The organism is Neopararhizobium haloflavum (genome assembly GCF_002750855.1).
GTDB lineage: Bacteria > Pseudomonadota > Alphaproteobacteria > Rhizobiales > Rhizobiaceae > Georhizobium > Georhizobium haloflavum.
In genome coordinates this window covers 338,699-394,358 of the sequence record NZ_NWUC01000002.1, presented here as the reverse complement: position 1 = coordinate 394,358, position 55,660 = coordinate 338,699, and the positions used below count along the sequence as shown (strand labels likewise).

The following is a 55,660-nucleotide window of genomic DNA, read 5'->3' as shown; positions in this document are numbered from 1 at the left end:
CGCAAGCCCGTCTTCAGGCAACGGCACGGGAGGCACGGTATCGGCTCCTGCGGCAGGTGGCCGTGGACATGAAGGCGTCGGCGGTCCTTCTCGGCCATACGCGAGATGATCAGATCGAGACGGTGGCGATGCGCCAGGCGCGGCTCGACCCGCGGCAACCCGTGTCGGCAGGATTGGCCGGCATGGCTGCCGCAACGCTCTATGACGGCGATTGCTGGCTGCTGCGGCCGTTTCTCGGGCAGTCCCGATCCGACCTGCAGGCTTACTTGAGCGACCAGCGGATCGCGTGGATAGACGACCCGAGCAACCGCGATGAACGATTTGAGCGTGTGCGCGTACGTCTGGCGAAGCGCCCCTATCGGCTGGAAGGCAGGCAGATCGCGCTCGCAGCGCTCCATCGGGAAAGCCGGGCCTCGGCCATCGCCGACCTGATCGGAGCCTTCGGACGGAACTGGATGAACGTGCTGTTCTGTCTCGATCGGCGCTGGCCGCATTGCGAAACAGAACTCGCCGCGCATGCGCTGGCCGAATTGACGGCATTGGCGGGCGGGCGCGCCTTCTTGCCCGGTCGTGAGCAGATTGAACGCCTTCATGCATTTCTCGATGCCGGAAAGCCCGGCCGGTTGTCGATCGGCCGCGCCATCGTCGATATTCGGCGCAACACGGTCTTCACCTATCGCGACAACCGCGATCTGCCTGACTGCTTGCTGCAGCCTGGAGAGCGCACTGTCTGGGACGGGAGGTTCGTGATCGAGAACCGCGATCCTCAAAGCGCACTGCGCATCAGCGCAGCCGGCGAGGTCCAGCACGCTGCTGTACCGGCTTGCGACGAGAGGATTCCGCAGGCGCTGCGGCGCCGCGCTGGCGCCAGCCTGCCCGTAATCTGCCGCGCTGGCGAAGGGGTCGAAGGACAGGCTCAACCGACAGCATCCATTCAGCGAAGAATCCCCCGGCACGACACGTTTCTGCCGGCATTCGATCTGAAGCTGGCAGATGCGATGGCGTCACTGGTCGCTCGTCCGTCCTATGGCGAGGCGCCCGTTTACCGGGATTGATGGAATCGACGCGTGCGACATTCGCTGCCTTGGCAAGCTGCCGCGTCAAACCTATGTTACGGGACGACAGTCTGTTGATGAATGATGGCGCCCGCGGGCAGCCCTGGGGAGTTCGATGAACCCGAATTTTCGCAATTTTGCCTTGTGGGCAATCATAGCGCTCTTGCTGATCGCGCTCTTCAATATGTTTCAGGAGCCGACCGAGCGTTCGAATGCGCGGGACATCAGCTATTCGCAGTTCCTTGAGGACGTCGACAGCGGACGCATTCGCGACGTGACGATCACCGGCGATCGCATCAGCGGCACCTACAGCGAGAACGGGACCGCGTTCCAGACCTATTCGCCGGGCGACACCAACCTCGTTTCCCGTTTGGAAGACCGCGACGTATCGATCTCCGCCCGCCCTGAGGTCGACAGTTCCAACACGCTGTTCGGCTATCTGATCTCGTGGCTGCCAATCATCCTGATCCTCGGCGTCTGGATCTTCTTCATGCGCCAGATGCAGGGTGGCTCGCGCGGCGCGATGGGCTTTGGCAAGTCGAAGGCCAAGCTTTTGACGGAAGCCCATGGCCGCGTCACGTTTGACGATGTCGCCGGCGTCGACGAGGCGAAGGAGGACCTTGAGGAGATCGTCGAGTTCCTGCGTGACCCGCAGAAGTTCCAGCGGCTCGGCGGACGTATCCCGCGCGGCGTGCTCCTCGTTGGCCCTCCCGGCACCGGCAAGACGCTGCTTGCGCGATCCGTCGCGGGTGAGGCAAACGTTCCGTTCTTCACCATTTCCGGCTCGGACTTCGTCGAAATGTTCGTCGGCGTCGGCGCATCTCGTGTGCGTGACATGTTCGAACAGGCCAAGAAGAATGCGCCCTGCATCATCTTTATCGACGAGATCGATGCTGTCGGCCGGCATCGTGGCGCGGGCCTCGGCGGCGGCAACGACGAGCGCGAACAGACGCTGAACCAGCTTCTGGTCGAGATGGACGGCTTCGAGGCCAATGAGGGCATCATCCTCATCGCTGCAACCAACCGTCCTGACGTGCTCGACCCTGCGCTGCTGCGTCCAGGCCGTTTCGACCGTCAGGTCGTCGTGCCCAACCCGGATGTTGCAGGCCGCGAGCGGATTTTGAAGGTCCATGTCCGCAATGTGCCTTTGGCGCCGAATGTCGATATCAAGACGATCGCGCGCGGAACGCCGGGCTTTTCGGGCGCCGACCTGATGAATCTCGTCAACGAAGCGGCTCTGATGGCCGCCCGGCGCAACAAGCGTCTCGTCACCATGGCCGAGTTCGAAGACGCCAAGGACAAGGTCATGATGGGCGCCGAACGGCGTTCCAACGCCATGACGCAGGAAGAAAAGAAGCTGACGGCCTATCATGAGGCGGGTCACGCCATTGTCGCGATGAACGTGCCGGTGGCTGATCCTGTGCACAAGGCGACCATCGTGCCGCGCGGACGCGCGCTCGGGATGGTGATGCAGCTTCCCGAAGGCGATCGCTACTCGATGAGTTTCAAGTGGATGGTCTCGCGTCTTGCCATCATGATGGGTGGGCGCGTCGCCGAGGAGATTACTTTCGGCAAGGAGAACATCACCTCCGGCGCGGCGTCCGACATCGAGCAGGCGACGAAGCTGGCGCGTGCGATGGTCACCCAGTGGGGCTTTTCGGATGAACTCGGCCACGTCGCCTATGGCGAAAACCAGCAGGAGGTCTTTCTTGGCCACTCGGTTTCTCAGCAGAAAAACGTCTCCGAATCCACGGCACAGACGATCGACAGCGAGATTCGCCGCCTGATCGATGCAGCCTATACCGAAGCCAAGGATATCCTCACGAAGCAGCATGATGCCTTCGTCGCGATCGCCGAGGGTCTTCTGGAATATGAGACGCTGACGGGCGAGGAGATCAAGGCGATCATCCGCGGTGAAAAGCCGTCTCGCGATATTGGTGACGACACGCCGCCCACGCGTGGTTCTGCGGTGCCGAAGGCCGGAGGCTCCAAGAAGGAGACGAAGGGCAAGGGCGAAGAGCCGGGAATGGAACCTCAGCCGCAGTGATCAGGTAAGCGATACTTTACCATCCATGCAAAAAGGCCGCGAAACCAGGCGGCCTTTTTTTGTGCGGATACCGGATATAGCCTTATCGGCCACTAGAATTGATCGGATCGATGGCGCGTGATTCGAAGTCATGCGAAATTGGCCGAGATGAGATGCGGGGACTGACCACATGACACGACGCTATTTCGGAACAGATGGAATCCGCGGTACGTCCAATATTGCTCCAATGACGCCGGATGTCGCCATGCGCGTCGGCATGGCGGTCGGCAAGCTGTTCCGGCGCGGGCAGCACAAGCACCGCGTCGTTATCGGCAAGGATACGCGGCTGTCCGGCTACATGCTTGAGAACGCCCTCGTCGCCGGCTTCACGGCGGCTGGCTTGGATGTCTTCCTTCTCGGGCCGATCCCGACGCCCGCCGTTGCGATGCTGACGCGCTCGCTGCGTGCCGATATCGGTGTGATGATTTCGGCTTCGCACAATCCCTTTCAGGACAACGGCATCAAGCTGTTCGGCCCGGACGGCTACAAACTGTCTGACGAGGTGGAAAGCAAGCTTGAGGATCTGATCGACAGCGACATGACCTCGCTCCTTGCGCCCTCCGACCAGATCGGCCGCGCCAAGCGCGTCGACGGGGTGCATGACCGCTACATCGAAGCAACCAAGCGCACGATGCCACGCGACCTCACGCTGTCCGGGCTGCGCGTCGCGATCGATTGCGCCAATGGCGCCGCTTACAAGGTTGCACCCGCCGCGCTGTGGGAGTTGGGCGCCGAAGTCGTCACGCTCGGTACCGAGCCGAACGGCCACAACATCAATCTGGATTGCGGCTCGACCAGCCCCACCGCGTTGGCCAAGAAGGTGCATGAAGTGCGCGCCGACATCGGCATAGCCCTGGACGGAGACGCCGACCGGGTACTGATCATCGACGAGACCGGTGCGATCGTCGACGGCGATCAGCTGATGGCGGTGATTGCCGAATCCTGGTCGACCGACGAACGCCTCGTCGGTGGCGGTGTCGTGGCGACAGTCATGTCCAATCTCGGATTGGAGCGCTTCCTGGGAAATCAGGGTCTGACGTTGCACCGCACCAAGGTCGGCGACCGCTACGTGGTCGAACACATGCGCAGTCACAATTTCAACGTCGGGGGTGAGCAGTCCGGCCACATCGTCTTGTCCGATTTCGCAACGACGGGTGATGGGCTTGTCGCCGCGCTCCAGGTTCTCGCCTGCGTCAAGCGGATGGACCGACCGGTGAGCGAAGTTTGCAAGCGCTTCGATCCCGTCCCGCAACTTCTCAAGAATGTGCGCATCCAGTCAGGCAAGCCGCTTGAGGATAAGGTGGTCAAGGCGGCGATCGCCGATGCGGAGTCGGAACTGGCTCAGAGTGGACGGCTCGTCATCCGCGCCTCGGGAACCGAACCATTGATCAGGGTAATGGCGGAAGGCGATGACCGAGGCCAGATCGAGCGGATCGTCGATCAGCTCGTCGGGGTCATCGCAGGCGTCCGCCAGGCCGCCTGAAGCGCAGCGCAGCGAAGGCCGGGCGGGGCGCAGGCGTCCCTCTGGCAACGCCTGCGCCCAAGCCCCCCTAGCCGTCTTCAGTCATTGTGCTCAGTCTGTGGTGGCGGTGTTGCGTTAGCCGTCCGTCGCAGCTGTCTCGCTGCGTCCGGCAGGGAGCTGTTCCATCGCGACAAGGCGCTCGGCACACAGGTCGAGCGATCCGTCGACGATTTCGATGTTCCCGGAAAGCGCTGCCCAACCGCCATCCTCGATAAGGTCGTCCCGTTCCCAGGAGCTGGCTTCTTTCAGGCTCGCCCACTGTTCGGTGGCATTGGGTGCGGAAGCGAATTTGTTGACGCATAGGGTGGCGGCCAGTTCGGCCCTCCCGGTCTCCGAAGCGTCGGCCGCCATCTCGGCCGCCGTGCCGCCGGTGACCCAACCGCCGTAGGTGAACCCGACGACCATCGTTGCCACGATACAGCCGGCGCACGACCATAGCCAAACTGCCTTGGTCGGGCGGAACTCGTTCCAGCGCTGGCCGATGCCTTGCTTGTCGGACATTCTGTTCTCCTCGGTTTCACGGTTTGTTACGAATGATTACAACCGTACCGTCCCTGGCATGTGGACGAAACCGCAAGGCCGGAGAGCAACAGCAAAATTGACTGTAACTTGTTGATCTCCAAGTCGAAGATCGTTTTCACAATATTGTTCATTGACGAGATAGGCGCGAAAACGAGCCGTCTCAAAGCTCTAAAGCGGATCATCAAACGCGCCACACCTCGTGCAATCATGCTTAAGAAGCGTGGTTAAGCTCAACTTAACCTTTGCTGTCCATTATCCATCCCAGATTTGGACAAGGCCTGAAGCCTCGGGCCGATGGGGCAAGGATTGCAGTCATGAAAACGAATGTTTCGCTGGCGCTCGCGACGCTGATGCTGGCAGGCGCATCGCTGCCGGCCAATGCAGCCGACCTTTATATTCCACCGGTCGTCGAGGAGCCTGCGCCGCTACCCGTCGGCGGTTGGTACCTGCGCGGCTCGATCGGCATGAGCAACCAGTCCATCGACAGATTGTCCTATGAATATTTCGACGTCGAAGGTTACACCCACACATTCCTTGATGATGGCGGCTTCGATTCTGCGCCCACCGTCAGCCTAGGCTTCGGCTACCAGGCGAACGACTGGCTGCGCGGCGACATCACCGCCGAGTATCGCGGCAAGGCCTCCTTCAACGCCCTCGATCGTGTCGTCGAGGACGCCACCGGCTTCACCTATACCAACAACTATGAAGCCAAGAAGTCCGAATGGCTCTTCCTGGCCAACGCCTATGCCGATCTCGGCAACTTCCACGGCATCGTTCCCTACATTGGCGCCGGCATCGGGACGTCGCGCAACACGATCTCGCACTTCACCGATGACAACAGCGCCGGCGGCGGCGGCTTTGCGGGCAAGGACTCCGAATGGGATCTCGCCTGGGCCCTTCATGCCGGCCTCGGCTATCAGGTCACTGATCGCATGACGGTCGATTTCGGCTACAGCTTTGTCAATCTCGGTGACGGTTCTACCGCCCCGGCAGAGAACTACGATCCGATGTTCTCCCGGCCGAATGACGGCTTCAAGTTCGAGGACATCACCTCGCACGACTTCAAGCTTGGCCTTCGCTACGCGTTCAATTGATCGAACACCATCCTCCCGGAAAAACCCCGCTGCGGCGGGGTTTTTTGTGTCCGTCGGCGAAAGGTGTCAGCCGACCATCGTGGTTAAGAAACATGCTTAACCGCCACTTAACCACTCATCACCATACTGGATCGATCAATGGTTGGGCGGGGCGGCTCACGAGCCCGCATCAGGAAACGAGGATTGCGTGATGTTGAAGCGGGCAATGACGATGGGTTTGGTTGCGGCGGCAACCGCGTGTGGAACGATGCAGGCCTTCGCGGCCGATCTCGATCAGATCATCTATGCACCCGAACTCGACCGGACCGTTCCGGTGGAGATCGGCAACGGCTGGTATCTGCGCGGCGATATCGGCTACTCCGTCGAGACGGACGGCGGCCTGAAGCGGTTCACCTACCAGGGCGTCGAATACGATCTCGATGACCTCGATCTTGCACGTATCGACAGCGACATTTCCGCTGGCGGTGGCGTGGGCTATCAGTTCTCGGACTTCTTCCGTGCCGACGTCACGGCCGAATATTCGGAAGGCGAGGGCGCGATCAACTTCCCCGGCATTGCCAGCGACGCGGATTTCGACGCAATCACGCTGATGGCCAACGCCTATGTCGATCTCGGGACCGTGGCCGGCTTCACCCCATATATCGGCGCCGGCATCGGCTCGACCCGCGTTGACTGGGGCCCGCTGCGTGCCGATACGATCCCGAGTTCAACGCCGATCGAAGTCAAGGGCGATGCCGAATGGCGCCTGACCTACGCGCTGATGGCCGGTGTCTCCTACGATATCACCAAGAGCCTCAAGCTCGATGTCGGGTATCGCTATCTCGATGTCGCCGATGGCTCGCTGTTCAACGATGCGCTCTATGGCAGCGGCGAGGACGATGGCTTCTCCAAGCACGAGATCCGTGCTGGCGTGCGTTACGCCCTCTGGTAGGCCGGAAGATCGCAAAACTCTTCGACAGGCGCGTCCAAACGGCGCGCCCGTCGTTTCGGCAAGATCACCAGGGGCTGGTTTCGGAACGCTGCTCGCCCGCTCCGCCCGGCGTATTGCGGGCCCTGCGTAGCTCGCTGATCTGCTCCTGACGCATCTCGGATGCGGTCTTCACCGGCGGTGAACGGTACTCCGTATATCCGGCGTAGCCGCCGCTGCATGCTGTCAGCGCGCCGACTGCTACTGCCAGAAGCGCCACCCGACGAAATGCCTTCCCAAAATTTCTCATGCGAACCTCGCCTTGATGCAGCCGTGAGATATCAGGGTCGCTTTGTGCGGCCTTGATGTAGCCATGACAAGACCTTCGCGCCCATCCCAGCAAATTCGCTTGCCAAGATATGCCGCTTTCGGTAATGGCGACGGCGGGACACCTCTCCCCAACGAGAGGCTTACTATCTGGAAGGGTAGACTGACATGACGACTATTCCGACGCCCGAAGTGCGTCCGCAAAACCCCAATTTTTCCTCAGGCCCTTGCGCCAAGCGACCTGGATGGTCGTTGGACGAATTTTCGACCGAGACCCTCGGTCGCTCTCACCGATCCAAGGTTGGCAAGGCGCGCCTGGCCGAAGCGATCGACCTGACCCGCGACATCCTTCAGGTTCCCGCCGATTACCGCATCGGCATCGTACCGGCGTCCGATACCGGCGCCGTCGAGATGGCCTTGTGGTCCTTGCTCGGCGCGCGCGGCGTCGACATGGTCGCCTGGGAAAGCTTCGGCTCCGGCTGGGTGACCGATGTGGTCAAACAGCTTAAATTGCCTGATGCGCGCAAGATCGAGGCAGGCTACGGCGAACTGCCCGACCTTTCGTCGATCGATTTCGATCGCGATGTCGTCTTCACCTGGAACGGCACGACCTCGGGCGTGCGTGTGCCCAATGCAGACTTCATACCCGCCGATCGTGCCGGCCTGACGATCTGCGATGCGACGTCGGCCGCCTTCGCGCAAAAGCTCGATTTCGCCAAGCTCGATGTCGTCACCTTCTCCTGGCAGAAGGTGCTGGGCGGCGAGGGTGGACACGGCGTCCTCATCCTGTCGCCGCGCGCCGTCGAGCGTCTTGAGACCTATAGCCCCGCCTGGCCGCTGCCCAAGATCTTCCGCATGACCAAGGGCGGAAAACTGATCGAGGGCATCTTCAAGGGTGAGACGATCAACACACCCTCCATGCTCTGCGTCGAGGATTATATCGATGCCCTGAACTGGGCGAAGACCGTCGGCGGTCTGGACGGCCTCGTGGCCCGCGCCGACGCCAACGCCGGGGTAATCTTCGATTTCGTGAAGAAGACGCCGTGGATCGCCAACCTCGCGGCGGACGACGCGACCAGGTCCAATACGTCGGTCTGCCTCACCATCGTCGACCCGGACGTCATGGCAGGCAGCGAAGACGCGCAGGCGGCTTTCGCCAAGGCCATGGTCGGCAAGCTCGACAAACAGGGCGTTGCCTACGACATCGGCGCCTATCGCGACGCGCCCGCCGGCCTCAGGATTTGGTGCGGTGCCACGGTCGAGACGGCCGATCTTCAAGCTTTGATGCCGTGGCTCGATTGGGCGTTTCAGTCCGAGAAGGCCGCGCTCAAGGCGGCGGCCTGATCTCTGCTTGATACGGACAGCGCGCTCATCGCGCTGTCCGCTCCAATCCAGACAATCCCATCCGACTTTTCAAGGAGGCCATGAAATGGCACCGCGCGTACTCGTATCCGACGCTCTTTCCGAAACCGCCGTTCAGATCTTCAAGGACCGCGGCATCGAAGTCGATTTCCAGCCCAAGCTCGGCAAGGACAAGGAAAAGCTCCTGGAAGTCATAGGAGACTATGACGGCCTGGCGATCCGTTCCGCCACGAAGGTAACCGAGAAGATCATCGAGGCGGCCGGCAATCTGAAGGTCATCGGCCGGGCCGGCATCGGGGTCGACAATGTCGATATCCCGGCGGCGTCCCGCAAGGGCATCATCGTGATGAACACGCCCTTCGGCAACTCCATCACGACGGCCGAGCATGCCATCGCCATGATGTTCGCCGTCGCTCGCCAGCTCCCTGCCGCCGACGCATCGACTCAGGCGGGAAAGTGGGAAAAGTCCAAATTCATGGGTGTCGAAATCACCGGCAAGACGCTTGGCGTGATCGGATGCGGCAACATTGGCTCCATCGCTGCCACCCGCGCCATCGGCCTGAAAATGCATGTCGTCGCATTCGACCCGTTCCTGTCGGCGGAGCGCGCCGAGCAGCTTGGTGTCGAAAAGGTCGACCTCGACACGCTGTTCGCCCGTGCGGATTTCATTACCATGCACGTGCCGCTGACCGACAAGACCCGCAACATCATCAATGCCGCGGCCATCGCCAAGATGAAGGACGGTGTCCGGATCATCAATTGTGCGCGTGGTGGCCTCGTCGTCGAAAAGGACCTGGCCGACGCCATCAAATCCGGCAAGGTGGCAGGCGCAGGCTTTGACGTGTTCGAAACAGAACCCGCGATCGACAGTCCGCTGTTCGGTCTCGAAAACGTCGTGTGCACACCGCACCTCGGCGCCTCGACCAGCGAGGCACAGGAAAATGTCGCGCTGCAGGTCGCCGAGCAGATGTCGGACTATCTCTTGAAGGGCGCCGTCACGAACGCCATCAACATGCCATCCATCTCGGCGGAGGAAGCTCCTCGTCTCAAGCCCTTCGTCAAGCTCGCGGACATGCTCGGCGCCTTCGTCGGCCAGGCGACGGAATCGGCGATCAAGGAAGTTGAGGTGCTGTATGATGGCGTCACCGCCGAGCTCAATACCAAGGCGCTCTCATCGGCCGTTCTCGCGGGCCTGATCCGTGCGCAGGTCGCCGACGTCAACATGGTTTCGGCGCCGATCATGGCCAGGGAGCGCGGCATCCTCTTTTCCGAGGTCAAGCGCGACAAGTCGGGCATTTTCGATGGCTATATCCGCCTCACGGTGAAGACGGAGAATCAAACCCGCTCGATCGCCGGCACGGTCTTCTCCGACGGCAAGCCGCGCTTCATCCAGATCAAGGGCATCAACCTTGATGCTGAGATCGGACGTCACATGGTCTATACGACGAACGAGGACAAGCCCGGCTTCATTGGCCTTCTCGGTTCGGTATTCGGCAATGCCGGCGTGAACATCGCCAATTTTCAGCTTGGCCGCGACAAGGCCGGCGGCAACGCCATCGCACTGCTCTATGTCGATGGCCCGGTCGACGAGAAGGTGCTGGATGAGTTGCGCAGCCATCCGCAGGTTCAGTCGGCCAAGGCGCTGGAATTCAACGTCGATTGATCGTCGTCGGCGATCGTATCAGGAAGGCGCGCCGCGCGGCGCGTCTTCTCATCCGGCAGCTGTGACCAGTCGCGCGAGTTTTCTCCGCTGACGCAGCGAAGCGATCTGGTTCGCGAGCGTCGTTTCCGGCCGCAGAAAGATGCGCCCGTTTTCCTCGCTGACGCGAAAGCTTCGATGGGCGCCGATAAGGGTGTTCTTGGAGGTATAGACGGCTGCCACCGTGACTGTGAGCGTGTCGACATCGGAGATGTCGTTCGGCCCCTCGGTTGACGAACTGCGGACACCGATCGCCGTGTCGACCAGATCTTCGAACGACCCGATATCCATGAAATCACCTTCCTTGAGGGGGCCTTGCTTGGTCCGCTCCATGGCCTGCGAGGCCGTCTCGTCGCTGCCGAGCGTCTGCATGTCCGATATCGTGGCTGTCCAGTGTCGCCCGCCGCTGCTCATGTCCAGCAGGATGGCCTGCACATAGACGGCGCTCGCGCTCATGTTGCTGATGAGGCAGTGGCTCCTGGCGTCATTGCCGGCGCTTCTGTTGATTAGAAGGTTGGGGCGTTTTTGGGCGCGGAACGACAGATAAAGCAGTTGAAAATACAACAGCCAGATAAGGAGCATTCCCGCATTGAGCAGGGTGTTCAGTGCCTGGGAGTTGTCGTTCAACCAATTCATCATGTGTGTTTCATCTCGCGCTCATATTCATCGCTCGCCCAATGAATCGGCGCGCAGAATGTTCCAAAAGACGCGAAGACGCGTGTTTTTCGCTGATTTTGACGCGAAATTCGTGATTCTTGTTCTGCAGCGTTTAAATCGCACGATAAATGCCTATGTTCGGCCTCGAGCCTGCGTTCGGGGTGAAAGCTCCGTTCCGGTGCCGTCCAGGAGGGGACGGCCGCAACAAACCGAACACCGAACACGAAGAGGTTTCACGATGACCAAGGCCAAATCCGGCGATACCGTTCGCATCCACTACACCGGCACGCTGACAGACGGCACGCAATTCGACAGCTCAGAAGGGCGCGATCCGCTGGAGTTCACCCTTGGCACGGGGCAGATCATTCAGGGTCTTGACGCTCAGGTCGAGGGCATGGAAGTCGGCACGAAGGACAAGGTCACGATTCCCGCCGACCAGGCCTATGGTCCGCGCAATCCGCAGAACATCCAACAGGTGCCGCGCGACCAGATCCCGCAGGAAGTCAACGTCCAGCCGGGCGCACAGCTTCAGGCCCGCACCCAGGACGGCAACACCGTAATGCTGACGGTTGTCGAGGCCTCCGACGAGCACGTCACGGTGGACGCCAACCATCCGCTGGCTGGCCAGGATCTCGTTTTCGCCGTGGAACTGGTCGAGATCGTCAAGGCCGCCTGATTTGCGGAACGGTCGCTTCAGTCTCCCGTTATCGGCGATCGATGATGGGAGATTGACATGGACGCCTATCGCAAGGGCAGCAAGGTCGAATGGAAATGGGGCAACGGCGTTGGCTCGGGCAAGATCGCCGAGGTCTTCACCGAGAAGGTGAAGCGAACGATCAATGGCTCCGAGATCACACGCGATGCATCCAAGGATGATCCGGCCTATCTGATCGAACAGAGCGACGGCGGCCGGGTGCTCAAGGGCCATGGTGAACTGACCAAGGCCTCTTGAACCTGAAGGCCCCAGATGAACGACAAGGACCCGCGCGATTGCTTGCGCGGGTCCTTTTGTTGGAAGCTTTGAAGCCGACGTGTCTGAATTCAGGCCGCCTGGCGACCTTCCTCGTGCAAGGTGGCGCCGGTGGAGAAATGCTGCAAAAGCGAGGCGAGCTTGCGGCTCTCGCCGGCCAGCGACTGGCTTGCAGCGGTCGTTTCCTCCACCATTGCGGCGTTTTGCTGGGTCATCTGATCCATGTGGTTGACCGCGGTGTTGACCTCACGAAGACCAACGGCCTGCTCCTGGGCCGATGTTGCGATGGTGTCGATCCGCTCGTTGATCTGCTGCACCTGTGAGGCGATCGCCTGCAGCGAATTGGCGGTCTTCTGCACGAGATCGACGCCGGTCGTCACTTCGCCGGTAGCGGTCTGAATCAAAGTCTTGATCTCCTTGGCAGCGGTTGCCGAACGTTGCGCCAGTTCACGGACTTCCTGGGCGACGACGGCAAAGCCTTTGCCCGCGTCACCGGCACGCGCTGCCTCGACGCCGGCGTTGAGCGCCAGGAGATTGGTCTGGAAGGCGATGTCGTCGATCACGCCGATGATCTCGGTGATCTTGGCCGACGATGTTTCGATCCGCTCCATCGCGCTGATCGCGTTGGTGACGACTTCGCCTGAAGTCTTGGCGCCCTGCGAAGCTTCGGCCACCATGCGCCGGGCCTCTCCGGCACGTTCGGATGCGTTCTGAACGGTCGAGGTGATTTCGTCGAGAGCCGCGGCTGTCTCCTCGAGCGAGGCGGCCTGCTGCTCGGTCCGCTTCGAAAGGTTATCCGTGGCCTCGCTGATCTCCGCAGCGCTGCCGTTCACGAACTCCGTCGACTGCGCAATGGATTGTACGATGTCGCGCAGCGTTTTCACCATCGCGTTGAAATCGTGGCGCAGCTTGCCATAGTCGTTGCCCAGATCGTCCACCTGAACGGTCAGATCGCCATCCGCAAGGCGTTCGAGCGCCGAGCCGAGCGCGGAAACGACGTTCGACTGGGCCTTGTTGGTTGCCGCCATGCGCACATCGTTGACGCGGCGCTCTTCATCGATCTCGGCTTGCTGATGCGCCTTGCCCGCTTCCAGTTCAGTCCGCTCGATCACCGATTGGCGCAGGCTGACGAGCGTCTTGGCCATCTCCCCGATTTCGTCGCGGCGGTCAGTATCAGGTACGTCGCGGTGGGTGTCGCCCTCCGCCACTTCCCGCATGACCGTCTTCAACCGATCGATCGGCTTCTTGATGGAGCGGCCGATGAGAAACGCGCCGAGCACCGTTGCGACGGCTGCGAAACCGAGGGTGGCGAATGCGGTGAGAACGGAGCGCAGATACATCGCATCGAGATCGTCGACATAAACGCCCGTGCCGACGACCCAGCCCCACGGCGCAAAGCCGGCGACATGCGAGTACTTCTCGACCGGTTCCTCGAAACCGGGCTTCGGCCAGTAGTAGTCGACAAAGCCCGAACCTTCCGCTTCGACGAGATCGACGAACGCCTGAAAGAAGTATTTGCCTGTGGGATCCTGCATGCCGGACACGTCCTGGCCGTTCAGCTTGGCGTTGATCGGGTGACGCACCATGATGTGGTTCATGTCGTTGACCCAGAAATAGCCGTCCGTGCCGTAGCGTACCGCCATGATCGCGGCCAGCGCACCTTCCTGCGCCTCGCCCTGGCTGAGTTCGCCCGCCTGCTCGCGCGCATGAAACGCCTCCATGATGGAGAGCGCGCCGTCATTCATTTCTTCGAGCTTCATCTTGCGCTCGGCGATCGTCGCGTTGTGGCCGGCATAGGTCTGATAGGCGACCGCGGCTGCCATGATGGCCAGAGCCAGGGCGGTCAGAAGATAGATGCGTGTGGAAATTCTCAGCGATTTCACGAAAGGTCCCCCGAAATTATTCGGTCCCACCATTCCTGCATAAATTCTAAGCAAATCTTAGCGTCGACTCCCAAATGTCGAACTGCGCCTCGGCGTCTTTACCGCCCCCTCGGACGGATGCTAACCCGGCGCCAGATTCGAACGAGGTACACTTCATGCATCGATGGCGCCCTGCGGTGACTGCGGACATAGAGCGTATTGCCCATATCTCCTCGGTGGCGCTGGCTGGCTATCCTGAGGACGTCGCGATTTTCGAGGAATTGCTGGCGCTGGCGCCGGCGGGCTGCTTCGTCTTGGAAATGCACGGCGAAGTCTGCGGCTACCTTGTCAGCCATCCATGGATGCGCGGCAGGCCGCCTGCGCTCAACGAGACCATTGGATCGCTGCCTGCCAAACCTGACAGCTGGTACATCCACGACCTGAGCCTTCTTGAGCAAGCTCGCGGGTACGGTGCGGCGCGTGAGGCGGTCGAGATCGCCTCCCATTGCGCGCGGCAGTCCGGCCTCGCCATCGTCTCGCTGGTCGCGGTCAATGGAGCGGCCGGGTTCTGGCAGGCGCAAGGCTTCGGCGCCAAGATGTCCGAGGGCATGTCAGGGCACATCGCCAGTTACGGCGACGATGCGCTTTATATGGAGCGGGCGGTCTGATCGCGCGGCACGGACGGTTTGCCGCGTTCCGCCAGCGCAATGCCGCCGAGGACGAGCGTCAGCCCGACGAGGTGGAAGGCATAGAGTGATTCACCGAGGATCACCACGGCCAGCAGCGTGCCGAAGATCGGCACCAGATTGACGAACAGTCCCGCGCGGTTTGCGCCGATCATCTCGTTGCCGCGTATGTAGAGTCCCTGAGCGAGAAGCGATGGGAAGATGGCGGTGAAGAGCGTTACGAGCCAGCCGCGCGTGTCCGGCCAGATCAGTGATCCCATCGCCGCTTCGGTGGCCGCCAGCGGCAGCGAGGCCAGGAAGGCACAGCCGGCCAGCACCGTCAGAAGACTTTGCCAGTGAAGCGCCGGTTTCCATCGCAGCGCGACGGTGTAGCCGCCGTAAAAGAGTATGGCCAGCAGCATCAAGGCATCGCCGCGGTTGAGTTCAAGCGCCAGCAGACGGCTCGGGTCGCCGTTTGAAACCGTGATGGCGACGCCGACCATGGTCAGGGTGAAGCCGATCATCTGAAGCCAGGTCACCCCGATCCTCAGCAACAGGAAATTCGCACCGAAGATCACCAGCGGCATGCCGGCCTGTTCGATCACCACGTTGATGGTGCTGGTGTAGTTCAGCGCCAGATAGAGCATCGAGTTGAAGCCCGCGAACCCCACCGCGCCGAGGAGGAAAAGCTGGAGAAAATGCGCCTTTATCGCAGGAAGATCGCGGCTGACGTGACGAAAGGAAAAGGCCAGGATGAACAGAAACGCGAAAAGCCACCGGAACGTCGTCAAGAGTAGCGGAGAGATATGGCCGACTGCCAGCTTGCCCGCGACCGCATTGGCGCCCCACACCAGCGCCGTCAACATCAAGATCGTATAGGCGCGCATGTGCAAGGGCTGTTATCTCCGCCAGTTTTCCTGCTGCGCTTCTATCTGCACCAGGCGCGCTCCGCCACCCCGATGCAACCGAGGTGTGCCTTCGGCGCAAAAGCCCATAGAGCCGGGGTCGCTTTCTCGGCGCCAAATCATTATAGATGCGCCGATTTGACGGAAGGCGACTGACGGTCGCCGCTGCGACCTCGAAAGGACGGTTATGGCGAATGTGGTGGTTGTCGGCTCGCAGTGGGGCGACGAAGGCAAGGGAAAGATCGTTGACTGGCTGTCCGAGCGTGCCGACGTCGTGGTGCGATTCCAGGGCGGTCACAACGCCGGCCATACGCTGGTCATTGACGGCACGGTCTACAAGCTCTCGCTGCTGCCGTCGGGTGTGGTGCGCGAAGGCAAGCTGGCGGTGATAGGCAACGGCGTGGTGATCGATCCGCATGCGCTCGTATCCGAAATCGACAAACTGGCGGGGCAGGGCCTTTCGATCACGCCGGACAATCTGCGCATCGCCGACAACGCGACGTTGATCCTTTCCTTGCACCGCGAACTCGACGGTTATCGCGAAGATGCGGCCTCCAATTCGGGCACGCGGATCGGAACCACCCGGCGTGGCATCGGTCCGGCCTATGAGGACAAGGTCGGCCGCCGGGCCATTCGCGTGATGGATCTCGCCGACATCGAGACGCTACCCGGCAAGGTCGACCGTCTGCTCACCCATCACAATGCGCTGCGGCGCGGTCTCGGCCACCCCGAGGTTGCCCATTCGGCCATCATGACGGAGCTGACGTCCGTTTCCGAGCGCATCCTGCCGTATCAGGAAACGGTCTGGCGCCTTCTCGATCAGCATCGCCGCAAGGGTGCGCGAATCCTGTTCGAAGGGGCGCAGGGCACGCTGCTCGACATCGACCACGGCACCTATCCCTTCGTGACGTCCTCCAACACCGTCGCTGGCCAGGCGGCCGCCGGCTCCGGCATGGGGCCTGGGGCTGTCGGGTACGTGCTCGGCATCACCAAGGCCTACACGACGCGCGTCGGCGAGGGGCCGTTCCCGACCGAGCAGAACAACGAGGTCGGCCAGTTCCTGGGCGAGCGCGGACATGAGTTCGGCACCGTGACCGGTCGCAAGCGGCGTTGCGGCTGGTTTGATGCGGTGCTGGTGCGCCAGGCGGTCGCCAACAACGGCATAACCGGTATCGCGCTCACCAAGCTCGACGTCCTCGATGGTCTGGACGAACTGAAGATCTGCATCGGCTACCGCATCGACGGAGAAGAGGTCGACCATTTGCCGGCCAGCCAGGGCGCCCAGTCGCGGGTCGAACCCATCTATGAGACGCTTGAAGGGTGGAAAGAATCCACCGTCGGCGCCCGGCGCTGGACCGATCTGCCCGCTCAGGCGGTCAAGTACGTTCGTCATATTGAAGAACTGATCGGCGCCCCGGTTGCACTTCTTTCCACCAGCCCTGAGCGTGACGACACCATACTTGTGACGGACCCCTTTGAAGATTAGTTTGCTTTGCCAAAGCATTTACGCCTTATTCGGCTTATAGGGACCGAGACTTGGAACGACGGAAGAGCAATCCTGAATGGCGGATTTCGTAGCAGTCATTAAGCGCGCGGTTGACGGTCTGTCCGATCAATCGCCGCCAATGCGTCAGCGCGTTTACGACAAGGCGCGTGTGGCTGTCCGTCGCCAGTTGGAGAGCATGTCGCCGCGCCCGTCGGAACCGGCGATCGAAGGCCAGTTGGCCAAGCTTGAAGCGGCGATCGAGAGCGTTGAGGTCGAGTTTGCCGAACCGGTCCTGACGGACGAGGATTTCGTCTTTGACGATCTGGATTCGTCTAGCGATTCGCCGACGGCCCCGAGCGAGCCGTCGTTCAACGAATCGGGTGCTGACGCATCGCCTGCCAGCCCGCCGGATGAGGGCCCGCGCGAGCCGGAGCCGGACCACCAGACGCACCATGAGCCTTCCGGCCAGTCGCCTGAACCGGCACCTGTTCAGGCCAGCGAGGATGAGCGCGTCGTTTCCGATCAGGACGCTGTTGCGCACGAATCGCCCGTAGAACATCTTCCAGAGCCAGAGCCAGAGCCAGAGCCAGAGCCAGAGCCAGAGCCAGAGCCAGAGCCAGAGCCAGAGCCAGAGCCAGAGCCAGAGCCAGAGCCAGAGCCAGAGCCAGTTTCAGCTTCTTCGCTAGAAGGCGTCGAGGCTGGCGACGCCGACCAGCCTGCCATGCCGGAAACGTCACCGCCGCAGGAGACGTCAGTCAAGCCGGCGGGTCCGACGCCGGTGCCCTTTGGCACCTATGCGATCGGTCGCGCGCCGTCCTTTCCCATTCCTCCACGCCGTGACGAAGCGGTCGAAGCGCCGCCGCCGGTGGGCGGGTTCACGCCGAGCCGTTACCAAACCGGATTCGGGGCGCGCCCCGAGGAGCCTGTCGCTCCACCGGCTGAACCTGACGATACGCCTTCGGCTGAGCAGGTCGAAACGCTGCCCGCACCCGAGCCGGTCGAGGCTACGGCGCTGGAGACCCCTGGCGCTGCGGTCGCGGACGGCATTCAGGCTGAACAGCCTCCAGCCGAACCGGAGTGGACCGCCGCGGAAGATGAACTTTCGGCCAGCGGCGACGAACCCCCGGCCGAACCGGTGGAATCGCGTGACCTGCCGGATGTGCCGGAAGCATCAGACGGGCCCGAGCAGACGGGACACGGATTCGATGACGGTCTGATCAACGACAGCAACGATTTTGCAGCGTTCGATTATGAAAAGGCCGGCGAGGATCAGGAGCCGCCTGCGCCCCACGTGGAGACTTCCCCGGCCGGGTCACCGGCTGATCGTGATGAGGACAGTGCTGAATCCTTCTTTGAGAAGGAATTGCGTCGCAGCGAGGCGAATGAGGCAGAAGGGCCGCAGTCAGCCCATTTGGACTCCGTGGCAGCCGATGCATCGGCTGCGCGCACGCTGAAGCCGGCCGCCGACACCAAGGCAGAGCCAGGCGATAGGGAAGCCGATTTCGGATTCGATCGGAAGGAAGAGCCGCTGGCCGCGGCAGCCGATCGCGCTGCGGCCCGCCGACGCGCTCTGCGCGTTGGAAAGCCACCATCGAGCGGACGCAAGCGTCTCATCGCTGGCGTTGTCGGCCTCCTGCTGATCGCAGGCATCGGCATCGCCGCCTGGACGAACCAGGATCGGATCGTCGCCCTGTTCGGTGGCGGCAGCTCCCAGGTGGCCGATGTCGACCCGTCTATCGAGCCCGAAACCCCGGTGACACCTGAAGAGCCGGATGAGGATGTCGCCGCTGCCGACAGCGAGCCGGCCGACGAGATTGCGCCGGCAGCGGTGGAAAAATTCACCCAGCGCCTTCTGCCCTCGGGCCGCGAGGTGGACGAGGGGCCGGCACCTGGACGTGACCAGCCGGAACCGGGAGCGGAGGGACGCACCCTCGCCATGCAGACCGAAGCTGGAAGCGAGGCCGACGAGAACGGGGGGGCGGCAACGTCCGGCGAAGCCATTTCGCAGGAAGAGATCGCCGGCAGCGAGGCTGCCGATAGTGGCGCCGTCGCCGAAGCCGAAGCGGAAGTGGCCGATGAGGCTGCAACGACCGGTGACGATGCTGTGATCGGTGTCGGTCAGACCATGTTCCTTTACGAGGAGCGGCTTGGTCAGCGCGGCCCGACGGCGCTGGAAGGATCGGTCGTCTGGAGCACAGTGACGGAGTCGCCGGGCGGTGATGCCCAGCCCGAAGAAGCGATCCGCGGCGAGATCACGGTGCCTGAAAAGGATCTGACCGCCCTGATCACCATCAGGCGCAACGCCGACACGTCCCTGCCGGCCAGCCACCTGATCGAACTCGTCTTTTCCTTGCCGGCAACGTTCGAAGGCGGCGGGATTGAGTCGGTTCAGCGCGTCGCCTTCAAGGAGACCGAGCAAGCGCGTGGCAACGAACTCATCGCTGTTCCAGCGAAGATCACGGACGACTTTTTCATGATTGCGCTCAATGACTACGCCGAGGCGGTCTCGACCAATATCGATCTCATGAGCGAACGTGACTGGATCGATATCCCGGTGGTCTATGGCAATGGACGCCGCGCGCTGATCACGCTCGACAAGGGGGCGGTCGGTAGCGAGATCTTCGAAGAGGTCATTTCGATATGGCAGCGCCGGACGGGCAGTTCGGCGGGATAGAAAGCCGCATGGTCAGACGGCCATAAAAAAACCCGGCGTCGTCAAACGCCGGGTTTTTTTGTCGTTGGAGCGTGTCCGATGGCGGTTGTCAGGCATCCTCGACGGCGCGCAAGGAGCGCGCACGCTCGGCGGCCGTCTTCTTGACGGCATCCTGAACCTTCTCGAACGCCCGAACCTCGATCTGACGGACCCGCTCGCGGCTGATGTCGAACTCCCCGGAAAGATCCTCCAGGGTGATCGGGTCCTCGGAAAGCCGACGCGCCTCGAAGATGCGCCGCTCACGGTCGTTGAGCACATCAAGCGCTCCCGCCAGCATGCCGCGGCGGTCTTCGAGCTCGTCCTGCTCGATGAGCATGTCTTCCTGGCTCTCGGACTCGTCGACGAGCCAATCCTGCCATTGACCGGATTCGCCCTCGCTCGCGCGGATCGGCGCATTGAGCGAGGCATCGCCGGACAACCGCCGGTTCATCGAAACGACTTCATCCTCGGAAACCTTGAGCGTCGTCGCGATCTCCTTGACCTGCTCTGGCTTCAGGTCACCGTCCTCAAGCGCCTGGATGCGGCCCTTGAGCCGGCGCAGGTTGAAGAACAACCGCTTCTGGTTGGCCGTCGTGCCCATCTTGACCAGCGACCAGGACCGCAGGATGTACTCTTGAATCGACGCCTTGATCCACCACATCGCGTAGGTGGCAAGACGGAAGCCGCGCTCCGGATCGAATTTCTTGACGGCTTGCATCAGGCCGACATTGCCTTCGGAGACGACTTCGCCGATCGGCAGGCCATAGCCGCGATAACCCATCGCGATCTTGGCGACGAGCCGCAGATGGCTTGTCACCAGCTGGTGGGCGGCATCGCGATCGCCATGTTCCTGATACCGCTTTCCAAGCATGTACTCTTGCTGCGGTTCCAGCATCGGGAATTTGCGGATTTCCTCTAAGTAGCGGTTGAGACCGCCTTCGCCGGAGGAAATAGACGGCAAGGCATTTCGGGCCATGCGAGCACCCCTTCCATTTTTTCGCGGCCCCCGAGAGGCAGGCCGTAACGCCGCTGTCCGTGAGGGACCAGCAGCCTTTCAATGACAGATAATTACGGCGGAAAGGCGGATCAAGTTGCGTATCCGCTATACGCACGCTGTGAACGCTGCGTCTCTATCCGCGTTGTTCGAGAAACCGCGAAATCAGAGATTTGTTCCGTCTATCCGGATGTTTCAGAGCTGACGGAAGCCGTTCAGCAAAGCCGCCATGTCTTCCGGAGGCGGCGCCTCGAACCGCATGATGTCACCGCTGCGCGGGTGCTCGAACTGCAGCAGGAATGCGTGAAGCGCCTGCCTTGGGAAGCGATCGACGAGACGCTTCAAGTCTTCCGGCAGACGGTTGGATTTGGTCCTCAGGGCCGCGCCATAGTCCCGGTCGCCGATCAGCGGGTGGCCGAGATGTGTCAAGTGGACGCGGATCTGGTGCGTTCGCCCCGTCTCCAGTCTGCATTCCAGCAGTGATGCGGCGGCTTGAGCATCCGGCGTCTCCGCAAAACGCTCCACGACGCGGTAATGCGTGATCGCTTCGCGTGCGTCGCCGCCGAGCTCGCGCTTCACCGCACGCCGGACCCTGTCACCCGCCCGGCCGAGCGGCGCATTGATCGTGCCCGCCAGCCGCTCGGGACGGCCCAACACCAGCGCAAGATAGGCCCGCTCCAGGGCGCCGGTGCGGCCATGATCGGCGAACTGATCGGCCAGATGGCGATGGGCGATGTCGTTCTTCGCCACCACCATCACACCGCTGGTGTCCTTGTCGAGCCGATGGACAATGCCGGGGCGCTTGACGCCGCCGATACCCGAAAGGCTGGCCCCGCAATGATGGATGAGCGCATTGACGAGGGTGCCGGTCCAGTTGCCCGCAGCCGGATGAACGACGAGGCCGGAAGGCTTGGCGATAACGATGAGATCGTCGTCTTCGTAAAGCACCTCGAGCGGGATCGCCTCTCCCTTCGGTTCCGGGTCTTCTGGGTCCGGTATGGAGAACGAGACAGCATCGCCCGGCCGGATCTTGCGATGCGGATCGCGTGCCGGCTCGCCATTGACCGTGACCGCGCCTTCCTTGATCAGGGCTTTGACGCGACTGCGTGAAAGATCTTCGCCGGCTTGCGCCGTCAGCCACGCGTCGATGCGCCCGCTGGCGCTTTCATCGGCCGTCAGCACTTTCTTATTCGAGGACGCTTCGTTAAAGGGGTCGGCCATGGGTGTCCCGCCGCAGATGAGGCGAATTGAGGTTGATGATGTCGAAACAGGAATTGGACGAAACGGACGAAAAGCCGCTCGACCCCGAGGTGGAGAAGGTGCGGCGCAAGATGGTCCGTCTTCTCGTCGTCTCGATCGGCATCATGATTCTCGGCGTTATGACGGTGCTTGCCGCCGTTGTCTACCGTATCGCGCAGTCTGACGAGACGCCGGCTGCTGTCACGGCAGGAAGCGCACCGTTCGATGGGGCCGCGTCCACGCCGATCGCCGCGCGAGCCAATTTGCCTGCCGGCTTCTCGGTTGACGACGTTGCTCTCGACGGTGGGCGCATTTTGTTCTTCGGTGAAGATGAGACCGGTCAGACGCGCGCCTATGTGTTCGATATTGCCGCCGGCCGCATCGTGGCCGACGTCACCGTAGGCCAGTGAGGTCGAAGTGAGCGACCGGCGCGTGGAGGTCGTGACCGATCCCGCCGACCCGCGCATTGCCCCCTACCGCTCTATCCGAGAACGCGACATGCGGCGGCAGGAAGGTCGTTTCATCGTCGAAGGAACGGTCGTGCTGCGCATGCTGGCCGACGTCCATGGCGGGCCGGGCGGGTTCCGCGCCGAGAGCCTGTTCATTCTGGAGAACCGGCTCGCCGGGGTTAGAGAACTCGTCGATCGGTTTCCGCCTGAAGTGCCCGTGTTCGTCGCCTCCCGGGCAGTGATGGATGAAGTGGCCGGCTTTCCCATGCACCGCGGCGTTCTCGCGCTTGCAAGCGATCGCGAGGCGATCAGCCGCCAGGACGTGCTCCAAGGACTGCCGGATCCGGCACTCGTGCTCGTGGCATGCGGCATATCCAATCACGACAATGTCGGTGCGCTCTTTCGCAATGCCGCCGCGTTCGGAGCCGACGCGATCGTTCTCGACGAGCAGAGTTGCGACCCCCTTTACCGAAAGGCCATCCGGGTTTCGGTTGGCTCGGTGCTCAAGGTACCATTCATGCGAGGCGGCTCCGAGAGCGTCATGATAGAGGCGCTGGAGGCCTCCGGCTTTGAGCTTTGGGGCCTATCTCCGCGTGGAGAGGTTCCGGTCGGAGCAATCGAGCCCGGCCAAAGGGTCGCTCTTGTCGTCGGAACCGAAGGCGAGGGGCTTTCCCAATCGGCCATGGCACGCATGCGCACGGCACGGATCGAGCAGCTGTCCGGCCTTGACAGCCTGAACGTTGCGACAGCCGCTGCCATCGCTTTGCACACATTTGCACTGCGGATGGGCAAATTCAGTTGAAGAGGCAAACCCTCAGGGGTTTTCGCGCATCATCTCGGCTGCGCGCGCCGCAAGGCTCGGCAGATGCTGATCTGAGACATCGTCGCCGCCGCTGTCATTTGCCAGGATGGAATGAATGGGAGAAGCGCTTCCCTCCCGCGCCGCGGTCAGCGTGATCATGCTGGCGGCGATCTCCTTGATTTCAGACCGCAGCGCCTGATCGCCCTTGTTGTCTTCCGCCGCAACCAGACGATCGACAAGCGCCGTGTGCCGCTGCCGCAACTTCTCCACTCTCTGGCTGATGGCGCCGCGATCGGCGGTTTCCTGAGGGGCGTGATCGGGACCAGCTTCGTTCGAGTCGGCGATATCTGCGGAGTGTCCGTTCATGGTGGTCTTCTCGTTGGCGGCGGGCGCGTCGCGGTGGTGGCCGTCTCTGATCTCGCGCAAGGTGCTTTCTGCCGAGCGCATGTCGCTGGTCGCGGTCTTCAGCTTCTGCTTGAGCCGCTCGACTTCAGCCTTGCGACGCTCAAGCGAGCTCTCGTGATCGCTGAGTTGCGCCACAGCGCCGGCAAGGCGTTCTTCCAGGTTGGCGCTGCGCTCTTCCTCGCGCTCCAGCCGGTACTGATAATCCTTCGCCCGCGCGGCCGTATGGCGGACTTCGTCGCGAAGCCTGCGACGTTCTTCCGAAATCGTCTCGATGTTCGATTTCAGGCTCTCCGTTTCCGTATCGCGGGTTGCCAGGTCGACACGCATGTCTTCCAGATCGATGGAAAGGCGCCGGATTTCCTGCTGCCCCTCGGTCACGTGCCGTTCCCGATCGATCATCGCTCGCTCGGCATCGCTGAGAGCAAGCGTCATCGTATCGCTCTGGCGCACCTTCTGTCGCAGTTCCGAGCGCAGGTCGGCACTCGCCGCCGCCATGGTCTCGATCTGGTTGACGAGCTCGGCGATTTCTCCGCGCATGCGTGCGGCTGTATCCTGCAAGCGGTCGGCACGCTTGACCGCCTCGACCCGCTTTTCGCGCTCCGATTTCAGTGTGGTCTCGACACGGCGGTTTTCTGCCGCATAGGCAGCGCGTTCCATATCCCTGCCGGCCTGCAACTCAGCGCGGCTCATCGGGACGGTCGCCTGCAGCCGCCTTTCGGTCAGTTTGACGATGCGACCGTGAATGGCGGGCGCTGTGAAGAGGCCGAGCAGGATCGCTGTGAGAAAACCCAGGGCAAAAAGAAGTACGAACTCGACCATAGCGGCTGCGATACCATTGAAAACGACGTGCCCTTCGATAAGCCGATTATATCAATTCTGTTCCAAAAGAAATCACCCGCATCGGTGAGATGAGCCGACAGGGTTAATCCCTATCCAGTAAGCGATCCCTAATATGAAGACGGCCACACCTCGATTGGTGCGGCCGTTTACGTTCGGAGCGCTGGAAAGATGGCTCAGAAGGGGTTCCAGGTCGGGGCGGGCGTCAGCTTCAGATAGCCGATATTGAGCCCCAGTCGAGCGCCCACACCCGTGCGGATGGGCACCATGAGAACGGTGTCGCGGCGCATCACCTGCGCGCCCACACCGGCCACGACGAATGCAGATCCGCCAACGCCTGCAAACCGCCCGTAGACCCCGTCGATGCTGGGCAGATGATAGACCAGCATCATCGTGCGCGCTCCCTGGCCGCCGTAATCGACGCCGAGCGACGGTCCCTGCCAGAAAAGCTGGTGGTTGCCGGCATTCTTGGTGAAGAGCTGGCCTTCGCCATATGTCAGCCCGCCAATGAACGCGCCGGAGGCCTCTTCGCCGAGAATGTAACCGTTTGGTAGGCCATAGGACTGGAATGCCCGCTCGATCACTTTGGCAATTCCGCCGGAGGTCGAGCCGAAAAAGTTGTGGCCGGCATCGATGATTTCCTGCACCGAATATTCCGACGCGGTCGTCGTCTGCTGAGCGCGCGCAGGGGAAAATGCAAATGCGGCGGCGGCTGTCAAAACGAGGAAGGCCAGCAGCATTCTGCGGCACTGGGTCTGGATCGCGGGCATCGGCTTCTCCTTCAATGCTGCGAGCGGACGAAAATGCGTAGATCCCATTGTGCGAAAATGCCCTTAAGAAACGGTTTACCTCTCATGGTGTCATGGTGTTCACCATGAATCGCGATGCGCGCCATCCTGGCACCAGCTTGGCGGGCTAATATGACATGACCATCGGGCCAACCCGCCCGGTGACGATCCGAACGGAAGAGGCCATGACGAAGAATCCGAACCTGACGCTCGCCGGTCCCGACCTTGCTGCGCTGTTGTGCAGCCGGGTGTGCCACGACATCATCTCGCCCGTCGGTGCGATCAACAACGGGCTGGAATTGCTGGACGAGGGCGGCGCGGACGAAGACGCGATGGATCTCATCCGCAGCAGCGCACTCAATGCCTCGGTGCGGCTCAAATTCGCCCGGCTCGCATTCGGTGCGTCAGGCTCGATCGGTGCATCCATCGATACCGGCGAAGCACAAAAAGCGACGGAAGACTTCGTCAACGCCGACTCCAAGACCACGGTAGCGTGGAACGGCCCGCGCGCGATCATTCCGAAGAACAAGGTCAAGCTTCTTATGAACCTGTTCCTCGTCGCGTATGGCGCGATCCCTCGCGGCGGCAACATCGACGTATATCTGGAAGACCTGGAGACCGCGCCGCGCTTCCGGCTTGTTTCCAAGGGGCGCATGGTGCGCGTACCCCCGAAATTCCTGGAGATCCACTCCGGCGCTCTCGATGAGGCCGTCGATGCGCACTCCATCCAGCCCTATTATACGGTCCTTCTGGCGGAAGAAGCTGGCATGCGGATCTCCGCCTCGTCCAATGGCGAGGAAGTCGTCTTCGTCGCCGAACCGGTCTGAGGGCCGTGCGGGCAAGCTTCCGTTAAGCCTGTCCGCTTACCGAATCTTCGGGTTCGAACCCTATGCTTCATCGGACAACAGGGAGACGCGCCGCCGCGCGCTCCGCATAACCGAGGGGAAGCAGACATGCAGCGGCTCATGATCGTCGACGATTCGTCCGTCATCCGCAAAGTCGCCAAGCGGATATTGTCGGGCCTCGATTTCCTGGTATCGGAAGCCGATAGCGCATCCCAGGCTCAGTCGCACTGCCATGCGCAACTGCCTCACATCCTAATCGTCGACGCGACGATGCCCGATGCCCTCGAATTCATTTCGACGATCCGATCCATGCCGAACGGTGAAAGCGTCCGGATCTACTATTGTCTCGTCGAAGCGGACCTGAAGTCGATGATGCAGGGCAAACGTGCCGGCGCCGACGACTTCCTGATCAAGCCCTTCGATCGAAAGATTCTCACTTCGGTCTTCGGCCGCTTCGCCCGGGTCGTCGCCTGAACGAAAACGGGCCGCATTGCTGCAGCCCGTTCATCGAATATCGACGATGTCCGTTATGCTACGCGATTTCGCGCACTTCGCTTTCGTCGGGTTCGCGCAACACATATCCGCGGCCCCAGACGGTCTCGATGTAGTTCTTGCCGCCGGCTGCCGTCGCCAGCTTTTTGCGCAGCTTGCAGATGAAGACGTCGATGATCTTGAGTTCCGGCTCATCCATGCCACCATAAAGGTGGTTCAGGAACATTTCCTTGGTGAGCGTGGTGCCCTTGCGGAGCGAGAGAAGCTCCAGCATCTGGTATTCCTTGCCCGTCAGATGCACGCGCTGGCCAGCGACTTCCACGGTCTTGGCATCGAGGTTGACGACCAGATCGCCAGTGGTGATGACCGACTGGGCATGGCCCTTCGAGCGGCGGACGATGGCATGAATGCGGGCGACCAGCTCGTCCTTGTGGAAGGGCTTCGTCATGTAGTCGTCGGCGCCGAAGCCGAGACCACGCACCTTGTCCTCGATGCCGGCCATGCCGGAGAGGATGAGGATCGGCGTCTTGATCTTCGAAAGGCGCAGCGTGCGAAGAACTTCGTAGCCCGACATGTCGGGTAGGTTCAGGTCGAGAAGGATGATGTCGTAGTCGTAGAGCTTTCCGAGATCGACGCCTTCTTCACCCAGATCAGTGGTGTAGACGTTGAAGCTCTCGGATTTGAGCATGAGCTCGATGCTCTGCGCCGTGGCGCTGTCGTCTTCAATCAGAAGAACCCGCATTATTCATCCCCTTTCCGCCGCCGAAAGTCCGAGTTGCCTCTCGAACGATACGGATCCAGTCGTTGCCTCGACCGACGTTGCCAGCAAATGGTTAACAAATTCTGATTCCGGCTGGCAACCACTTTCGGCCCTGTTAAAAATCATGACCAGATGACTGAATTTTCATAGGAAAATTCCTCCACTCGACGGCCCTTCAACTTAAGCCGTCAACGCTAAGTGATTCAGCAGACTCGGTAATTTTCAACGGTGGCAATTGTGCAACGCGTATTTACCGAGCCTTAAATGGTCGCCCTTATGATTAACGATGCCCGTAAACGAAAGGTTACCAGCGGTAGGTTTTTGTTAAGGTCCGGCACCGTTTCAGGTCAGGATTGTGGGCAAGTGTCGACGTGGCGTTCTTTTTGGGCGGATGAACCGCTCCGCATGCCACAATGGGACGGTCGTGCATGCTTCGGCATGGCCGATCGCGCGTACGGAGAGTATTGCGTCATGAAGTCACGTGAGAGCCTTGTCCGGCTGAAGGCCTTTCAGCTCAACGAAAAGCGTCGTCAGCTCGAGCAGATCGAGATGATGATGGCCGAATTGCAGCGTATGTGCGCCGACCTGGAACAGCAGATCCTCGCCGAGGAACGCAAGGCCGGCATCACGGATACGTCGCATTTTGCTTATCCGACCTTTGCCAAGGCAGCACGCAAGCGCGCCGACAATCTTCAAGGATCGTTGCGCGAGCTGAAGGTTCAGCAGGAAGCTGCCGAGCTTGCCGTTGAGGAGGCCGAAGCCGAGCACGGCAAGGCCGCCGCCCTGGAGGAACGCGACGCCAGCCAGAAAATGGGCCGCGCCGGCTGAAGCTGGCGCATTGCCCGCCACCGTGAACGCGCACCGTCTAAGGTGCCGATCTGTCTATGCTTGTGCCTGTGCCCTCAACAAGGGCAGGGCGCGCTATCCATCCGACCGGCATTGACGCTTGCCACGACGCGCGGATGCAGCCATCCCCTGACAGGTGCCATGTCTGGAATGCACCTGAAAGCCCGTCACTGTCAGTGAGAAGACCGGAAAGGCACGCGAGCGTGCTCGATGACGCCTGAGCTGCCTTCGTCCTTCCCTTGTCGCTTTTGATGTCGGCAATGCCCTCAGCGCGGCGCATTGCGCGCACGCATCAAGCGATGCGATGCAACACGCGCCATCGCTGAGGAAAATGAGGGCCTAGTGGCGATATTGCTGGATGCGGGTGGTGCGCAGCCCGGCCAGACCATGATCGTTGATCGAGGACTGCCAGGAAAGGAACTCTTCCACGGTGAGCGTGTAACGCTCGCAAGCCTCTTCGAGGCTCAGCAAGCCGCCGCGTACGGCTGCCACGACTTCTGCCTTGCGGCGGATCACCCAGCGCCGTGTATTGGCGGGCGGGAGATCGGCAACCGTCAAAGGCGACCCGTCCGGGCCGATGACATATTTCACGCGGGGTCTTACCAGTTCGGTCATTCGGACTCTCTACACACACTCACGACCTAGTGATCGCAGACTAGTCCTCGACGTTTAAAATTTGCCTAAGCTAAAAGAAGCAATTTGTTAAGAAGTGTAAACACTTCTCCATGCCCTCGATTCGCGCGTTGCTTTCCTGCTCGCGCCCGGCCTTGCGCCAACGCGCCCCTGGCTCTATACCGCGCAACCGTCGGCGCATGCCGGCATCGCATTGATTGGCGCCTTGAACGCCTTTGAACGCAAGGTACGGCAATGAACAGTCTCGATATCGACAAGGCCCCCGCCGATACGCGGGTGGTCGTCGCCATGTCCGGAGGTGTGGACTCCTCGGTTGTGGCCGGCATGTTGAAGCGTGAAGGATACGACGTCGTCGGCATCACGCTGCAGCTTTACGATCATGGTGCCGCGGTGAAGCGCGCCGGCTCATGTTGCGCGGGCCAGGATATCGACGACGCCCGCCGCGTGGCCGAGACGCTCGACATTCCCTATTATGTTCTTGACTACGAGAAGCGCTTTCGTGAAGCGGTGATCAATCCGTTCATGGACAGCTATGTCGCCGGCGAGACGCCGATTCCCTGCGTCTCTTGCAATCAGACGGTCAAGTTCGCGGATCTTCTGGAGACGGCGCGGCAGCTGGGCGCCGACGCGCTGGCGACCGGCCACTACATTCGCTCTGCAGCGAATGGGCCGCATCGTGCACTGTTCCGACCGGTCGATGCCGAGCGCGACCAAAGCTACTTTCTCTTCGCCACCACACAGGCCCAGATCGACTATCTGCGGTTTCCGCTAGGCGGGCTGTCGAAAGCGCAGACGCGCAGGCTCGCCGAGGAGATGGGGCTGGCCATCGCGGCAAAGCCCGACAGCCAGGACATCTGCTTTGTTCCGCAGGGCAAGTATTCCGCCGTGATCAACAAGCTCAAGCCCAGTGCCGCGCTTGCCGGAGACATTGTGCATGTCGACGGTCGCGTTCTTGGACGGCACGACGGGATCCTGCATTATACGATTGGACAGCGCCGCGGTCTTGGTGTGGCAACCGGCGAGCCATTGTTCGTGGTCCACCTCGATGCCCGATCGCGCCGCGTTGTCGTCGGCCCGCGCGAAGCACTCGAGACTCGCCGGCTCTATTTGCGTGACGTCAACTGGCTCGGCGATGGCGAACTGGCGGATATTTCTGGATCCGGCTTCGACTGTTTCGCCAAGGTCCGCTCGACGCGTGCACCCGAGCCGGCACGCTTACATGTCGCAGACGAGGGCGTTTTCGTCGAACTGCTTGAAGGAGAGACCGGCATCGCACCCGGACAGGCCTGCGTGCTCTATTCGAGCAGGGAAAACGACGCACGCATTTTCGGCGGCGGCTTTATTGATCGCGCCGAGCGCGCTGCTGAAGCCGAGCGGATGCTTTGCGAGCTTCTCGCGTCACCGTCAAACGAAATCGCGGCCGTCTGATTTCAGACGACCGCGAATACTCCGGGCCATAGGCAACCCGATCAGCCGCCGAAAATGCCTGTCTGCGGGGCGCCGAGATCGGAATAGAGGTTTCCGGCGCCGGTTGCCGTGACGATGACCTTGGTGCCGACGCCGGCACGCTCGTAAAGATGGGCCACGTCGTCATTCATCATCCGAATGCAACCCGACGACATGTTCTGGCCGATCGTCCAGGGCTGGTTTGTCCCGTGGATGCGGTAGATCGTGTCCCGTCCGCCGCGATAAAGATACATGGCACGCGCACCGAGGGGATTGTTCGGGCCGCCTTCCATGTAAGCGGGCAGGATGATGCCGCGCGCACGTTCGCGTTCGCGCATGCTGGCGGGGGGCGTCCAGCCCGGCCATTCGGCCTTGCGGCCGATGTTGACTGTACCCGACCAGCCGAAGCCTTCCTTGCCGACGCCAACGCCGTAGCGCGTCGCCATGCCGTTTCCTTCGACGAAATAGAGATACTTCGATGCGGTATCGACGATGATCGTGCCGGGCCGCTCGCTGGTTTCGAACCGCACCTGGGTGCGAACGAATTCGGCAGCCGGTCCCCGCGCCGCAGGCGGACGGTATTCCTGAAATTCAGGGCTTGCCTGAAGGCTTCTGACGAATGCCTCGGCAGGTGCGGTGGTCGAAAGCAACGTTCCCGTAAGTACGGCAAACGCTGCGCCTGCCACCAACAATGATCGCGTAGCGGAAAGTTTCATTGGCTTGTCCCCAGCCTTGGTTTGTCGTCTCTTCGGGCCATCAACGCGCGAACAGCGATCAAGTTTCATGTGACGACCACAGAATGCGTGAATCGTGCTTAACCGTTACAGAACGACGACTCTTGTCCCGACCGAAACGCGTTCGTAGAGATCCACCACGTCCTCGTTTCGCATGCGGATGCACCCTGAAGAGACGGCCTGACCGATTGTCCAGGGCGCGTTGGTGCCGTGAATGCGATAGAGCGTTGAGCCGAGATAGAGCGCGCGCGCTCCGAGGGGATTCTCCGGCCCGCCCGTCATGTGAGCCGGAAGAATGCGTCCCTTCGCCCTTTCGCGGGCGATCATCTGCGCTGGCGGACGCCAGTCCGGCCACTCGGCCTTGCGCGTGATCCGCTCCGAGCCCGACCAGCCGAAGCCTTCCTTGCCGACCCCGACGCCATAGCGTCGCGCCTGGCCGTCGGAACCGACCAGATAAAGAAACCTGCGGCTGGTATCGATGACGACCGTGCCGGGGGCATGCCCGCCGGAATAGGCCACCTGCTGCGGCAGGAAAACCGGATCCAGTTCCGGCGCGGCTGGCCGTTGCGCGGGAGCGGCGATCACGGCCCTTTGGGCAGGCGGTTGAACGACGACGGCACGCGGCGGCTGTGCCGGCGCACGCCGCAATACCACGGGAGCGCGTCTGTGCACGGCCCGGGTTTGCGGCACGGGCGCATAGAGCTGCTGGACCCAGGGCGCTGAAAGGTCGGGGCTGAGGACGACCGGCGGTCGCGTGGCATAACGATCCTGGGCATGCGCGGGCATCGTCGCAATGCCGAGGATTGCCAATAGAAGGAATGCAGACTGCTTCATCATCGGACAACTCCGCAACTGAGCGGCGCCGGTGCAAAGGTGTGGCGCCGTCTTGGCTCATTGGTGGCAAAAGGGTGATGAGCAATGGTAAAGACGGCGCATCGGCTGCACATGTGCAGCGCAAAGCTGCGCGCAGGGTTACCGCGCGGTTGACGAACAGGATTAACGCGCGGTTGATCCGGCGATCGTGGGTGGGGAAACGGTAAAATGACGACGAACGGACTTCTCGACGGACCGGATGGTCGGCCGCGCTGCTTCTGGCACGGCAACCTTGAAGACTATACGCGCTACCATGACGAGGAGTGGGGCCGCCCGGTCGGCAACGACATCCGCCTGTTCGAGAAGATCTGTCTGGAAGGATTCCAGTCGGGCCTGTCGTGGCTGACGATCCTGAGGAAGCGCGAGAACTTTCGCAGCGCGTTCGCCGGATTCGACTTCGAGAAGGTCGCCCGCTTCGGTGACGACGATGTGGCACGCTGTCTCGCCGACAAGGGGATCGTGCGCCATCGCGGCAAGATCGTTTCGACGATCAACAATGCAGCACGCGCGCTGGAGATGCGCGATGAGTTCGGTTCGCTGGCCGCCTATTTCTGGGCGTACGAACCGGCGGCGCACACCCGTCCCGCACGCATGGACCACGCGACACTGCTGGCCAATCCAACGACCGAGGTGTCAACGCGAATCTCCAAGGACCTGAAGAAGCGCGGCTGGTCCTTCGTCGGCCCGACGACTGTTTATGCCTTCATGCAGGCCATGGGCCTCGTCAACGATCACCTCGACGGCTGCTGTATTCGCGAAGCCGTCGAGAAGGACCGCGCAGCATTTGCCCGTCCCGTCAGGCCGGAACCATCCGGTGGCGGCTCAAGAGCAGATACCCGACGAATATGAAGCCGAGCAGCACAAGCCCCTGCACCAGAGCGAAGGGCTGCTCGGTCCCTGTCGGGGCCAATGCGTTCAAGACCGCGATCTTCTGGAAGGCCTGAACGACCAGGACGAAGACGTTGAGGTAGAGCGCGACGAGCGAGGTGATGATGAACGTTTCCCGCCAGTGGTTCGAAAGGCGGAACCCGTAACGTGCAACGAGTGCAACCACGAGAACGAGCGCCGACACGATGCCGACCCCCAATGCCGGTGTGAAGCCGGTGAAGGGGAACATGAAACCGGTGACGGTGGTCGCCAGCGTCGAGATCAGGAACACGTCCGTCCAACGTTCATGGCGGTGGTCGCGCAGCCATGCTGCGACAACGGCAAGTCCCGCGACGATGCCGACAAGACTGAGAGCGACGTGAAAGAATGTAAAAGGCGTCATTCCGAAGACCATGGCACACACTCCGACTGATGACGCGATGAGTATACAACCAGCCGTATTTCTCCGCCAGCTTATATAACGAGCAGCCGGCGGCGTGCTGAAGCGGTTCTCTCCGCTTCCATTGGCCTAGCGTTCCAGCTCCTCCTTCAGCCGTCCCAGGCGGGCGACGGCATCTGCGGCGTGGGGGCCGATGAAGCGATCGTGGATAGCCTTGATCGGCAGTGGATTGAGATGGTTCCAGCGTTCCCGGCCTCGCCGGTGAACGATGATCAGGTCCGCCTTTTCCAGCACCTTGAGATGCTGCATGACCGTGCACCGGTCGAAATCTTCGAACCGTGCGCAAAGCGCACCGGTCGTGTGCGGGTCATCCTTCAAGACATCGCAGATCCGTCGCCGAATCGGTGAAGCTAAGGCTTTGAAAATATTGTCGTCTCTCTCGTCTCTTGACATGTTATATTTTTATAACATTAAATTGCTGACCACAAGGGAGAGAGAGCCATGGAACTGAAGTTCAAGGTATCGGCGCGCATTGCGCGCCCCGTGCAAGATGTGTTCGAGGCTGTCGCCGACCCCGCCAGCCTATCCGCCTATTTCACGACGGGCGGCGCGAAGGGGCGTTTGAAGACCGGGACGACGGTGACGTGGGATTTCGCTGATTTTCCAGGCGCTTTTCCGGTGGAGGTTGTCCAGGTCGAGGACAACCGCAAGATCGTGCTGAGATGGGATGCGAACGACAGCGGGGGCGGTGCGGGCTACAAGACCGTTGTCACCATGACCTTCGAGCCGCTCGAAGCCGAACGGACGCTTGTCACCATCAGCGAGGAAGGCTGGCGCGAGACCCCGGAAGGCCTCAAGGGCTCCTACGACAATTGCGGCGGCTGGATGCAGATGCTGTGCGCGATGAAGGCCTGGATCGAGCACGGCATCAATCTGCGTGAGGGCATGTTCAAGTAGGAGGCTAGGCGCCTTGCGGCAGGGGGAACCTTGCCGCAGGCGCCGCGATCCATTAGGAACCGGCGCAACAGTCTCCCCGACTATTTTCCGCATCAGGTTCCCATGTCCGAGAAGAAGAAAAAGCCGCAGAAGCTGAAGGCCCGCTTGCCCCGCGGCTTCGCCGACCGGTCGCCCGCCGATATCCGCGCCACAGACGAAATGGTCGCGAAGATCAGGGCGGTCTATGAGCGCTACGGCTTCGACCCCGTCGAAACGCCGATGTTCGAGTACACCGATGCGCTCGGCAAGTTTCTGCCGGACAGCGACCGACCGAACGAGGGCGTCTTCTCTCTGACCGACGACGACGACCTGTGGATGAGCCTGCGCTATGATCTCACCGCGCCGCTCGCCCGCCATGTCGCGGAAAATTTCAACGACATTCAGTTGCCCTACCGCACCTACCGGGCCGGCTGGGTCTTCCGCAACGAAAAGCCGGGGCCGGGCCGTTTCCGCCAGTTCATGCAGTTCGATGCCGATACGGTCGGCGCGCCGGGTGTCCAGGCGGATGCCGAAATGTGCATGATGATGGCCGATGTGATGGAAGCGCTGGGCGTTGCGCACGGCGACTACGTGATCCGCGTCAACAACCGCAAGGTGCTGGACGGCGTGCTGGAGGCGATCGGCCTCGGCGGCGACGAGAACGCCGAACGCCGGCTGACGGTGCTGCGGGCAATCGATAAGCTCGACAAGTTCGGCGTCGAAGGCGTGCGACAGCTGCTCGGTGCGGGGCGCAAGGACGAGAGCGGGGATTTTACGAAGGGCGCAGGGCTGGATGAGGGACAAGCTGATATGCTTCTCAGTTTTCTCGATCCGGACACCGCATTTGCTTATCCTTCTCCTACTGCAGCCCCGGTTATTTCGGAGCCGACGCGGGAAGTACTATGGCGTGCTCCTCCTGAATTTGAGAAGCAGGGGATTAACCCATTTGATATTTCGAATTTGAAAGAGGGCGTCGAGGAACTTGCACAGATTCATCGATTGTTCGCGTCGGCTGGCTACGAATCCGACCGCATCCGGATCGACCCCTCCTGCGTCCGTGGCCTCGAATACTACACCGGCCCCGTCTTCGAAGCCGAACTGCTGGCCGAAATCCCCAACGAGAAGGGCGAGATCGTGCGGTTCGGCTCGGTCGGCGGCGGCGGGCGTTATGATGGGCTTGTCTCGCGCTTCATGGGCCAGCCGGTGCCGGCGACGGGCTTTTCCATCGGCGTCTCGCGCCTCATGACGGCGCTGAAGAACCTCGGCAAGCTCGGTCAGGATGCCGTGCTGCCTCCTGTGCTGGTCACCGTGATGGACCGCGACATCGAAGCACTCGGTCGATACCAGCGCTTCACGCAGGAGCTCAGGAACGCCGGCATCCGCGCCGAGATGTTTCAGGGCAACCCGAAGAATTTCGGCAACCAGCTCAAATATGCCGACCGGCGCGGCTGCCCCGTCGCGATCATCCAGGGCGGCGACGAGCGACAGCAGGGCGTCGTCCAGATCAAGGATCTGATCGAGGGCAAGCGGCTTTCCGGCGAAATCACCGACAACGTTGCCTGGCGCGAGGCGCGCGCGGCGCAAGTCAGCGTGCCGGAAAGCGAACTGGTGGCCAAGGTCGGCGAAATCCTCGCCGCGCAGGCTGAAGACCGGGCGAAGGGCGGTCAGTAGGTATGCCGCTATTGAACCTGCCCGACTTCACCGGTGACCTGCTGCAGGATTTTGCGGGGCGGCGCACGGAACTGGTGACGATCCCGGTCATTCAGCCGGCCGATCCGTTTCTCGATATGGCCGGAGAAGACCTGCGGCGGCGGATATTCACCACGGAGAGCGAGACAGGCGAGGCGCTTTGTCTGCGTCCGGAGTTCACTATCCCCGTTTGCATGGGGCATATCGAGGCCAATTCCGGCACGCCGCGGCGTTATGCCTATTGTGGCGAGGTCTTCCGCCAGCGTCGTTCGGGCGCCAGCGAATTCTACCAGGCCGGCATCGAGGACCTTGGCGACGACGATATCGCGGCCGCCGATGCCCGCGCCGTCTCGGACGCGCTGTCGATTGTCGCGAAGTTGCTTCCCGGCAGCGCTTTCACAGTGACGCTCGGCGACCAGACGGTGTTCGAAGCGGTTCTCAGCGCGCTCGGCCTGCCGGATGGCTGGAAGCGCCGCCTGATTGGCGCTTTCGGGGACCAGGCGAAACTTGGCGCGCTCATGAATGACCTGACGAAGGGGGCGCCGGACGACGAGAAAGACGCTCGGTCAAGACCCGATCTCGAAGACCGCGCCGCGCTCGAAGACCGCATCGCCGGGATCATGGAAGAAACCGGCTATTCGACCAATGCGAGCCGCACCCCGCAGGACATCGCCGGCCGGCTGATCGAGAAGGCGCGGCTTGCGCAGGCAAGGCTGGACGGCAAGGCTTTCGCCGTCCTTGCCGAGTTCCTTCAGATCGACATCGCACTTGCCGATGCGCCTTCGGCCCTTGCCGGCTTTGCCGATGCGGCGGGGCTCGATCTCAGGCCCGCGCTCGCCGCATTCGACCACCGCGTCGCCGCGCTCGCCAACCAGAATGCGGATCTTTCGGCCATGCACTACCGCGCCGCCTTCGGACGCCCCCTCGATTACTACACCGGGCTCGTTTTCGAGATTTCCGCCGCTGATGCCGTGCTGGCCGGCGGAGGACGCTACGACAGGATGATGACCCTGCTCGGTGCATCGCGCTCCATTCCAGCGGTTGGCTTCTCCCTCTGGCTCGACCGGATCGGCACGCTGAGAGGGAGCCGCCAATGACCGTCACGCTTGCCTTGCCGTCCAAGGGACGCATGAAGGATGACGCGATCGCGCTCTGCGCACGCGCCGGACTGACCGTGACGAGTGTCGGCAACGACAGATCGTATCGTGGGCGGGTCGAGGAACGGGACGACATCGAGGTCGCTTTCCTGTCCGCGTCCGAAATTGCACGCGAACTCGGGTCGGGCGGCGTCGATTTCGGCATTACGGGCGAGGACCTCGTGCGCGAGACGATCGCCGATGCGGAACGGAAGATCGAGATTTGCACGCGGCTCGGCTTCGGTGAAGCCGATGTGGTCGTCGCCGTGCCGGATATCTGGCTCGATGTCGAAACCATGGCCGATCTCGGCGATGTCGCCGCGGACTTCCGTCACCGTCATCGGCGCCGCTTGTCGATCGCCACGAAGTACTGGCGTTTGACCCGCGAATTCTTCTCCGCCGAGCACGGAATCCAGCTCTACCGGATCGTCGAAAGCCTTGGCGCGACGGAAGGAGCGCCAGCCGCCGGCCAGGCCGACATCATCGTTGACATCACGACCACCGGCTCGACGCTCAAGGCGAACCATCTGCGTGTCCTCAATGATGGCGTGATCCTTCGCTCGCGGGCCTGCCTGGTGCGCTCCCGGTCTGGAGGAGGGGCAGGCGCGTCCGTCGATTTCATCCGCCAACGGTTTGCAGACGCCGTGTAGCGGCCGCTTGTCTTAAGCTTTCAGCCGGGCCGCACCATCTTCTCCGGCCGCACCAGACGGTCATAGTCCTCGGCGCTGACGTGGCCGCTCTTGATGGCCTCGTCCTTCAGCGTCGTCCCGTTCCTGTGCGCGGCCTTGGCGATTGCGGCGGCGTTGTCGTATCCGATCGTCGGGGCAAGCGCCGTCACCAGCATGAGCGACCGGCCGACCAGTTCGGCAATGTGGTCTTCATTTGCGATGATGCCGTCGACGCAGTTCTCGCGGAATGAGTTCATGGCATCTGCAAGAATCCGGATCGACTGAAGCACGTTCTGCGCGATCACCGGCTTGAAGACGTTGAGCTCGAAATGGCCCTGGCTGGCCGCGAACTGGACGGCCGCGTTGTTGCCGAAGATCTGGGTCGCCACCATCGTCAGGGCTTCGGCCTGCGTTGGATTCACCTTGCCCGGCATGATCGAGGAGCCGGGCTCGTTCTCCGGCAGTGACAATTCACCAAGGCCGGAACGCGGGCCGGAGCCCAGGAAGCGGATATCGTTGGCAATCTTGAAGAGGTCGCCGGCAAGCGCGGCGAGCGCGCCGTGGAAATGCGTGAGCGCCCCGTGCGAGGCCAATGCCTCGAACTTGTTCACGGCGGTGCGGAACCGCTCGCCGGTGATGTTGGAGACGGCATCGGAAAACTGTATGTCGAAACCCTCGGGCGCGTTGAGCCCCGTGCCGACCGCCGTGCCGCCCTGCGCCAGCGCCAGAACGTCGTCAAGCGCGCTTTCGATCTGCCTTTTTGCGCGCACCAGGGCAGCGTGATAGCCGGAAAATTCCTGGCCAAGGGTGAGGGGGGTCGCATCCTGGGTGTGCGTACGGCCGATCTTGACGATCGTCTCGAAGGCGCTCGATTTTTCGGCCAGTGCATGCGCCAGGGAGTCCAGCGCGGGGAGCAGTGCGCGCTGGGTCTCCAGAACGGTTGCGATATGCATCGCCGTCGGGAAGGTATCGTTGGACGACTGGCTCATGTTGACGTGGTCGTTGGGATGGACCGGCTTCTTCGCCCCCATCACCCCGCCGAGGGATTCGATCGCTCTGTTCGAGATCACCTCGTTGGCATTCATGTTGGTCTGGGTGCCGGAGCCGGTCTGCCAGACCACCAGCGGGAAGTGATCGTCCAGCTCGCCCGCAGCGACTTGCCGTGCCGCTGCGACGATCGCCTCGCCAAGTTCCGGGTCGAGTTTGCCGAGCGCCATGTTCACTTCGGCCGCGGCCTGCTTGACGATGCCGAGTGCGTGGATGAGCGGCAGTGGCATGCGCTCCGTCCCGATACGGAAATTGCCGCGCGAGCGCTCCGTCTGGGCGCCCCAATAATGATCTGCGGAAACCTCGATGGGCCCGAACGTATCTGTCTCGGTGCGAAAATCTGCCATGCCTGCCTCCGGTTGTTCGTTCATGTGGGGCCACATTGGGCCGATTCCAGGATCTTTCGCTCTTCAGTCGCGCGATTCCGAGCCCGAAAGGCTCAAAACTTTAGCCTTGGCTTAACCACCTTGGCTAACGGGCTGGTAGCCCCTCATGTGTTGAATGTCCCTCGGGCTTTTAAGGGTGGAAAAGCATCGAGGGGGCATCGATGGAGATCAACAGCACCTCGCTGTTCGTCGCGAATGCGATGATCCTTGCGATCATGGCGGGGGTCTTCCTGACAGCCGGGCGTCGGGCGCATCGCGCGGAACCGTACTGGATGTCATGGTTCGGCGCCAACATGGTTCTCGCGCTCGCCCTGGTGATGTTCGTGCTCGAGCGACACCTGTCGCCGCTCTTCGTCGCGATGTTGCCCAATACCCTGCTCGTCATCGGCTTCGGACTGCGCTGGCGGGCGGCGCGGGAGTTTGGGTCGCGTCCCGCGCCCTGGCATCTGGTCTGGGCACCGGGCGTGTTCTTTGCCTGCCTTTGTCTCGTGCCGTGGTTTTCGGGGACTTATGGACCCGTCTACACGATCGTCAATCTCGTTCTGGCGGCGCTGTCCTTCGCCGTCGCCTGGGAGTTCTGGCGGGACCGCGACGATGGTCTTCCCTCGCGCATCGGCCTGGTGGTGTCCTATGGCGCGATGGGGTCCTCCTTCGCTTTTCGCATCGGACAAGGCCTGCTTCAGGGCCCTCAGATGGGTCACTTTCTTCCGCAGGACACGCTGCTGGTGATCCATCTCCTGATCGCGGTGTTCCACACCGTGTCCAGCGGCGGCTTTGCGTTGTCGCTAGCCTACGAGCGATACGCCGGCGAACTGCGGCACACGGCGGCGCATGATTTCCTGTCCGGCCTGCTCAATCGCGGCGCATTCGAAACCCGACTGGTACGGTTGATAGGGCGCAGGGAAGCGCCGATTGCTTTGGCGCTGTTCGATATCGATCATTTCAAGGACATCAACGACCGCCATGGCCACGCCGCCGGTGATGCGGCGCTTCGCACATGTGCGAGCCTTATCCGGGATAGTCTGCGCGACGAAGACTTCGTCGGCCGCGTCGGCGGCGAAGAGTTCGCGGTGGTTCTGACCAACGTGACACCGCGCGACGCGCGCCGCATCGTCGATCGGATCCGCCGTTCCGTTGCCGCGCTCGAACTCAATCTCGGCGGACACCCGACACATATCACGATCAGTGCGGGAATCTGTCATGCACCGGCCGAGCGAGCTCAGGTCGAGACGATGATGCGCACGGCAGATGCCATGCTCTATGCGGCCAAGGGCAACGGCCGCAATCGCCTGGAATGCGCGGCGTGAAGAACCCTTGACGCACAATGGCCCGGTGCGGGAACCCCGCCCGGGCCTTCATCATGGGCCTCTGGCCTCAAGACGCCTTCGCGAGTGAAGACTGCTCCTCGCTCTGGCGCGCGGCGCGCAGCGCCTTGCCCCACCAGGCCAGCTGATCGAGCATCGTCTCGCCAGCTTCGTTGAGATGGGCCAAATCGCTCAGGGACGTTTCGCCCTTTGCCACCGGCAGATAGTCCGGCCACAGGATGTGGACGCCGGTCTTGACCGATGCCATCTGCATTTCCACCGCGATCTGCCGCAATTGCTCGACGGCGCGCGCGCCGCCCACGCCTCCATATCCGACGAAGCCGGCCGGCTTCTTGATCCACTCGCCATGGTCGATCGCGTTCTTCAGCACGGCCGTCGGTGCGTGATTGTATTCGGCGGCCGTGAAGACATAGGCATCGAATTCGCGAATCTTGCGTTTCCAGTTCGCCGCCGTCTCGGTTTCGGTCTCGCTGGTTGCCGGATCACCGTAAAAGCCCATCGGATAGTCCTTCAGATCAAGGACCTCGACCGAGAAGTCGCCTTGCGTACGGGCGAGATCTGCGATCCATTCGGCGGGCTTTTCGGCAAAGCGGCCGTCGCGCGTGCTGCCGACGATGACTGCGAGTTTCAGCTTGCTCATTCTCAAGGTATCCTATGGTGCTCTGGTAACAATAAGTGCCTAACGCTATATTGGAGACTGAAGGCGAGTGCACAAGGAGGCACTTTCATGAAACCCGCTCACCACCATGTAACCGGCAGCGCGTCGGATCCCTTCGTCGTCACGGAAGCCTGCCGGCCCGTGAACCAGATCCTTTCGCGCATCGGTGACAAATGGTCGGTTCTTGTCGTCAGCTATCTCGGCAATGGCACGATGCGGTTTTCCGAGTTGCGCCGGGCGATCGACGGAATCTCGCAGAAAATGCTGACAACGACGCTGCGAGGCCTGGAACGTGATGGCTATGTGACCCGGACGGTCACGCCGACCATCCCGCCGCGTGTCGACTATGCGCTGACTGACCTCGGATGCGAATTGCTGGTACCGTTGCGTGCCCTCGGTGAATGGGCCGTGGCCAATCGCGAGCGCGTGGAGGCGGCTCAGAGGCGTTTCGACGCGGAAAACGCCACTCTCGCAGCGGCACAGCGCGCCTGAGGCAATCGGCGATCTGCGGGCAATCAGGTTCGACAAACGAAAAAGGGCGGCCCTTGCGAGCCGCCCTTTTCCGTGTCTATCGGCAGGTGATGCCGACGCGCTTTGGCGCGTCTTACATCATGCCCATGCCGCCCATTCCGCCCATGTCGGGCATGCCGCCGCCGCCGCCGGCCGATTCCTTCTTGGGAAGCTCGGCGATCATCGCTTCGGTGGTGACGAGCAGGCCGGCAACCGAAGCTGCGTCCTGAAGGGCCGTGCGCACGACCTTGACGGGATCGACGATGCCCATCTTGATCATGTCGCCATATTCGCCCGTCTGCGCGTTGTAGCCGTAGTTCGCGTCGGAGTTCTCGAGGATCTTTCCAACAACGATCGAGGCTTCGTCACCGGCGTTCTCGGCGATCTGGCGGGCCGGAGTCTGAAGGGCGCGGCGGATGATGTTGACGCCGGCGTCCTGGTCGGCGTTTTCGCCCTTGGCCTTGAGGTTGGCCGATGCGCGCAGAAGCGCAACGCCGCCACCCGGCACGATGCCTTCCTGAACAGCAGCGCGCGTCGCGTTCAGCGCGTCGTCGATGCGGTCCTTCTTTTCCTTCACTTCGACTTCCGTCGAACCGCCGACGCGGATCACGGCAACACCGCCAGCAAGCTTGGCAAGGCGCTCCTGGAGCTTCTCGCGATCGTAGTCCGAAGAGGTTTCTTCGATCTGCTGCTTGATCTGGGCAACGCGGCCTTCGATCTCGCTCTTCTGGCCTGCGCCATCGACGATCGTGGTGTTTTCCTTGGTGATCGAGACCTTCTTGGCACGACCGAGCATGTCGAGGGTTACATTCTCGAGCTTGATGCCGATGTCTTCGGAGATCACCTGGCCGCCGGTCAGGATCGCGATGTCCTCAAGCATGGCCTTGCGGCGGTCGCCGAAGCCCGGTGCCTTGACGGCAGCGATCTTGAGGCCGCCACGCAGCTTGTTGACGACGAGCGTCGCGAGCGCTTCGCCTTCGACATCCTCGGAGATGATGACGAGCGGCTTGCCCGACTGAACGACCGATTCGAGAACCGGAAGCATCGCCTGAAGGTTCGAGAGCTTCTTCTCGTGCAGCAGGATGTAAGCGTCTTCGAGTTCGGCAACCATCTTTTCAGGGTTGGTCACGAAGTACGGCGAAAGGTAGCCGCGGTCGAACTGCATGCCTTCGACGACTTCGAGTTCGGTCTCGGCGGTCTTGGCTTCCTCGACAGTGATGACGCCTTCGTTGCCGACCTTCTGCATGGCTTCGGCAATGTCATCGCCGACCTGCTTGTCGCCATTGGCCGAAATGGTGCCGACCTGGGCGACTTCAGCCGAGGTGTTGATCGGCTTGGCAATGTTGGCGAGTTCGGAGACGACTTCCTTGACGGCGAGGTCGATGCCCCGCTTCAGGTCCATCGGATTCATGCCGGCGGCAACGGCCTTGTTGCCTTCCTTGACGATCGAGGCAGCGAGAACCGTGGCGGTCGTTGTGCCGTCGCCGGCGACGTCGTTGGTCTTCGAAGCGACTTCGCGGACCATCTGGGCGCCCATGTTCTCGAACTTGTCCTCAAGTTCGATTTCCTTGGCGACGGAAACGCCGTCCTTGGTGATGCGCGGTGCGCCGAACGACTTGTCGATAACGACGTTGCGACCCTTCGGGCCGAGCGTGACCTTCACCGCGTCAGCGAGAACGTCGACGCCGCGCAGCATGCGCTCGCGCGCGCTGCGGCCAAATTTTACTTCCTTAGCAGCCATTGCGATAACTCCCGGGCGTTTGCCCTAGCTTGTCTACTTGAATGGACTTGTGCGGACTGTGGACGACCGGCCTCAGCCGATGATGCCCATGATGTCGGCTTCCTTCATGATCAGAAGGTCTTCGCCGCCAAGCTTGACTTCGGTGCCCGACCACTTGCCGAACAGCACGCGGTCGCCGACCTTGACGTCGAGTTCAACGAGCTTGCCGCTGTCGTCGCGTGCGCCCGAGCCGACGGCGACGATTTCGCCTTCCTGCGGCTTTTCCTTGGCGGTGTCCGGAATGATGATCCCGCCGGCGGTCTTTTCTTCGGATTCGACGCGCTTGACGACGACGCGGTCGTGAAGCGGACGGAAATTGGTGTTTGCCATTGTCTTAACCCTCGGTCGAATGACATGTCATGACAGCGTCGCCCAAAATGCGGCGCGCTGGATGTTAGCACTCGGTAGGGGAGAGTGCTAACTGGCGGCGGAGATAGGCATGTGGGGGATGGCTGTCAAGGAGCTTTTCGTACGCCGAAGGCATTTGCTGAATGGCTCCGGCCCATTCTCCGCACATAAGCGGCGGCATCATGCGTTACAATGCCCCTTGTATTCGCGACGCCTCTGCGCAATGTCACGGAAGGCCGGGATCCCGCCCTTCTTCTTTCCGAATTCTCCGAGTGTGATGGCTGCATGGCGAGCGAAATTTCCAGACTGAACGATCTCCATGCGAACTACGACGCGCTGCTGTGTGATGTTTGGGGTGTGCTGCATAACGGCGTGGCAGCCTGGGACGATGCCTGCCGCGCACTGCAGGCGGCGCGCGAGGCCGGGCTGACGGTGGTCCTCATCACCAATTCGCCGCGCCGCAATCGGGAAGTCGCTTTGCAGCTTGACGGGATCGGTGTCCCGCGCTCGGCCTATGACCGCATCGTCACCTCGGGCGACGTGACGCGCAAGCTGATTGCTGCCGCATCGCCCAGATTGTATTTCCTCGGTCTCGATCGCGATCTCACCCTCCTGGAGGGGCTGGACGTCGAGCGCGTGGACGCCGAGCGCGCCGAGACCATCCTTTGCACCGGCCCGTTTGATGACGAGAACGACAAGCCGGACGATTACCGCACGATGTTCGCTCCCTGGGTCGAACGTGGCGTCCCGTTCATCTGCGCCAATCCCGATCTCATCGTCGAGCGCGGCGACAGGCTTGTCTTGTGCGCCGGTGCGCTCGCCGCCGTCTATGCCGACATGGGCGGTGAAGTCCGTCTGACTGGCAAGCCCTATCCGGCGATGTACGATGCTGCGCTCGAGCATGTGGCTGACCTGCGCGGCGCGGCTGATCCAGTAAGGGCCCTGGCGATCGGGGACGGCATGCCGACGGACGTCAAGGGCGCCGAGGACTACGGCCTGGATCTTCTTTACGTGGCCGCCGGCATCCATGCCCGTGACTACGCATCCAGCGGGCGCATCGATCCCGAGCGTCTGGATGCCTTCCTGAAAAAGGAGGGTGCGGCGCCCGACTACTGGATGCCGAGGCTGGCCTGAGAGACGATCGATGTTGCCGTCCCCCAAGACAGCTATCAGGAGAATAGGTCCGGGCGAGGCGCTGCCCGAGGAATTGCGCGGCGCTGTCGTCGCGATCGGCAATTTCGATGGCGTCCACCGCGGCCATCGCGCTGTCCTCGACAGGGCCCTCGCCATCGCGCTGGACCGTAAGGCTCAGGCCGCTGTGCTGACCTTCGAGCCGCACCCACGGACCTTCTTCAAGCCAGAGGCGCCGGTGTTCCGGCTGACGCCGGCTGCAATGAAAGCAAGGCTCCTTGGCCATCTCGGCTTCGGTAGCGTAATCGAATGCGCTTTCGACAAGCACTTCGCAGCCCAGGGCGCCGAGGATTTCATCGCTTCGGTGCTCATTGGACGTCTTGGCGTTGGCCACGTGGTCACGGGTGTCGATTTCCACTTCGGCAAGGGCCGCGAGGGCGGCCCCGCCTATCTGATCGAGGCCGGCGCGCGGCACGGCTTCGGCGTCACCCTCGTCGATGCCTTTCGTGACGAGAACGCGACGATCATCTCTTCATCGCGCATCCGGAGCCTGATTGCTGAAGGCGACGTCGTCGAGGCAGCCGGATTGCTGGGCTATCGCTTCACCGTGGAAGGCAAGGTCATTGCGGGGCGCCAACTCGGCCGCACACTCGGCTATCCCACGGCCAACATGCTGCTTGCGCCGGACATGGCCTTGAAACCGGGCATCTACGCGGTGCGCTACCGTCGCGCGGACGGCACGCTCCACGATGGGGTCGCAAGTTTCGGTCATCGTCCGACCGTGGAAAGCGACGGCACGCCGCTGCTTGAGACGTATCTCTTCGACTTCGACGGCGATCTTTATGGCGAGATAGCCAGCGTTGCCTTCTTCGGATTTCTGCGCCCCGAAGAAAAGTTCGATGGGCTTGCGGCACTGGTCGAACAGATGAAGGAGGACGAGATGCAGGCGCGCGCTCTCCTGTCCGGCGTCCGACCACTGGAAGATCTCGACCGGGTCCTGAACTTCTGATCGCCGCCTTCGTCCATGAAAAGCGCTTTATTCGCGCGCCGCGCATTGATAGAAGCGCTGCCATGTCGAGCGTATTCAAAGATCCCGTGCTGCGAATTATGAGCCCGGCTTTTCGCTGATCGGCGGTTGGCCGAAGCGGAAGGTCCGGGAGCTGCCTGCTTTCGCAACCGGTCGGGCCGCAGGTCCACAGGGCGGTGCGCATTTCTCCAGAGACGAATTACGGCCGTGGGCAATCGAAGCCGCGGCAGCATGAAAAAGCGGACATCATGAACGATCAGGCCAAAGCCGATACACAGGCATTCGACTATTCCAAGACGCTCAATCTGCCCAGGACGGATTTTCCGATGCGCGCCGGGCTGCCCAAGAAGGAGCCGGAACTCGTCGAACGCTGGCAGGAGATGAACCTTTACCGCAAGCTGCGCGAGGATGCCGCCGGACGGGACAAGTTCGTGCTGCATGACGGGCCGCCCTACGCCAACGGCAACATCCACATTGGCCATGCGCTGAACAAGATCTTGAAGGATGTCATCACCCGTTCGTTCCAGATGCGCGGGCGCGACTCCAACTATGTGCCCGGCTGGGACTGCCACGGCCTGCCGATCGAGTGGAAGATCGAGGAGCAGTATCGCGCCAAGGGCCTCGACAAGGACAATGTGCCGGTCAACGAATTCCGCCAGGAGTGCCGCGACTTTGCTGCACACTGGATTGCGGTCCAGACAGAGGAATTCCAGCGTCTTGGCATCGAGGGGGACTTCGATCGGCCGTACACCACGATGAACTTCCACGCCGAGGCCCGGATCGCAGGCGAACTGATGAAGATCGCCAAGTCCGGCCAGCTCTACCGGGGCTCAAAGCCGATCATGTGGTCCGTGGTCGAGCGAACTGCGCTCGCCGAGGCGGAGGTGGAATATCAGGACTATGAATCCGATACCGTCTGGGTGAAGTTTCCGATCACCGCTGCCGGGGCGCCGGCACGCGCCGGTGTAGACGTTGGTGCCGATGGCCGCCTGAAGGGTCCGAGCGACGGAGAGGTCTTCGAGCGCACTTCGGAATCGTCCGATCTGCTCGGCGCGCATATCGTCATCTGGACGACGACGCCCTGGACGATCCCGGGCAACCGGGCCATTTCGTATTCGCCGCGCATCGCCTACGGGCTCTACGAGGTAGCGGCTGCCGAAAACGATTTCGGCCCGCAGGCGGGTGAAAAGGTCGTCTTTGCCGACGCGCTCGCAGAAGACAGCGCGGACAAGGCGAAACTGACGCTGACGCGGCTTCGCACGGTCGACGCCAGCGAACTGGCGGGGACCGAATGCGCGCATCCGCTCAGCGGGTTCGGCGGCGGCTATGATTTCGTGGTGCCACTGGTGGCCGGCGATCATGTGACCGATGATGCCGGCACGGGGTTCGTGCACACCGCGCCCGGCCATGGCCGCGAAGACTTTGATGCGTGGATGGACCATGCCCGCGAACTGGAAGCGCGCGGCATCTCCTCGAAGATCCCGTTCACCGTCGATGACGCTGGCTTTTACACGTCCGATGCGCCGGGCCTCGGCCCCGATGCACCCGAAGGCGCCGCGCGGGTCATCGACGACAAGGGCAAGAAGGGCGATGCCAACAAGCGCGTCATCGCCGCCCTAATCGACAAGGACATGCTGTTCGCGCGCGGTCGGCTGAAGCATACCTATCCGCATTCCTGGCGCTCCAAGAAGCCCGTGATCTTCCGCAACACGCCGCAATGGTTTGTCCATATGGACAAGGCGTTCGAAGATGGCTCGACCTTGAGGACGCGCGCTGTCGCGGCGATCGACCAGACGCGCTTCGTGCCGTCGGCTGGCCAGAACCGGCTGCGGGCGATGATCGAGGATCGACCGGATTGGGTGCTGTCCCGCCAAAGGGCGTGGGGTGTACCAATCGCGATTTTCGCCGACGAGCACGGCGAGATCCTTGTCGATGAAGCGGTGAATGCGCGCATCCTGGAAGCCTTCGAGGCTGACGGCGCCGACGCCTGGTTTGCTGAAGGTGCCAAGGAACGCTTTCTTGGCAACGACCATGATCACGCCCGCTGGCACCAGGTCATGGACATCCTTGATGTGTGGTTCGATTCCGGCTCCACCCACACTTTCACGCTCGAAGACCGGCCCGACCTGAAGTGGCCGGCCGATGTCTATCTCGAAGGTTCCGACCAGCACCGCGGCTGGTTCCATTCCTCGCTTCTTGAGAGCTGCGCAACGCGTGGCCGGGCACCTTACGACGCCGTCATCACCCATGGTTTCACCATGGACGAGAAGGGCGAGAAGATGTCCAAATCCAAGGGCAATACCGTGACGCCTCAGGAGGTGATGGCCCAATCGGGTGCCGACATCCTGCGTCTGTGGGTCATGACCACTGACTATGGCGAGGACCAGCGGCTCGGCAAGGCGATCATCCAGACCAACATCGATTCCTACCGCAAACTGCGCAATTCGATCCGCTGGATGCTGGGCACGCTTGCGCATGACGAGGGCGAGGACGTTGCCCTGTCGGAGATGCCCGAGTTGGAGCGTCTCATGCTGCACCGGCTGACCGAACTTGATCGGCTAGTCCGCAAGGGTTACGACGATTTCGATTTCAAGCGCGTCTCGCGCGCGCTCATCGATTTCGCCAATGTCGAACTGTCGGCGTTCTATTTCGACATCCGCAAGGATGCGCTCTACTGCGATGCGCCGTCGAGCATTCGTCGCAAGGCTGCGCTGCAGGTCATCCGCCAGATTTTCGATTGCCTGGTGACCTGGATGGCTCCGATGCTTCCTTTCACCATGGAGGAGGCCTGGCTTTCGCGTGATCCATCGAGGGTGTCGGTGCATCTCGAGCAGTTTCCGCGCATGGCGGTCGATTGGGAGAATGCGGTGCTTGCGGAAAAGTGGCGGAAGATCCGCACCGTGCGCCGCGTCGTGACCGGAGCGCTGGAAATCGAACGGCGTGAAAAACGCATCGGCTCCTCGCTGGAGGCCGCGCCAAAGGTCTATATCGCGGACGAAAGCCTCATGAACGCGCTGAGCGGGCATGATTTTGAGGAAATCTGCATCACATCCGGCATCGAACTTCTCGCGGGGGAGGGACCGAAAGACGCCTTCCGGCTCGATGACGTTCAGGATGTCGCCGTCGTTCCCGCGGAAGCGGAAGGGCGCAAATGTGCGCGTTCCTGGCGTATCACCGACGATGTCGGCTCGGATGCGGAGTTTCCCGAGGTCTCGGCGCGCGATGCGGCTGCGCTGCGGGAACTGGCGTCGCTTGGTCGCCTCTGAGGCGCTAGGTGGTTGGCTTGGCATTGAAATGAAAAAGTCAGGACCGCCGGCAAAGGGAAGGGACGATGCATTGTCGGCGGTCCTGAATACCCCTGAAATTATGTGGGGTTTGTGTTCGCTATAACATTTGACATAGAATCCGGTTCCCATGGATTGGGCATTCATTTGCATTTTGGCCTGATTGCTCCTCCGACAGCGATCCGATAAGAGGATGCCTGGAAAACGCCGGAATTCTGGAGCAAGGGCTGCGACATCAGGCGGTCGGCCCGTCTCCGAGGCAGGGAAATTTCTGATGAAGCGTGTTGAATTGATCCGCATTGCCGCGACGGTCGCTGCGTTCGGCGCCGGTACGATGGTGCTGTCGGGATGCATGGGCAGCCCGACCTACGGCACGGACCAGACCGCAGCCGAGCAGCTCCTGGACGATCTTTCCTCGGCTGCTTCGATCCGCACGCCACAGGGCGCCGATATCGAATACCAGCCGCGCCCGGATCTGGTAACGCCGCCCGATAATGCCCAGTTGCCACCACCGCAGCCGAGCGTTGCATCGAGTGAGCAGTGGCCGGAATCGCCGGAAGAAACGCGCGATCGCCTGCGTGCCGAGGCCGATCTCTCCGGCGGACAGGCTGCAGGGTTGAACGCACCGCGCACGGGTTATACCGGCAGCAGGGCTTATCCGCCCGTCGTGGGTGGCGGAGCCGATGGCCCGCCGCCGCCCGGCTCGCAGGACACGCGCGAATCGCAGGAGCGTTATCGCGCCGCCCAGGAAGTCGCCCGCGGCAGCAATCCGACCCGCCGCAATTTCCTCAGCGAGCCGCCGCTCGACTACCGCCGGCCGGCCGAGACCGCGCCGGTTGGTGATTTTGGCGAGACCGAACGCTCCAAGGAACGGCGCCGCGAGCGCCTTGCCGAGCGGCCGGGCAATGAGCGGCGCTGGTGGCCTTTCTGATCAGCGTTTGTCCTGAAAGAAATCCTTGAGCAGTCGCATCGCCGATCGCTCGCCGATCCCCGGATAGACATCGGGCGCGTGATGGCAGGTGGGCTGATCGAAGAACCGCACGCCACTCACCACCGCGCCGCCCTTCTCGTCCGACGCACCGAAATAGAGGCGGCGAATGCGCGCGAAGGAAATGGCGGCAGCGCACATGGCGCAGGGTTCGAGCGTGACATAAAGATCGGCGCCGGTGAGCCTTTCGGCACCGCGTTGCGCGGCGGCCGCGCGGATCGCGGCGATTTCCGCATGCGCCGTCACGTCGTTGTCCGCCCGTGTGCGGTTTCCCGCCCGGGCGAGAATGACGCCGTCGAGAACGATGACGGCGCCGACCGGGACCTCACCGCGCAGGCTGGCCGCCTCGGCTTCCGCCAGCGCGATATCCATGTAGGTCAGGCGGTCGCCCCGCTGCATAAGCGTCTTACTCCCCGGCTCGCGATTTGGTAGAGCCTGCAGACAGAGATTTCGCATCGTGAACGGATGCGCCGGAAAGGCAAACAGCATATGACGCCATCAGACAAGCCCCGCTTTGCGCCGCGCAAGGCCACAAAGGATGGGGGCAAGGACAGGAAGCCATCGGGGCGGGGAGAAAAGCCGCGGCCGAAGCCCAACATGGCGGATGAGACCGGTTCGGCGCCGGAGCCCGAGCGCATCTCGAAGCTGCTCGCGCGCGCCGGCATCGCCTCGCGCCGTGATGTCGAGCGGATGATCGCCGCTGGCCGGGTGAAACTCAATGGCAAGGTCCTCGACACACCGGCAGTCAACGTGACCCTGGCAGATCGCATCGAGGTCGACGACGTCGTTGTCGACGGCATCGAGCGCACGCGGCTCTGGCTCTACTACAAGCCCGCCGGACTCGTGACGACCAACCGTGATCCAGAAGGCCGGGCCACGATTTTCGCCAGGCTGCCTGCCGACCTGCCGCGCGTGATGACCATCGGTCGCCTGGACATCAACACGGAAGGTCTGCTGCTTCTGACCAATGACGGCGGGCTGGCGCGTGTGCTCGAACTTCCGACCACGGGTTGGCTGCGCCGTTACCGCGTGCGCGCCCATGGCGATATCGATCAGGACAGATTGGACGAGTTGAAGGACGGCATCGCCGTCGAAGGGGTCCTCTACGGTGCGATCGATGCGGTGCTGGAGCGTAAGCAGGGGTCCAATGTCTGGATCACCATGGGGCTGCGCGAAGGCAAGAACCGCGAGATCAAGAATGTTCTCGGCGCGCTCGGCCTTGAGGTCAATCGTCTGATCCGTGTGTCCTACGGGCCGTTTCAACTGGCTGACATGGCCGAAGGCCACGTTCAGGAAGTGCGTGGACGGACCTTGCGTGACCAATTGGGCCCCCGATTGATCGAGGAGGCAGGCGCCGATTTCGACGCGCCGTTGGCGGCGCATGCTGCCGCGCCGGCGGCCGAAACGAAATCGCCGGCCGCAATGCGCGAAAAACGCGAAAAGCCGGCGGACCGCGCTGAGCGCGATCGTGCGCGCCTGGACACCAAGCGCGGCGATCGTCCTCGCGACCAGGCGCCGGGCGCCAAGCCTGCCAGCAAGAAGCCCGGCGGTCCGCAGCGTCGGCGCTCCGCCAATGTCTGGATCGCTCCGGGTGCCCGTCCCATGGGACCGAAACGCGCAGCGGAAAAGGCCGAGGCCGAAGCGCGGCAGGCTTCCAAGGACGAGCGCCAGAGCCGTCGGCGCTCGGGGCCCTTTACCTCCGGCGCGACCGCCAGCGAGGAGACGGCAAAGCCTTGGCGCGGACGCGCTGACGGGCCGGCACGTTCGGCGCCGGGCAAGTCATCCCGCGACAAGAGCGAACGGGGAACCGGCGCTGCGAAACCGTCGCGCACCGGCAGACCGGACGATGGCAAGCGGCCGGGCAAGCCGGCCGGCGCCAAGCGTCAGGATCAACCAACGGGCGGCAGACCGTCTGGAGGTGCGCGGGGACCGGCCTCCGACAGATCACGCGGCCGTCCCGACAAGGGCGGCCCCGGCAAGGGCGCTCCTCGTGGCGGCAATGGAAAGGGTCGAGGCGGTGCGGATCGTCGGCGGTGAGTTCGGCGGGCGCCCTCTGGCAGCGCCCCGTTCCAGGGCCATCCGGCCGACCAGCGACCGCACGCGCGAAAGCCTGTTCAACATTCTTGCTCACAGCTATCCCGAAACGGTGGCGCGGGCCCGTGTGCTGGAGCTTTTCGCCGGAACGGGCGCCGTCGCGCTGGAAGCGCTTTCGCGCGGCGCGGCAGCGGCGATCTTCGTTGAACAGTCGGTCGAGGGGCGGGCGCTCATCCAGTCCAACATCGAAAGCCTCGGCCTGCAGGGTCGCACGAAGATTTTCCGTCGCGATGCCACGGCGCTCGGTCAGTGCCAGCGCATGCAGCCCTTCACATTCGTGTTCGCCGACCCGCCCTATGGCAAGGGCCTGGGCGAAAAGGCGCTCGCTTCGGCGCTGGCGGGCGGGTGGGTCACCCCCGGAGCCCTGGTCCTGCTCGAAGAACGGTCCGATGTCCTGCCGCAGCCGGATCGTTCATTAAATCTGCTCGAATCACGTGTATTCGGAGAAACGAGCATTCACTTCTATCGCCACGAGCCTGATTGAAGCGCCAATGAGCTTGATCGATGCGAAATCGCCAATGACGCTGGAGATGGAGCGGCGCACCGCGGAGCCGACGGTGGCGGTTGCCTTTGGCGGCGGCGGGGCGCGGGGCCTTGCGCATATCCATGTCGTGGAAGTGCTGGATGAACTGGATATCCGGCCCGTAGCCATCTCCGGCGCATCGATCGGCGCGATCATCGGATCGGCCATGGCCTCCGGTATGATGGGACGGGAAATTCGGGAGTTCGCGCTGGCCACCGTCGGCAATTGGTCGGAAGTGGCTTCAAGGCTCTGGAAGCTTCGACCGCAAACGATGAAGGAAGTCTTCAGCCGTCGCAGCCAGTTCGGACGGTTCGACGTGGAGCGCATCCTTCACGGCTTTCTGCCAGAGGCGATCCCCGAAAATTTCGAGGATCTGCAGATACCGACCAAGATCATTCTGACCGATTACTACGCCCAGTGCGAGCGGGTGTGCGACTCCGGTGATCTCTACAACGCAATCGGTGCGTCGGCGGCCATCCCCGCGGTGTTTCGCCCGGTCCTGCGCGATGGCCGCGTCGTGATCGACGGTGGTATCTACAACCCCGTTCCCTATGACCATCTGCTCGGTCTCGCCGATATCGTCATCGGCATCGATGTTGTTGGTGGGCCCTGCGGCAATCCGTCGAAGATTCCGTCGCGCATCGATGCGATCTTCGGGGCCAATCAGCTGATGATGCAGTCGATCATCACCATGAAGCTGAAAAACGCCCCGCCGGACATCTTCCTGCGACCGGATGTCGGCCGCTTTCGCGTCATGGATTTTCCGCGGGCGGCTGATATCCTGGAAGCGTCGAGCCCTATCCGCGAAGAGCTGAAATGTGCCCTCGATGCCGCTTTCGCGCGCCACCGCCGGCAACAAGAGGGGTCCCGCGGATCAGACCGCGAAGACTGACGACATATCCTTGAAGCCCTTGAACTCCAGCGCGTTGCCGGACGGATCGCGAATGAAGAGCGTCGCCTGTTCGCCGGGCTCGCCTTCAAAGCGGATCTGCGGTTTCAAGATCCAGTCGATGGACGCTTCGCCTTCCAGCCGCGCGGCAAGGGTGCGCCACGCGTCCATGTCGAGGACGACGCCGAAATGCGGGATGGGAACGGCTTTGCCATCGACCGTTCCGCTGTCGCCGCCGGCCGCCGCGCCATCGGCGCGCACATGGCCCGACAACTGGTGGCCGTAAAGGTCGAAATCGACCCAGCTTTCCGACGATCGCCCGATCGCGCAGCCAAGGACGTCCCGGTAGAAGCGCCGGGTCTCTTCGATATCGCGAATGGGAAAGGCAAGATGAAATGGACGTGTCATGTCGTCGGCTCCGATTTGCTGGCGCTGCCGTCAATAGAATGTATCTCGCCCCCTGGGAAGAGATCGGCAAACAGGCAATGCTTCGCTATAGAAAAAGCGACCCGAACTGGCTTCCTGCCACACCGACATCGACGGAGACGATATGACACCCGCCCGCGTTCCCGATGCCACCTTCCATACCCGGATACGCAATGACGCGCTTGAAGGGCCCAATCCGTTCGAGTGGAAGGATCTGACGACGTCCGATCTCTTCGCCGGTCGGAACGTGGTCCTGTTCGCCGTTCCCGGCGCATTCACGCCCGCCTGCTCGGAGAGCCATCTTCCCGGCTACGAACAAAACTACGACGCGTTTCTTGCGCTTGGCATCGATCGCGTCTTCTGCCTGTCGGTCAACGACGCTTTCGTCCTGTTCCAGTGGGCCCGCAGCCGCGACATTCAGAAAGTCTTCATGCTGCCCGATGGCAACGGGGAATTTACCCGCAAGATGGGCATGCTGGTCGAGCGCTCGGGGCTGGGCATGGGCATGCGCAGTTGGCGCTACTCGATGCACGTTGTCGACGGTGAAATACGCAGGCTTTTCGTCGAACCCGGCTTCAGGGACAATCCGCCCGGCGTTGGCGTCGAAGTGTCGGACGCGCAGACGATGCTGGGCTATCTGAAGGGCTGAGCCAGCGCGGTGGCTTGATGCTGATCGCTTCCGGCCATACATCAGGCGCAGAGAAAGGCAGGCCTCATGACATATCAGGATATGCGTGCATTCGATGCGCGCACGCTCGAAACGGAGGCTGAACGCCTCGTCGAGCTTGCAAAAGCCGCTGGCGCGGATGCGGCCGACGCGGTGGTGGCACGGGGCCGCTCGACTTCTGTCACGGTGCGCCTTGGCGAGGTTGAAGGCACCGAAGCCTCCGAAAGCGACGATTTCTCGCTGCGTGTGTTCGTCGGAAAGCGCGTCGCCAGCGTCTCCGCCGGCAAGGGCTTCGACGCCAGGGAACTGGCCGAGCGCGCCGTTGCGATGGCAAGGGTCTCGCCGGAAGATCCTTTCGCCGGGCTGGCTGACGAGGCCGATCTGGCGCGCACGATAGAGGATCTGGACCGTTTCGATCCAACTGTCGTCACGGCCGCGCAACTGACCGAGGCGGCATTGGCCATGGAAGCGGCGGCGCGCGCTGTCCCTGGCGTCACCAATTCCGCGGGAGCGAGCGCCTCTGCGGGCATGGGCGGCATGGTGCTTGTCACCTCGCATGGGTTTTCAGGCTCATATCCGGGATCGCGCTTTGGACGGTCCGTTAGCGTGATTGCGGGCGAAGGAACCCGCATGGAGCGGGACTACGATTTCGACAGCCGGCTTTTCTTCGATGAACTCGATGATCCGCAGGAGATCGGCCGACGTGCCGGTGAGCGCACGGTTCGCCGCGTCAACCCGCGCCAGGCCGATACGGGCCGCAACATCACGGTTGTCTTCGACCCGCGTGTTGCGCGCGGCTTCCTGGGGCACGTCGCTTCCGCGATCAACGGCACGCCGGTGGCCCGCAAGACAAGCTTTCTGCGCGACCGGATGGGCCAGGCGGTCATG

General features: G+C 62.2%; 55 protein-coding genes (2 of these 55 cut by a window edge). 34 read left to right on the top strand and 21 right to left on the bottom strand.

The features are described 5' to 3' along the window. From tilS to glmM, 3 genes are all read left to right on the top strand, one after another. A protein-coding gene (gene tilS / locus CN673_RS06310) for a tRNA lysidine(34) synthetase TilS (RefSeq protein WP_157928814.1) crosses the window boundary here: on the top strand, positions 1-1,055 show its 3' portion. Its footprint begins 304 nt before the window's first position; the window shows 1,055 of its 1,359 coding nt (coding positions 305-1,359); its start codon lies off the left edge, out of view; its stop codon occupies positions 1,053-1,055. 115 nt (positions 1,056-1,170) lie between these two features. After that, complete coding sequence (gene ftsH, locus CN673_RS06305; protein ID WP_099865381.1) at positions 1,171-3,102, top strand: ATP-dependent zinc metalloprotease FtsH; 1,932 nt, start codon at positions 1,171-1,173, stop codon at positions 3,100-3,102. A gap of 169 nt (positions 3,103-3,271) precedes the next feature. After that, positions 3,272-4,624, top strand: coding sequence for a phosphoglucosamine mutase (gene glmM, locus CN673_RS06300; protein ID WP_099865380.1), 1,353 nt, complete (start codon positions 3,272-3,274; stop codon positions 4,622-4,624). Positions 4,625-4,738: 114 nt separating this feature from the next. On the opposite strand, the gene CN673_RS06295 is transcribed toward glmM, so the two are convergent. Continuing rightward, on the bottom strand, positions 4,739-5,164 hold the full coding sequence (locus CN673_RS06295; RefSeq protein WP_099865379.1) for a hypothetical protein: 426 nt from the start codon (positions 5,162-5,164) through the stop codon (positions 4,739-4,741). A 335-nt stretch (positions 5,165-5,499) separates the two neighbouring features. Between CN673_RS06295 and CN673_RS06285 the strand changes: the two genes are divergently transcribed. Further along, positions 5,500-6,279, top strand: coding sequence for an outer membrane protein (locus tag CN673_RS06285; protein ID WP_099865377.1), 780 nt, complete (start codon positions 5,500-5,502; stop codon positions 6,277-6,279). 190 nt (positions 6,280-6,469) lie between these two features. After that, the gene (locus tag CN673_RS06280) at positions 6,470-7,210 is read left to right on the top strand and encodes an outer membrane protein (RefSeq protein ID WP_245409804.1); all 741 of its coding nucleotides are present in this window, start codon (positions 6,470-6,472) and stop codon (positions 7,208-7,210) included. 64 nt (positions 7,211-7,274) lie between these two features. On the opposite strand, the gene CN673_RS06275 is transcribed toward CN673_RS06280, so the two are convergent. Beyond that, the gene (locus tag CN673_RS06275; protein WP_099865375.1) at positions 7,275-7,496 is read right to left on the bottom strand and encodes a hypothetical protein; all 222 of its coding nucleotides are present in this window, start codon (positions 7,494-7,496) and stop codon (positions 7,275-7,277) included. Positions 7,497-7,681: 185 nt separating this feature from the next. Here CN673_RS06275 and CN673_RS06270 point away from each other — a divergent pair, with 185 nt between their 5' ends. After that, positions 7,682-8,857, top strand: a complete 1,176-nt coding sequence (locus CN673_RS06270) for a phosphoserine transaminase (protein WP_099865374.1) — start codon at positions 7,682-7,684, stop codon at positions 8,855-8,857. 85 nt (positions 8,858-8,942) lie between these two features. Continuing rightward, complete coding sequence (gene serA, locus CN673_RS06265; protein ID WP_099865373.1) at positions 8,943-10,538, top strand: phosphoglycerate dehydrogenase; 1,596 nt, start codon at positions 8,943-8,945, stop codon at positions 10,536-10,538. A gap of 48 nt (positions 10,539-10,586) precedes the next feature. On the opposite strand, the gene CN673_RS06260 is transcribed toward serA, so the two are convergent. Further along, complete coding sequence (locus CN673_RS06260) at positions 10,587-11,213, bottom strand: hypothetical protein (protein ID WP_099865372.1); 627 nt, start codon at positions 11,211-11,213, stop codon at positions 10,587-10,589. Positions 11,214-11,469: 256 nt separating this feature from the next. Between CN673_RS06260 and CN673_RS06255 the strand changes: the two genes are divergently transcribed. Both CN673_RS06255 and CN673_RS06250 read left to right on the top strand, forming a co-directional pair. Next, a complete protein-coding gene (locus CN673_RS06255; protein ID WP_099865371.1) occupies positions 11,470-11,907 on the top strand; it encodes an FKBP-type peptidyl-prolyl cis-trans isomerase in 438 nt (145 codons plus the stop codon). 57 nt (positions 11,908-11,964) lie between these two features. Then, positions 11,965-12,183, top strand: coding sequence for a hypervirulence associated TUDOR domain-containing protein (locus CN673_RS06250; RefSeq protein ID WP_099865370.1), 219 nt, complete (start codon positions 11,965-11,967; stop codon positions 12,181-12,183). Positions 12,184-12,272: 89 nt separating this feature from the next. Here CN673_RS06250 and CN673_RS06245 read toward each other — a convergent pair whose 3' ends face one another. Next, the gene (locus CN673_RS06245) at positions 12,273-14,084 is read right to left on the bottom strand and encodes a methyl-accepting chemotaxis protein (protein WP_099865633.1); all 1,812 of its coding nucleotides are present in this window, start codon (positions 14,082-14,084) and stop codon (positions 12,273-12,275) included. A 176-nt stretch (positions 14,085-14,260) separates the two neighbouring features. Between CN673_RS06245 and CN673_RS06240 the strand changes: the two genes are divergently transcribed. Beyond that, on the top strand, positions 14,261-14,731 hold the full coding sequence (locus CN673_RS06240) for a GNAT family N-acetyltransferase (RefSeq protein ID WP_157928813.1): 471 nt from the start codon (positions 14,261-14,263) through the stop codon (positions 14,729-14,731). Here the strand turns inward: CN673_RS06240 and CN673_RS06235 are convergent. Next, entirely contained in the window at positions 14,710-15,621 is a 912-nt protein-coding gene (locus CN673_RS06235) for a DMT family transporter (RefSeq protein ID WP_198585914.1), read from the bottom strand. The genes CN673_RS06240 and CN673_RS06235 overlap by 22 nt on opposite strands. Positions 15,622-15,820: 199 nt before the next feature. Between CN673_RS06235 and CN673_RS06230 the strand changes: the two genes are divergently transcribed. Beyond that, positions 15,821-17,119: an adenylosuccinate synthase gene (locus CN673_RS06230; RefSeq protein WP_099865367.1), complete on the top strand. Its 1,299-nt coding sequence runs from the start codon at positions 15,821-15,823 to the stop codon at positions 17,117-17,119. A 76-nt stretch (positions 17,120-17,195) separates the two neighbouring features. Next, positions 17,196-19,793: a hypothetical protein gene (locus CN673_RS06225; protein WP_099865366.1), complete on the top strand. Its 2,598-nt coding sequence runs from the start codon at positions 17,196-17,198 to the stop codon at positions 19,791-19,793. An 88-nt stretch (positions 19,794-19,881) separates the two neighbouring features. Here CN673_RS06225 and rpoH read toward each other — a convergent pair whose 3' ends face one another. After that, positions 19,882-20,787, bottom strand: coding sequence for an RNA polymerase sigma factor RpoH (gene rpoH, locus CN673_RS06220; protein ID WP_099865365.1), 906 nt, complete (start codon positions 20,785-20,787; stop codon positions 19,882-19,884). Positions 20,788-21,000: 213 nt separating this feature from the next. Beyond that, positions 21,001-22,026, bottom strand: a complete 1,026-nt coding sequence (locus CN673_RS06215) for an RluA family pseudouridine synthase (RefSeq protein ID WP_099865364.1) — start codon at positions 22,024-22,026, stop codon at positions 21,001-21,003. A 38-nt stretch (positions 22,027-22,064) separates the two neighbouring features. Here CN673_RS06215 and CN673_RS06210 point away from each other — a divergent pair, with 38 nt between their 5' ends. Continuing rightward, positions 22,065-22,454: a hypothetical protein gene (locus CN673_RS06210; protein ID WP_099865632.1), complete on the top strand. Its 390-nt coding sequence runs from the start codon at positions 22,065-22,067 to the stop codon at positions 22,452-22,454. Positions 22,455-22,461: 7 nt separating this feature from the next. Then, positions 22,462-23,295: a TrmH family RNA methyltransferase gene (locus CN673_RS06205; RefSeq protein ID WP_245409803.1), complete on the top strand. Its 834-nt coding sequence runs from the start codon at positions 22,462-22,464 to the stop codon at positions 23,293-23,295. Between the two features lie 12 nt (positions 23,296-23,307). On the opposite strand, the gene CN673_RS06200 is transcribed toward CN673_RS06205, so the two are convergent. Both CN673_RS06200 and CN673_RS06195 read right to left on the bottom strand, forming a co-directional pair. After that, positions 23,308-24,519, bottom strand: a complete 1,212-nt coding sequence (locus CN673_RS06200; RefSeq protein WP_099865363.1) for a coiled-coil domain-containing protein — start codon at positions 24,517-24,519, stop codon at positions 23,308-23,310. A gap of 194 nt (positions 24,520-24,713) precedes the next feature. Further along, positions 24,714-25,277 (bottom strand): DUF1134 domain-containing protein, encoded by a 564-nt coding sequence (locus tag CN673_RS06195; RefSeq protein ID WP_370853014.1) that lies wholly within the window; start codon positions 25,275-25,277, stop codon positions 24,714-24,716. A 233-nt stretch (positions 25,278-25,510) separates the two neighbouring features. Here CN673_RS06195 and chpT point away from each other — a divergent pair, with 233 nt between their 5' ends. Both chpT and CN673_RS06185 read left to right on the top strand, forming a co-directional pair. Continuing rightward, positions 25,511-26,152: a histidine phosphotransferase ChpT gene (gene chpT / locus CN673_RS06190; RefSeq protein WP_099865629.1), complete on the top strand. Its 642-nt coding sequence runs from the start codon at positions 25,511-25,513 to the stop codon at positions 26,150-26,152. A gap of 126 nt (positions 26,153-26,278) precedes the next feature. Continuing rightward, positions 26,279-26,644 carry a response regulator gene (locus CN673_RS06185; protein WP_099865362.1) on the top strand — a complete coding sequence of 122 codons (366 nt, stop codon included), beginning with the start codon at positions 26,279-26,281 and terminating at the stop codon, positions 26,642-26,644. Positions 26,645-26,702: 58 nt separating this feature from the next. Here the strand turns inward: CN673_RS06185 and ctrA are convergent, their stop codons facing one another. Continuing rightward, on the bottom strand, positions 26,703-27,404 hold the full coding sequence (gene ctrA / locus CN673_RS06180; RefSeq protein ID WP_099865361.1) for a response regulator transcription factor CtrA: 702 nt from the start codon (positions 27,402-27,404) through the stop codon (positions 26,703-26,705). A 489-nt stretch (positions 27,405-27,893) separates the two neighbouring features. On the opposite strand from ctrA, the gene CN673_RS06175 reads away from it, so the two are divergent. Further along, positions 27,894-28,250: a flagellar export protein FliJ gene (locus tag CN673_RS06175; RefSeq protein WP_099865360.1), complete on the top strand. Its 357-nt coding sequence runs from the start codon at positions 27,894-27,896 to the stop codon at positions 28,248-28,250. A 357-nt stretch (positions 28,251-28,607) separates the two neighbouring features. On the opposite strand, the gene sciP is transcribed toward CN673_RS06175, so the two are convergent. Continuing rightward, positions 28,608-28,883: a CtrA inhibitor SciP gene (sciP, locus tag CN673_RS06170; protein WP_099865359.1), complete on the bottom strand. Its 276-nt coding sequence runs from the start codon at positions 28,881-28,883 to the stop codon at positions 28,608-28,610. Between the two features lie 252 nt (positions 28,884-29,135). Here sciP and mnmA point away from each other — a divergent pair, with 252 nt between their 5' ends. Then, positions 29,136-30,329, top strand: a complete 1,194-nt coding sequence (mnmA, locus tag CN673_RS06165) for a tRNA 2-thiouridine(34) synthase MnmA (protein WP_099865358.1) — start codon at positions 29,136-29,138, stop codon at positions 30,327-30,329. A 41-nt stretch (positions 30,330-30,370) separates the two neighbouring features. Here the strand turns inward: mnmA and CN673_RS06160 are convergent, their stop codons facing one another. Next, a complete protein-coding gene (locus tag CN673_RS06160) occupies positions 30,371-31,063 on the bottom strand; it encodes a L,D-transpeptidase (protein ID WP_099865628.1) in 693 nt (230 codons plus the stop codon). 105 nt (positions 31,064-31,168) lie between these two features. Further along, a complete protein-coding gene (locus CN673_RS06155) occupies positions 31,169-31,918 on the bottom strand; it encodes a L,D-transpeptidase (RefSeq protein ID WP_099865357.1) in 750 nt (249 codons plus the stop codon). 204 nt (positions 31,919-32,122) lie between these two features. On the opposite strand from CN673_RS06155, the gene CN673_RS06150 reads away from it, so the two are divergent. Beyond that, the gene (locus CN673_RS06150) at positions 32,123-32,803 is read left to right on the top strand and encodes a DNA-3-methyladenine glycosylase I (protein ID WP_099865356.1); all 681 of its coding nucleotides are present in this window, start codon (positions 32,123-32,125) and stop codon (positions 32,801-32,803) included. Here the strand turns inward: CN673_RS06150 and CN673_RS06145 are convergent. Further along, positions 32,751-33,224: a hypothetical protein gene (locus tag CN673_RS06145; protein WP_306456956.1), complete on the bottom strand. Its 474-nt coding sequence runs from the start codon at positions 33,222-33,224 to the stop codon at positions 32,751-32,753. The genes CN673_RS06150 and CN673_RS06145 overlap by 53 nt on opposite strands. 126 nt (positions 33,225-33,350) lie before the next feature. Then, positions 33,351-33,674, bottom strand: a complete 324-nt coding sequence (locus CN673_RS06140) for an ArsR/SmtB family transcription factor (protein ID WP_099865354.1) — start codon at positions 33,672-33,674, stop codon at positions 33,351-33,353. Positions 33,675-33,722: 48 nt separating this feature from the next. Here CN673_RS06140 and CN673_RS06135 point away from each other — a divergent pair, with 48 nt between their 5' ends. The 4 genes from CN673_RS06135 to hisG all read left to right on the top strand — a co-directional run bounded on the left by CN673_RS06135 (position 33,723) and on the right by hisG (position 37,671). Continuing rightward, entirely contained in the window at positions 33,723-34,178 is a 456-nt protein-coding gene (locus tag CN673_RS06135) for an SRPBCC family protein (RefSeq protein WP_099865353.1), read from the top strand. Positions 34,179-34,280: 102 nt separating this feature from the next. Beyond that, positions 34,281-35,867 (top strand): histidine--tRNA ligase, encoded by a 1,587-nt coding sequence (gene hisS, locus CN673_RS06130; RefSeq protein ID WP_099865352.1) that lies wholly within the window; start codon positions 34,281-34,283, stop codon positions 35,865-35,867. A 2-nt stretch (positions 35,868-35,869) separates the two neighbouring features. Next, positions 35,870-36,982, top strand: coding sequence for an ATP phosphoribosyltransferase regulatory subunit (locus CN673_RS06125; protein WP_099865351.1), 1,113 nt, complete (start codon positions 35,870-35,872; stop codon positions 36,980-36,982). Further along, entirely contained in the window at positions 36,979-37,671 is a 693-nt protein-coding gene (gene hisG, locus CN673_RS06120) for an ATP phosphoribosyltransferase (RefSeq protein WP_099865350.1), read from the top strand. The genes CN673_RS06125 and hisG overlap by 4 nt, the downstream gene beginning before the upstream one ends. Positions 37,672-37,691: 20 nt before the next feature. Here the strand turns inward: hisG and fumC are convergent, their stop codons facing one another. Further along, a complete protein-coding gene (gene fumC, locus CN673_RS06115; RefSeq protein ID WP_099865627.1) occupies positions 37,692-39,083 on the bottom strand; it encodes a class II fumarate hydratase in 1,392 nt (463 codons plus the stop codon). A 200-nt stretch (positions 39,084-39,283) separates the two neighbouring features. Between fumC and CN673_RS06110 the strand changes: the two genes are divergently transcribed. Next, positions 39,284-40,429 (top strand): GGDEF domain-containing protein, encoded by a 1,146-nt coding sequence (locus CN673_RS06110; RefSeq protein ID WP_099865349.1) that lies wholly within the window; start codon positions 39,284-39,286, stop codon positions 40,427-40,429. A gap of 67 nt (positions 40,430-40,496) precedes the next feature. Here the strand turns inward: CN673_RS06110 and CN673_RS06105 are convergent, their stop codons facing one another. Beyond that, positions 40,497-41,087 carry an NADPH-dependent FMN reductase gene (locus tag CN673_RS06105; RefSeq protein ID WP_099865348.1) on the bottom strand — a complete coding sequence of 197 codons (591 nt, stop codon included), beginning with the start codon at positions 41,085-41,087 and terminating at the stop codon, positions 40,497-40,499. 87 nt (positions 41,088-41,174) lie between these two features. Here CN673_RS06105 and CN673_RS06100 point away from each other — a divergent pair, with 87 nt between their 5' ends. Beyond that, on the top strand, positions 41,175-41,597 hold the full coding sequence (locus tag CN673_RS06100) for a winged helix-turn-helix transcriptional regulator (protein WP_099865347.1): 423 nt from the start codon (positions 41,175-41,177) through the stop codon (positions 41,595-41,597). A 112-nt stretch (positions 41,598-41,709) separates the two neighbouring features. Here the strand turns inward: CN673_RS06100 and groL are convergent, their stop codons facing one another. After that, the gene (gene groL / locus CN673_RS06095) at positions 41,710-43,356 is read right to left on the bottom strand and encodes a chaperonin GroEL (RefSeq protein ID WP_099865346.1); all 1,647 of its coding nucleotides are present in this window, start codon (positions 43,354-43,356) and stop codon (positions 41,710-41,712) included. Positions 43,357-43,428: 72 nt separating this feature from the next. Next, entirely contained in the window at positions 43,429-43,725 is a 297-nt protein-coding gene (gene groES, locus CN673_RS06090; protein ID WP_099865345.1) for a co-chaperone GroES, read from the bottom strand. 303 nt (positions 43,726-44,028) lie between these two features. On the opposite strand from groES, the gene CN673_RS06085 reads away from it, so the two are divergent. The 4 genes from CN673_RS06085 to CN673_RS06070 all read left to right on the top strand — a co-directional run bounded on the left by CN673_RS06085 (position 44,029) and on the right by CN673_RS06070 (position 50,116). Continuing rightward, complete coding sequence (locus CN673_RS06085; RefSeq protein ID WP_099865626.1) at positions 44,029-44,877, top strand: TIGR01459 family HAD-type hydrolase; 849 nt, start codon at positions 44,029-44,031, stop codon at positions 44,875-44,877. 10 nt (positions 44,878-44,887) lie between these two features. Then, entirely contained in the window at positions 44,888-45,883 is a 996-nt protein-coding gene (locus tag CN673_RS06080) for a bifunctional riboflavin kinase/FAD synthetase (protein WP_099865344.1), read from the top strand. Between the two features lie 266 nt (positions 45,884-46,149). Further along, positions 46,150-49,167 carry an isoleucine--tRNA ligase gene (ileS, locus tag CN673_RS06075; protein WP_099865343.1) on the top strand — a complete coding sequence of 1,006 codons (3,018 nt, stop codon included), beginning with the start codon at positions 46,150-46,152 and terminating at the stop codon, positions 49,165-49,167. 292 nt (positions 49,168-49,459) lie between these two features. Then, on the top strand, positions 49,460-50,116 hold the full coding sequence (locus tag CN673_RS06070) for a hypothetical protein (protein ID WP_099865342.1): 657 nt from the start codon (positions 49,460-49,462) through the stop codon (positions 50,114-50,116). Here CN673_RS06070 and CN673_RS06065 read toward each other — a convergent pair whose 3' ends face one another. After that, complete coding sequence (locus tag CN673_RS06065) at positions 50,117-50,572, bottom strand: nucleoside deaminase (protein ID WP_245409802.1); 456 nt, start codon at positions 50,570-50,572, stop codon at positions 50,117-50,119. Positions 50,573-50,662: 90 nt separating this feature from the next. On the opposite strand from CN673_RS06065, the gene CN673_RS06060 reads away from it, so the two are divergent. The 3 genes from CN673_RS06060 to CN673_RS06050 are packed head-to-tail and all read left to right on the top strand — an operon-like array spanning position 50,663 to position 53,682. Further along, the gene (locus tag CN673_RS06060; protein ID WP_099865341.1) at positions 50,663-52,210 is read left to right on the top strand and encodes a pseudouridine synthase; all 1,548 of its coding nucleotides are present in this window, start codon (positions 50,663-50,665) and stop codon (positions 52,208-52,210) included. Beyond that, positions 52,191-52,751 (top strand): 16S rRNA (guanine(966)-N(2))-methyltransferase RsmD, encoded by a 561-nt coding sequence (gene rsmD, locus CN673_RS06055; protein ID WP_099865340.1) that lies wholly within the window; start codon positions 52,191-52,193, stop codon positions 52,749-52,751. Before CN673_RS06060 ends, rsmD begins: the two co-directional genes overlap by 20 nt. A 7-nt stretch (positions 52,752-52,758) precedes the next feature. After that, positions 52,759-53,682: a patatin-like phospholipase family protein gene (locus CN673_RS06050; protein WP_245409801.1), complete on the top strand. Its 924-nt coding sequence runs from the start codon at positions 52,759-52,761 to the stop codon at positions 53,680-53,682. On the opposite strand, the gene CN673_RS06045 is transcribed toward CN673_RS06050, so the two are convergent. Then, positions 53,665-54,087 carry a VOC family protein gene (locus CN673_RS06045; protein ID WP_099865339.1) on the bottom strand — a complete coding sequence of 141 codons (423 nt, stop codon included), beginning with the start codon at positions 54,085-54,087 and terminating at the stop codon, positions 53,665-53,667. The two genes, CN673_RS06050 and CN673_RS06045, sit on opposite strands and share 18 nt — an antisense overlap. A 142-nt stretch (positions 54,088-54,229) precedes the next feature. Here CN673_RS06045 and CN673_RS06040 point away from each other — a divergent pair, with 142 nt between their 5' ends. After that, a complete protein-coding gene (locus tag CN673_RS06040) occupies positions 54,230-54,754 on the top strand; it encodes a peroxiredoxin (RefSeq protein WP_099865338.1) in 525 nt (174 codons plus the stop codon). Positions 54,755-54,835: 81 nt separating this feature from the next. Further along, on the top strand, positions 54,836-55,660 hold the 5' portion of the coding sequence (locus tag CN673_RS06035; RefSeq protein WP_099865623.1) for a TldD/PmbA family protein. 519 nt of this gene lie beyond the right edge of the window; 825 of the gene's 1,344 nt are visible here — the first part of the coding sequence; it begins with the start codon at positions 54,836-54,838; the stop codon falls past the right edge of the window.

What these genes read in the sequence shown, in the direction of transcription:
- CN673_RS06150 (WP_099865356.1), top strand. Translation starts at nt 32,123, where the DNA reads ATGACGACGAACGGACTTCTCGACGGACCGGATGGTCGGCCGCGCTGC.
- rpoH (WP_099865365.1), bottom strand. Translation starts at nt 20,787, where the DNA reads ATGGCCCGAAATGCCTTGCCGTCTATTTCCTCCGGCGAAGGCGGTCTC.
- CN673_RS06110 (WP_099865349.1), top strand. Translation starts at nt 39,284, where the DNA reads ATGGAGATCAACAGCACCTCGCTGTTCGTCGCGAATGCGATGATCCTT.
- CN673_RS06160 (WP_099865628.1), bottom strand. Translation starts at nt 31,063, where the DNA reads ATGAAACTTTCCGCTACGCGATCATTGTTGGTGGCAGGCGCAGCGTTT.
- ftsH (WP_099865381.1), top strand. Translation starts at nt 1,171, where the DNA reads ATGAACCCGAATTTTCGCAATTTTGCCTTGTGGGCAATCATAGCGCTC.
- CN673_RS06105 (WP_099865348.1), bottom strand. Translation starts at nt 41,087, where the DNA reads ATGAGCAAGCTGAAACTCGCAGTCATCGTCGGCAGCACGCGCGACGGC.
- CN673_RS06085 (WP_099865626.1), top strand. Translation starts at nt 44,029, where the DNA reads ATGGCGAGCGAAATTTCCAGACTGAACGATCTCCATGCGAACTACGAC.
- CN673_RS06040 (WP_099865338.1), top strand. Translation starts at nt 54,230, where the DNA reads ATGACACCCGCCCGCGTTCCCGATGCCACCTTCCATACCCGGATACGC.
- groL (WP_099865346.1), bottom strand. Translation starts at nt 43,356, where the DNA reads ATGGCTGCTAAGGAAGTAAAATTTGGCCGCAGCGCGCGCGAGCGCATG.
- CN673_RS06255 (WP_099865371.1), top strand. Translation starts at nt 11,470, where the DNA reads ATGACCAAGGCCAAATCCGGCGATACCGTTCGCATCCACTACACCGGC.
- glmM (WP_099865380.1), top strand. Translation starts at nt 3,272, where the DNA reads ATGACACGACGCTATTTCGGAACAGATGGAATCCGCGGTACGTCCAAT.
- CN673_RS06175 (WP_099865360.1), top strand. Translation starts at nt 27,894, where the DNA reads ATGAAGTCACGTGAGAGCCTTGTCCGGCTGAAGGCCTTTCAGCTCAAC.
- CN673_RS06210 (WP_099865632.1), top strand. Translation starts at nt 22,065, where the DNA reads ATGTCGAAACAGGAATTGGACGAAACGGACGAAAAGCCGCTCGACCCC.
- CN673_RS06275 (WP_099865375.1), bottom strand. Translation starts at nt 7,496, where the DNA reads ATGAGAAATTTTGGGAAGGCATTTCGTCGGGTGGCGCTTCTGGCAGTA.
- hisS (WP_099865352.1), top strand. Translation starts at nt 34,281, where the DNA reads ATGTCCGAGAAGAAGAAAAAGCCGCAGAAGCTGAAGGCCCGCTTGCCC.
- groES (WP_099865345.1), bottom strand. Translation starts at nt 43,725, where the DNA reads ATGGCAAACACCAATTTCCGTCCGCTTCACGACCGCGTCGTCGTCAAG.
- CN673_RS06065 (WP_245409802.1), bottom strand. Translation starts at nt 50,572, where the DNA reads ATGCAGCGGGGCGACCGCCTGACCTACATGGATATCGCGCTGGCGGAA.
- CN673_RS06070 (WP_099865342.1), top strand. Translation starts at nt 49,460, where the DNA reads ATGAAGCGTGTTGAATTGATCCGCATTGCCGCGACGGTCGCTGCGTTC.
- CN673_RS06270 (WP_099865374.1), top strand. Translation starts at nt 7,682, where the DNA reads ATGACGACTATTCCGACGCCCGAAGTGCGTCCGCAAAACCCCAATTTT.
- CN673_RS06260 (WP_099865372.1), bottom strand. Translation starts at nt 11,213, where the DNA reads ATGATGAATTGGTTGAACGACAACTCCCAGGCACTGAACACCCTGCTC.
- CN673_RS06195 (WP_370853014.1), bottom strand. Translation starts at nt 25,277, where the DNA reads ATGCTGCTGGCCTTCCTCGTTTTGACAGCCGCCGCCGCATTTGCATTT.
- fumC (WP_099865627.1), bottom strand. Translation starts at nt 39,083, where the DNA reads ATGGCAGATTTTCGCACCGAGACAGATACGTTCGGGCCCATCGAGGTT.
- hisG (WP_099865350.1), top strand. Translation starts at nt 36,979, where the DNA reads ATGACCGTCACGCTTGCCTTGCCGTCCAAGGGACGCATGAAGGATGAC.
- CN673_RS06280 (WP_245409804.1), top strand. Translation starts at nt 6,470, where the DNA reads ATGTTGAAGCGGGCAATGACGATGGGTTTGGTTGCGGCGGCAACCGCG.
- CN673_RS06135 (WP_099865353.1), top strand. Translation starts at nt 33,723, where the DNA reads ATGGAACTGAAGTTCAAGGTATCGGCGCGCATTGCGCGCCCCGTGCAA.
- CN673_RS06285 (WP_099865377.1), top strand. Translation starts at nt 5,500, where the DNA reads ATGAAAACGAATGTTTCGCTGGCGCTCGCGACGCTGATGCTGGCAGGC.
- chpT (WP_099865629.1), top strand. Translation starts at nt 25,511, where the DNA reads ATGACGAAGAATCCGAACCTGACGCTCGCCGGTCCCGACCTTGCTGCG.
- CN673_RS06250 (WP_099865370.1), top strand. Translation starts at nt 11,965, where the DNA reads ATGGACGCCTATCGCAAGGGCAGCAAGGTCGAATGGAAATGGGGCAAC.
- CN673_RS06145 (WP_306456956.1), bottom strand. Translation starts at nt 33,224, where the DNA reads ATGACGCCTTTTACATTCTTTCACGTCGCTCTCAGTCTTGTCGGCATC.
- CN673_RS06050 (WP_245409801.1), top strand. Translation starts at nt 52,759, where the DNA reads ATGAGCTTGATCGATGCGAAATCGCCAATGACGCTGGAGATGGAGCGG.
- CN673_RS06140 (WP_099865354.1), bottom strand. Translation starts at nt 33,674, where the DNA reads ATGTCAAGAGACGAGAGAGACGACAATATTTTCAAAGCCTTAGCTTCA.
- CN673_RS06125 (WP_099865351.1), top strand. Translation starts at nt 35,870, where the DNA reads ATGCCGCTATTGAACCTGCCCGACTTCACCGGTGACCTGCTGCAGGAT.
- sciP (WP_099865359.1), bottom strand. Translation starts at nt 28,883, where the DNA reads ATGACCGAACTGGTAAGACCCCGCGTGAAATATGTCATCGGCCCGGAC.
- CN673_RS06215 (WP_099865364.1), bottom strand. Translation starts at nt 22,026, where the DNA reads ATGGCCGACCCCTTTAACGAAGCGTCCTCGAATAAGAAAGTGCTGACG.
- CN673_RS06060 (WP_099865341.1), top strand. Translation starts at nt 50,663, where the DNA reads ATGACGCCATCAGACAAGCCCCGCTTTGCGCCGCGCAAGGCCACAAAG.
- CN673_RS06225 (WP_099865366.1), top strand. Translation starts at nt 17,196, where the DNA reads ATGGCGGATTTCGTAGCAGTCATTAAGCGCGCGGTTGACGGTCTGTCC.
- CN673_RS06045 (WP_099865339.1), bottom strand. Translation starts at nt 54,087, where the DNA reads ATGACACGTCCATTTCATCTTGCCTTTCCCATTCGCGATATCGAAGAG.
- CN673_RS06295 (WP_099865379.1), bottom strand. Translation starts at nt 5,164, where the DNA reads ATGTCCGACAAGCAAGGCATCGGCCAGCGCTGGAACGAGTTCCGCCCG.
- CN673_RS06230 (WP_099865367.1), top strand. Translation starts at nt 15,821, where the DNA reads ATGGCGAATGTGGTGGTTGTCGGCTCGCAGTGGGGCGACGAAGGCAAG.
- CN673_RS06080 (WP_099865344.1), top strand. Translation starts at nt 44,888, where the DNA reads ATGTTGCCGTCCCCCAAGACAGCTATCAGGAGAATAGGTCCGGGCGAG.
- CN673_RS06200 (WP_099865363.1), bottom strand. Translation starts at nt 24,519, where the DNA reads ATGGTCGAGTTCGTACTTCTTTTTGCCCTGGGTTTTCTCACAGCGATC.
- CN673_RS06155 (WP_099865357.1), bottom strand. Translation starts at nt 31,918, where the DNA reads ATGATGAAGCAGTCTGCATTCCTTCTATTGGCAATCCTCGGCATTGCG.
- CN673_RS06100 (WP_099865347.1), top strand. Translation starts at nt 41,175, where the DNA reads ATGAAACCCGCTCACCACCATGTAACCGGCAGCGCGTCGGATCCCTTC.
- CN673_RS06185 (WP_099865362.1), top strand. Translation starts at nt 26,279, where the DNA reads ATGCAGCGGCTCATGATCGTCGACGATTCGTCCGTCATCCGCAAAGTC.
- ctrA (WP_099865361.1), bottom strand. Translation starts at nt 27,404, where the DNA reads ATGCGGGTTCTTCTGATTGAAGACGACAGCGCCACGGCGCAGAGCATC.
- ileS (WP_099865343.1), top strand. Translation starts at nt 46,150, where the DNA reads ATGAACGATCAGGCCAAAGCCGATACACAGGCATTCGACTATTCCAAG.
- mnmA (WP_099865358.1), top strand. Translation starts at nt 29,136, where the DNA reads ATGAACAGTCTCGATATCGACAAGGCCCCCGCCGATACGCGGGTGGTC.
- serA (WP_099865373.1), top strand. Translation starts at nt 8,943, where the DNA reads ATGGCACCGCGCGTACTCGTATCCGACGCTCTTTCCGAAACCGCCGTT.